The organism is Streptomyces sp. NPDC015131 (assembly GCF_043079975.1).
Lineage (GTDB): Bacteria > Actinomycetota > Actinomycetes > Streptomycetales > Streptomycetaceae > Streptomyces.
The window spans coordinates 339286-395336 of record NZ_JBIBVB010000005.1 but is presented as its reverse complement, the minus strand read 5'-3'; the positions used below and the strand labels follow the sequence as shown (position 1 = coordinate 395336).

Genomic DNA, 56051 nt, shown 5'->3' with positions numbered 1-56051 from the left:
TTCGGCGAGGTGACGGAGGCGGTCGCGGACGGCCGGCGCGCCTATGTGATGTGCCGGGTCGGCGGACGGTCCGCCCAGGTGACGCAGTACCTGGTGCAGCAGGGCATCGACGCCGTGAACATCGAGGGCGGCATGCTCGCCTGGGAGGGCGCCGGCCGCCCCATGGTCACCGACACCGGCACCCCCGCCTTCGTCCTCTGAGCCGTTCACTGAGCCGGCGGGCACGGCGCCCGGTGGGCCCGTGCGGCGGGCGGGCTCCCGCCCTGGGCCCGCCGCCCCTCAGGCGCGCGCCCGCGCTCAGCGGTCGAAGTCCAGCTCCACGTCCGCCGTGACCGGGTGCGACTGGCAGGCCAGGACGTAACCGGCCTCGGTCTCCTCGTTCTCCAGCGCGTAGTTGCGGTCCATCCGGACCTCCCCGGCGACCAGGAACGCCCGGCAGGTGCCGCACACCCCGCCCTTGCAGGCGTAGGGCGCGTCCGACCGGCTGCGCAGCACCGTGTCCAGCAGGGATTCGCCTTCCGCGACCGGCCAGGTCCCGGACCGGCCGTCGAGGGTCGCGGTGAGCGTGGCGTGCGCGGGGGCCGTCGCGGGACCCACGGTGGCGGGCGCCGAACCGTCGTCCACGTGGAAGATCTCCTGGTGGATGCGGGCGCGGTCCACGCCCAGGCCCCGCAGCGCCCGGTCGGCGCCGGCGACCAGCCCGAAGGGGCCGCACAGGAACCACCCGTCGACCTCGCCGACTGGGAGCAGCGCCGGCAGCAGCCCGGCCAGCCGCTCCTGGTCCAGCCGGCCCGAGGGCAGTCCCGACTGCTGCTCCTCCCGCGACAGGACGGTCACCAGCTGGAAGCGGTCGGGGTAGCGGTCCTTCAGGTCGGCGACCTCCTCCAGGAACATCGTCGACGCCGCCGTGCGGTCGCTGCGGATCAGGCAGAAGCGGGCGGCCGGCTCGCGGACCAGCAGCGTGGAGGCCATGGACAGCACCGGGGTGATCCCGCTGCCGCCCACGATCGCCGCGAAGTGCCCGGGGCGCGGCTCCAGCAGGAACCGGCCCATCGGCGCCATCACCTCGACGGTGTGCCCGACCGCCAGCTCCTTGAGGGCGTAGGTGGAGAACTCGCCGCCCTCCACCAGCCGGATCCCCACCCGGAGGACCGGGTCCTCGCCGGCACCGGCGGCGGGGGAGCAGATCGAGTACGTACGGCGGATCTCCTCGCCGCCCGCGCCCGTGCGGCGCACGGCCAGGTGCTGGCCGGGCGTGTGGCGGAAGGTCTCGCGCAGCTCGGGAGGGACCGCGAAGGTGACGGCGACCGCGTCGTCCGTGAGCCGCTCGACCTCGCTCACCCGGAGCGGATGGAACATCTACAACTCCTTGAAGTGGTCGAACGGTTCGCGGCAGGCGGTGCAGCGGCGCAGCGCCTTGCAGGCGGTGGAGGAGAAGCGGCTCAGCAGCTCCGTCTCCGTGGAGCCGCAGTGGGGGCAGCGGATGGCCAGCGTGAGAGGCACGGGACCGCCGCCGGGGCCCTGGGGGCGGGGCGGAGCTATCCCGAACTCGCCGAGCTTGCGGCGCCCTTCCTCGCTGATGTCGTCCGTCGACCAGGCGGGGGACAGGACGGTGACCACCGACACCTCCGCCACGCCGTGCTCGTGCAGCACGCGCTCGATGTCCGAGGACATCGCCTCGACGGCCGGGCAGCCGGTGTACGTCGGGGTCAGCTCGACCCGCACCCGGCCGGGGGCGAGGACCTGCACCCCGCGCAGGACGCCCAGCTCCTCCAGGGTCAGGACCGGCAGTTCGGGGTCCGGCACCGACCCGGCCAGCCGGCTCAGCTCCTCCTCCAGCGCGGTCCTGGCCGGTGCGCCAGTGGCACCGGTGGCACCGGTGGCACCGGTGGCGCTCGTGGTGCCGGTCACCACGACGCCCCCGGGTGGCTGCGGTGCAGGTGCTGCATCTCGGCGAGCATCCGGCCGAAGTCCTCGGTGTGCAGGCCCTGGCGTCCCGCGCCGGCGCTCCACGCTCCCGCGCGGGGCCCCTCGGGCACGGTCAGCGTGGCCCGCTCCAGCACCGCCGTCACCGACGCCAGCCAGTCGGACTCCAGCTCCTGCCAGTCCACGTCCAGCCCGTCGACCGACTGGAACAGCTCGCCCGTGAAGCGCCACAGCGCCGTGCAGGCCCGCTGCATCCGCTCGTGGCTCTCGGCCGTGCCGTCGCCCAGCCGCAACGTCCACTGCTCGGCGTGGTCCTGGTGGTAGGCGACCTCCTTCACGGCCTTGGCGGCCAGCCCGGACAGCGCGCCGTCACCGGCCGCCGCGAGCCGTCCGTACAGCATCCGCTGGTAGGTGGAGAAGTAGAGCTGCCGGGCGATGGTGTGGGCGAAGTCGCCATTGGGCTGTTCGACCAGCTGGGCGTTGCGGAAGGCCCGCTCCTCGCGCAGGAACGCCAGCTCGTCCTCGTTCCCGACGAGGGAGAGCAGCACCCGTGCCTGCCCGAGCAGGTCCAGCGCGATGTTGGCCAGCGCGACCTCCTCCTCCAGGACGGGGGCGTGGCCGGCCCACTCGCCGAGCCGGTGCGACAGCACCAGCGCGTCGTCGCCGAGGGCGAGGGCCGCTGCGGTGCTCACGGTGGCGGTCACAGGTTCTTCACCCCCTCCGGGACCTCGTAGAAGGTCGGGTGGCGGTAGGGCTTGTCGGCGGACGGCTCGAAGAACGGGTCCTTCTCGTCGGGCGACGACGCGGTGACGGCCGCGGAGGGGACGACCCAGATGGAGACGCCCTCGCTGCGCCGGGTGTACAGGTCCCGGGCGTTGCGCAGAGCCATCTGCGCGTCCGGCGCGTGGAGGCTTCCCGCATGGGTGTGGGACAGGCCCCGGCGGGAGCGCACGAACACCTCCCACAGCGGCCATTCGCTGGACGTCATGCCGTCGCCTCCCCGTGCTTGGCCGCGAACGCCGCCGCGGCCTCCCTGACCCAGGCGCCCTCCTCGTGGGCACGGCGGCGCTGGGTGATGCGCTGTTCGTTGCAGGGTCCGTTGCCCTTGAGGACTTCCTTGAACTCGGTCCAGTCGATGGTGCCGAAGTCGTGGTGCCCCCGCTCCTCGTTCCACCGGAGGTCCGGGTCGGGGAGGGTGAGGCCCAGCGCCTCGGCCTGCGGGACGCAGATGTCCACGAACCGCTGCCTCAGCTCGTCGTTCGAGTGGCGCTTGATCTTCCAGGCCATGGACTGCGCCGAGTGCGCCGACTCGTCGTCCGGCGGGCCGAACATCATCAGCGACGGCCACCACCAGCGGTCCACCGCGTCCTGCGCCATCGCGTGCTGCTCCGGCGTCCCCCGGGAGAGGGCGAGGAGCGATTCGTACCCCTGGCGCTGATGGAACGACTCCTCCTTGCAGATCCGGACCATCGCGCGGGCGTAGGGACCGTAGGAGCAGCGGCACAGCGGCACCTGGTTGGTGATCGCAGCGCCGTCCACCAGCCAGCCGATGGCGCCGACGTCGGCCCAGGTCAGCGTGGGGTAGTTGAAGATCGAGGAGTACTTCTGCCGGCCGGTGTGGAGCTTGTCGAGCAGCTCGTCGCGGCTGGTGCCGAGGGTCTCGGCGGCGCTGTACAGATACAGGCCGTGGCCGGCCTCGTCCTGCACCTTGGCCATCAGGATCGCCTTGCGCCGCAGGGAGGGCGCGCGCGTGATCCAGTTGGCCTCCGGCTGCATGCCGATGATCTCGGAATGGGCGTGCTGGGCGATCTGCCGGACGAGCGTGGCCCGGTAGGCGTCCGGCATCCAGTCGCGCGGCTCGATCCGCTCGTCGGCGGCCACCGCCGCGTCGAACTCCGCCTCGTGCGTCTGCCGCGTGTCCGCGGTCACTGACGTCATCGGACCCCCTACCGACCGATCGTTCGGTTGAATGACTTCAATGGTGGGTCGGCGGCCCGTATGGTGTCAACCCTGTGGATAACTCCGTGGCAGCGATGGGGAACGGAAACGGGGCGGGATGGACTCGTACGACAAGGAGGCCGGCGGCCGCGCCCAGCGCGCCACCGACGCGGAGGGCCCCGGCCCCGTGACGCCTCCGTCCGTCCCCGGCCCCGCGCCCGTCGCCGGGCCCGAGCGGCCCGCCGAGCCCGTACCGGAGCCCTGCGCCGACCGGGTGACACCCCCACCGAGCCCGCCGCATGCCACCACTGCCGCAACGCCGGGCCCGCCCCACGCCACCACCACCGGAACACCGGGCGGCCCACCCCACGCGCCGCCCGTCGGGACACGGCCCGCCCCCACCGCCGGGGCCGCCGCGTTGTCGCTCCCGTACCAGGTGGTGGCGGCCGTCGCGCTGGCCGTCATCGCGGTCTTCGCCTGCGTCCACCTGGCCATGGCGTTCCTGCACGTCGCGCCCTCGAACACGCTCACCAAGCAGCACGGCGAGGCCGTGGACGACTGGGTGCTCCCCGAGTTCGAACAGAACTGGAAGCTCTTCGCCCCCAACCCGCTCCAGCAGAACATCGCCGTCCACGTCCGCGCCGAGGTCGTCGGCGAGGACGGCGCGCGCAGGACGACCGGCTGGATCGACATGTCGGCCGAGGACGGCGAGGCGATCCGCGGCAATCTCCTGCCCAGCCATGTGAACCAGAACGAGCTCCGCCGCGGCTGGGACTTCTACGTGAACTCGCACTCCGACGACAACCGCCCCTACGGCATGCGCGGCCAGCTCTCCGAGCGCTACGTCCGGCGCATCGCCATGCTGCGGCTGGAGGGGCACCGGCTGGACGGCCGGATCGAGCGCATCCAGCTCCGCTCCGCCACCCGCGGCGTCGAGGCGCCCGTCTGGAGCGACGAGAAGACCGACACCCGCACCTACTACCGGGTCCTCCCGTGGTGGTCCGTGACCGCCGCCGACCTGCCCGGCGGCGTCAGCGGCGGCCGTACGGAGGCGGACCAGTGAGCGCGCACACCTCCCCCGGCCGCGTACGCCCGCGCACCGAGCCGCTCGACCGCCGGCTGGCCCGCGCCGTCCGCTGGGTCACCGGTACGGCCCTCGGCCCGTACCAGAGCGCCGTCGTCCGCATCGGCTTCGCCTCCGCGTGGCTGCTGTTCCTGCTGCGCGAGTTCCCCCACCGCCACGAGATGTACGGCCCCGAAGGGCCCTGGTCGTGGGAGATGGGGCAACAGCTCATCGCCGGCAACCACGCCTTCACGGTCCTGATGTGGTCCGACAGCGCCGTGTGGTTCGAGGCGGTGTACGCCCTGGCCGTGCTCGCCAGCGCCGCCCTGCTGCTCGGCTGGCGCACCCGCACCATGTCGGTCCTGTTCCTGGTGGGCGTGCTCTCCCTTCAGAACCGCTCGATCTTCATGGGCGACGGCGGTGACAACGTCGTCCACCTGATGGCCATCTACCTGGTGCTGACCCGCTGCGCCCGGGTGTGGTCGCTGGACGCCCGCCGCGCGGCGCGGCAGGGGCCCGGGCCCGCGCGGGACCGGCTGGGCCCGGTGATGTGGGGGGCCGGGGCCTTCGGGCTGGTCGCGGCGACGCTCTTCCTGGACCGCACCGGGGAGCCCTGGCTGCTGGTGATGCTGTGGCTGGTATGGGCCGCGCAGGGCGTCTGGTGGCTGGTGAACCGGTACGCCCCGGGGGAGCCGCGCCTCCTCGCCGACGTCATCGCCAACCTCGTCCACAACGCCACCCTCGCCGTGATCATGGCCGAGGTCTGTCTGATCTACGCCACCGCCGGCTGGTACAAGATCCAGGGCTCGCGCTGGCAGGACGGCACCGCGCTGTACTACCCGCTCAAACTGGACTACTTCACCCCCTGGCCGTTCCTGTCCGATGTGCTGGCCGCCAGCGGGGTGATGGTCATGGTCCTCACCTACGGCACGGTCGTCGTGCAGGTGGCGTTCCCCTTCACCCTGTTCAACCGGCGCGTCAAGAACGTCCTGCTGGTGGTGATGATGCTGGAGCACGCCGGTATCGCGCTGCTGCTCGGGCTGCCGTTCTTCTCCCTCGCCATGATCGCCGCCGACGCGGTCTTCCTGCCCACGGCGTTCCTGATCGCGCTGGGCGTACGCGTACGCCGGGGCCGGGACCGGCTGGCGGCCCGCACCCGGCGCGTACCGGAGGACCGGCGGCCGCCCGTCGAGGACCCGGCCCCCCGTACCCTCGTGGGGTGAGCAGCGAGACCACCCCCCTCCAGTACGACGACGGCTACGGGACCGAGATCGGCGTCGGCCCGCACCCCCGGCCGTGGCCGGAGGACGAGCGCTACGACCCGGAGCTGCTCGCGGAGGGCGACCGGCGCAATGTCGTCGACCGCTACCGGTACTGGCGGCGGGAGGCGATCGTCGCCGACCTGGACACCCGGCGCCATGACTTCCATGTGGCCGTGGAGAACTGGAGCCACGACTTCAACATCGGCTCGGTGGTCCGCACCGCGAACGCCTTCCTGGCGCAGCAGATCCACATCGTGGGCCGGCGGCGCTGGAACCGGCGCGGCGCCATGGTCACCGACCGGTACCAGCATGTGCGCCACCACCCGGACACCCGGTCGCTGACGGCCTGGGCCGCCGCCGAGGGGCTGCCCGTCATCGGGATCGACAACCTCCCCGGGGCGGTGCCGCTGGAGCGTACGGAGCTGCCGCGCCGCTGCGTCCTGCTGTTCGGGCAGGAGGGCCCCGGCCTCACGGAGGAGGCCCGCGCGCACGCGGCGATGACCTGCTCCATCGCCCAGTTCGGCTCGACCCGGTCGATCAACGCGGGCGCCGCCGCCGCGATCGCGATGCACGCGTGGGTGCAGCGGTACGCGGAGATCGACCCGGCCCCGCCGGCCTGACCGCCCGGCCGGGCCCGCGCCCGCCCTGCCCGTCCCGTCCCGGCCCTGCCCTCCCCGCCCTGCCCGTCCCCGCTGTGCCCGTCCCGGCGGCGGACGGCGCCCGCCCGGGGGTCGGTCGTGTCACCCGGGCGGGCGCCCGCTCAGGGGCCGGCGTCCTGTCGCGTCACGCCGGGCGGCGCACCTCGACGACCCGGAACCGGTTGGCCACGAAGGCGCTGTCGCACAGTGCGGCGTTGGCCGCCGGGTTGCCGCCCGAACCGTGGAAGTCGGAGAACGCCGCCGTCTGGTTCACGTACACCCCGCCCGTCAGGTTCAGCGACAGCTGGGCCGACTCCTCCAGGCATACCTCCTCCACGGCCCGCTCGACGTCCGGCGAGGTGGTGTACGCGCCGACCGTCATCGCGCCCTTCTCGCGCACCGTGCGCCGCAGCAGCTCCAGCGCGCCACCCGTCGACTCGACGGACACGGCGAAGGCGACGGGGCCGAAGCACTCCGACATGTACACCGCCTCCGCGTCGGGCTTGGAGCCGTCCAGCTTGACCAGGACGGGCGTCCGCACGACGGCGTCGGGGAAGTCGGGGTTGGCCACCTCGCGCGAGGCCAGGGCCACCTCGCCGAGCCCGGGGGCCGACTCCAGCCGGGCCCGGACGTCGGGGTTGACGATCGCGCCCAGCAGGGCGTTCGCCCGGGCGTCGTCGCCGAGCAGCCCGCCCACCGAGGCGGCGAGGTCGGCGACCACCTCGTCGTACGACTTGGGTCCGTCCTCGGTGGTGATCCCGTCCCGGGGGATCAGCAGGTTCTGCGGGGTGGTGCACATCTGGCCGCTGTAGAGGGAGAGCGAGAAGGCCAGGTTGGACAGCATCCCCCGGTAGTCGTCGGTCGAGTCGACGACGACCGTGTTGACGCCGGCCTTCTCCGTGTAGACCTGCGCCTGCCGGGCGTTGGCCTCCAGCCAGTCTCCGAAGGAGGTGGAGCCGGTGTAGTCGATGATCCGGATCTCCGGCCGGACGGCCAGGTCCTTGGCGATGCCCTCGCCCGGCCGCTCGACGGCGAGCGCCACCAGGTTCGGGTCGAAGCCCGCCTCGGCGAGCACCTCGCGCGCCACCCGGACCGTCAGCGCCAGCGGGAGCACGGCGCGCGGGTGCGGCTTGACCAGCACCGGGTTGCCGGTGGCGAGGGAGGCGAACAGGCCCGGATAGCCGTTCCACGTGGGGAAGGTGTTGCAGCCGATCAGCAGGGAGATGCCGCGCGGCACGGGGGTGAACGCCTTGCGGAGCTCCAGCGGGTCGCGCTTGCCCTGCGGCTTCGACCAGTCGGCGACCAGCGGGGTGCGGACCTGCTCCGCGTACGCGTACGCCACCGCCTCCAGGCCGCGGTCCTGCGCGTGCGGCCCGCCCGCCTGGAACGCCATCATGAACGCCTGCCCGCTGGTGTGCATCACCGCGTGCGCGAACTCGTGGGTGCGGGCGCTGATCCGGGACAGGATCTCCAGGCAGACCAGGGCGCGGGTCTCGGGCCCGGCGTCGCGCCAGGCGCCCATGCCGGCGCGCATCGCGGGCAGCAGGACGTCCACGTCGGCGTGCGGATACTCCACGCCCAGCTCCGGGCCGTACGGGGAGACCTCGCCGCCCGTCCAGTCGTCCGTGCCCGGCTGGTCCAGCTCGAAGCGGGTGCCGAGGGTCGCCCGGTGCGCCTGGAGCCCCTCGGCGGCGCTCAGCGAGCCGTCCTCCCCGTACGCCTTGGGGTGCTCGGGGTGCGGGGACCAGTAGGCCCGGGTGCGGATGGCTTCGAGGGCCTGTTCCAGCGTGGAGCGGTGCCTCTCGGTCAGGTGGTCGGTGGTGAGCTGAGCGGCGGCCATGGCGGACCAACTCCTCGTCGAGCTGGGCAGGGACAGGCGGACAGGGCTAGAGTAACCGAACGATCGGTCGGGACAAGGGGGCCTCCCGAACCTGTGGACAACTCATCGGGGAGGATCACTGTCATGACCGACAACATGGCCATCGCGCGGGACCGCGCCGTCGCCGTCGTGGGCACCGGGACCATGGGGCAGGGCATCGCCCAGGTCGCGCTGGTCGCCGGCCATCCGGTGCGCCTCCACGACGCCGGGCCCGGCCGCGCCCGGCAGGCCGCCGACGCCCTCGCGGGGCGGCTCGGCCGGCTGGTCGAGAAGGGCCGGATGACGCCGGAGGAGCGCGACGCGGCCGTCGCCCGCCTGCAGGTCGCGGACGACCTCTCCGGCCTCGCCGACGCCGCCCTCGTGATCGAGGCCGTGGTGGAGGCGCTGCCGGTCAAGCGCGAGCTGTTCGCCGAGCTGGAGAAGACCGTCGCCGACGACTGCCTGCTCGCCACCAACACCTCCTCGCTCTCCGTCACCGCCGTCGCGGGCGGGCTGCGGCTGCCCGGCCGGTTCGTCGGCCTCCACTTCTTCAACCCGGCGCCGCTCCTGCCGCTGGTCGAGGTCGTCAGCGGCTTCGCCACCGACGAGACGGCCGCCACGCGCGCGTACGACACGGTGGCCGCGTGGGGCAAGACCCCGGTGCGCTGCGCCGACACCCCGGGGTTCATCGTCAACCGCATCGCCCGCCCCTTCTACGCGGAGGCGCTGCGCCTGTACGAGGAGCGGGCCGCCGACCCGGCGACGATCGACGCCGTGCTGCGCGAGAGCGGCGGCTTCCGGATGGGCCCCTTCGAGCTGACCGACCTGATCGGGCAGGACGTCAACGAGGCCGTCACCCGCTCCGTGTGGGAGTCCTTCCACCACGACCCGAAGTTCACCCCGTCCCTCGCCCAGCGGCGCCTGGTCGAGTCGGGACGGCTGGGACGCAAGACCGGCCGGGGCTGGTACGCGTACGACGAGGGCGCCCAGCGGCCGGTCGTGCCCACCGAGGCCCCGGCGCCCGCTCCCGACAAGGTCACCGTCCACGGCGGCCTCGGCCACGCCGAGCCCCTCGTCCCCATGATCGAAGCGGCGGGCATCAAGGTCCGGCGCCACCGGCGCGGCCACCACATCGCCCTGCCGGGCGGCGGGCACCTCACCCTCGCGGACGGCGAGGCGGTCTTCGAGTACGACGGCGAGGAGATCGTCTACTTCGACCTCGCCCACGACTACACGACCGCGACCAGGATCGCCCTCGCCACCGCCCCGACCACCTCGCCCGAGACCCTCCAGGAGGCCGTCGGCCTCTTCCAGGCCCTCGGCAAGGAGGTCACGGTCATCGGCGACGTCCCGGGGATGATCGTCGCCCGCACGGTCGCGATGCTGGTGGACCTCGCCGTGGACGCCGTCGACCGCGGCGTCGCGTCGGCGGACGACATCGACACCGCCATGCGCCTCGGCGTGAACTACCCGGCCGGCCCCTTCGAATGGGCCGCCAGGCTCGGCTACGAGACGGTGTCCGACCTGCTCGGCTCCCTGCACACGCGTTACCCGACCGGCCGCTACGCCCCCTGTCTCGGCGTCGTACGCCGTGAGTACGAGGAGAGGGCCGCGATGAAGGACCAGGAAAGCCGATGACCACCGCCAAGCGCGACACCTACACCCCCGAGACGCTGCTGTCCGTCGCCGTCCGGGTCTTCAACGAACGCGGCTACGACGGCACGTCCATGGAGCACCTCTCCAAGGCGGCCGGAATCTCCAAGTCCTCGATCTACCACCATGTCGCCGGCAAGGAGGAGCTGCTGCGGCGCGCCGTCAGCCGCGCCCTGGACGGCCTCTTCGCCGTCCTCGACGAGCCCGGCGCCACTCGCGGCCGCGCCATCGAGCGGGTCGAGTACGTCACCCGGCGCACCGTCGAGGTCCTGATGGACGAGCTGCCCTATGTGACGCTCCTGCTGCGCGTACGGGGCAACACCACGACCGAGCGGTGGGCGCTCGACCGCCGCCGCGAGTTTGACCACCGGGTCGCCGACCTGCTCAAGGCCGCCGCCGCGGACGGTGACCTGCGGACCGACGTGGACATACGGCTGGCCACCCGGCTGCTCTTCGGCATGGTCAACTCGCTGGTGGAGTGGTACCGGCCCCAGCCCGGCGGGGACGGCGAGCGGCGCCAGGTGGTAGAGACGGTCGTCCACCTGGCCTTCGACGGCCTGCGGCGCACCGGACCCTGACGGCCCTCCCCGTCATTTCGCCGGCGCTGCTCCCGGCTTCCGCCGGCCCTCCTCGGTTCTCGGCGGTCAGCTCTCGTCGGTCAGCGCGCGCCGGTTGAGATCGGTCTCCTCGAAGACGAGCAGGGTGCGCGTCGAGAGCACCTCGGGGATCGACTGCAGCCGGGTGAGGACCAGCTCCCGCAGGGTGCGGTTGTCCGGCGTGTGCACCAGCAGCAGCACGTCGAAGTCACCGCTGACCAGGGCGATGTGCGCCGCGCCCGGCAGCGCCCTGAGCTGCTCGCGGACCGTGCGCCACGAGTTCTGCACGATCTTCAGCGTGATGTACGCGGAGGCGCCCTGGCCCGCCCGCTCGTGGTTGACGCGGGCGCTGAAGCCCCGGATCACCCCGTCCTCGATGAGCCGGTTGATCCGCGCGTACGCGTTGGCACGTGACACATGGACACGGTCCGCGACGGCCCGTATCGAGGCGCGGCCATCCGTCTGGAGGATCCGCAGGATGTCGCGGTCGATCGCGTCCAGCGGGCGCGGCGGCGCCTGCTGGTCGTCGCCCGGCCGCTCCGGTTCCCTGCCGTCGGCCATTTGTTCAGCTGCCATGTCCCCCCGCCTCTCATCCATGGACGACCTGTCTCCATCCCATGCTGTGGAGAACCGTTTGTCCACAGACGGAAGGCGCCTGTAGCCAAAATGCCGCCACGACCGAACAATCGGTAGGTGAGGCGCGTCACACCAGCGCCCCCCTTCGGGTCTTATGCCCGCTCCCATGAGGAGGTGCTGTCATGACGGTCCAAGAGCTGCCCGGTGCCGCTTCCCACCGGCCCACCCCGCCCCCGGAGTGGAAGCCGCTCACCGACCCGGCGCCGCTGCTCCCGGACCCCGAGCCCCACCGGGTGCTGGGCACGGACGCCGCGGCCGGCTTCGCCCCCGGGCTGCTGCGCAGGCTCTACACCGAGCTGGTCCGCGGCCGCCGGTACAACACCCAGGCCACGGCCCTCACCAAGCAGGGCCGGCTCGCGGTCTACCCGTCGAGCACCGGACAGGAGGCGTGCGAGGTCGCCGCCGCCCTGGTGCTGGAGGACCGCGACTGGCTCTTCCCGTCCTACCGCGACACCCTCGCCGCCGTCGCGCGCGGCCTCGACCCGGTCGAGGCGCTCACCCTGCTGCGCGGCGACTGGCACACCGGCTACGACCCCCGCGAGCACCGGATCGCCCCGCTGTCGACCCCGCTCGCCACCCAGCTGCCGCACGCCGTCGGGCTGGCCCACGCCGCCCGCCTCAAGGGCGACGACGTGGTGGCCCTCGCCATGGTCGGCGACGGCGGCACCAGCGAGGGCGACTTCCACGAGGCGCTGAACTTCGCGGCGGTCTGGCGCGCCCCGGTCGTCTTCCTCGTGCAGAACAACGGCTTCGCGATCTCCGTGCCGCTCGCCAAGCAGACGGCGGCCCCCTCGCTGGCCCACAAGGCCGTCGGCTACGGCATGCCCGGCCGGCTCGTGGACGGCAATGACGCTCCGGCCGTGCACCAGGTGCTCTCCGAGGCGGTCGCCCGCGCCCGGCGCGGCGGCGGCCCCACGCTCGTGGAGGCCGTGACGTACCGCATCGACGCCCACACCAACGCCGACGACGCCACCCGGTACCGCGGGCAGAGCGAGGTCGAGGCGTGGCGCGCCCACGACCCGGTCCTGCTGCTGGAGCGCGAGCTGACCGGCCGCGGCCTCCTCGACGAGGACGGGAAGCGGCAGGTGGCCGACGAGGCGGAGTCGATGGCCGCACGACTGCGGGAGCGGATGAACGCCGACGCGGAGCTCGACCCGATGGACCTGTTCGCCCACGTGTACGCGGAACAGACGGCACAACTGCGGGAGCAGGCCGCCCAGCTGCGCGCCGAGCTCGACGCCGAGAGCGAGGCGTGAGATGACCACCGTGGCGAAGCCGGCGACCAAGCCCGCCACCATGGCGCAGGCGCTCCAGCGCGCCATGCGCGACGCGATGGCCGAGGACCCGTCCGTCCATGTCATGGGCGAGGACGTCGGCACGCTCGGCGGGGTCTTCCGGGTCACCGACGGGCTCGCCAAGGAGTTCGGCGAGGACCGCTGCACGGACACCCCGCTCGCCGAGGCGGGCATCCTCGGCACGGCCGTCGGCATGGCGATGTACGGCCTGCGACCGGTGGTCGAGATGCAGTTCGACGCCTTCGCCTACCCGGCCTTCGAGCAGCTGATCAGCCATGTCTCCCGGATGCGGAACCGGACGCGCGGCGCGATGCCGCTGCCGATCGTCGTCCGGGTGCCGTACGGCGGCGGCATCGGCGGCGTCGAGCACCACAGCGACTCGTCCGAGGCGTACTACATGGCGACTCCGGGGCTCCATGTCGTCACGCCCGCGACGGTCGCCGACGCGTACGGGCTGCTGAGGGCGGCGATCGCCTCCGACGACCCGGTCGTATTCCTGGAGCCCAAGCGGCTCTACTGGTCGAAGTCCGACTGGACGCCCGAGGCGCCCGAGCCGGTCGAGCCGATAGGGCGCGCCGTGGTGCGGCGCACCGGCCGCGACGCCACGCTCATCACCTACGGGCCGTCCCTGCCCGTCTGCCTGGAGGCGGCCGAGGCCGCGCACGCGGAGGGCCGGGAACTGGAGGTCGTCGACCTGCGGTCGCTGGTGCCCTTCGACGACGAGACGGTCTGCGCGTCCGTGCGGCGCACGGGGCGGGCCGTCGTCGTGCACGAGTCGTCCGGCTTCGGCGGCCCCGGCGGGGAGATCGCGGCACGGGTCACCGAGCGGTGCTTCCACCACCTGGAGGCGCCGGTGCTGCGGGTCGCCGGGTTCGACATCCCGTACCCGCCGCCGATGCTGGAGCGCCACCACCTGCCGGGAGTGGACCGGATCCTGGACGCGGTGGAGCGGCTCCAGTGGGAGGCGGAGAACTGATGGCGCAGGTACTGGAGTTCAAGCTGCCGGACCTCGGTGAGGGGCTCACCGAGGCGGAGATCGTGCGCTGGCTGGTGGACGTCGGGGACGTCGTCGCGATCGACCAGCCGGTCGTCGAGGTGGAGACGGCCAAGGCGATGGTCGAGGTGCCCTGCCCCTACGGGGGCGTGGTGACCGCGCGGTTCGGCGAGGAGGGTACGGAACTGCCGGTCGGCGCCCCACTGCTGACGGTCGCCGTGGGCGCCACCGCGGCGGACGCCCCCGGCGCGCCCGGCGCCGACGCCGCCACCGAGACGGGTACCTCCGCTGCCGGTACGGGGGGCGGCGCGGCGGCGTCCGGCGAGGGCTCCGGGAACGTGCTCGTCGGGTACGGCACGGCCGCCCCGGCCGCCCGCCGCCGGCGGGTCAAGCGGGACGGGGCCGTCCCGGCGACAGCCCCCGCGGCCGTCGCGACGGCCACGGCACCGGCCGCGCCGGTGGCGCCCCCGGTGATCCCGGCGCCGTCCGAGGGGCCGGTCCCGGTGGTCTCGCCGCTGGTGCGGAAGCTCGCCCGGGAGAAGGGCCTCGACCTGCGGCAGCTGCGGGGCTCCGGGCCCGACGGGCTCATCCTGCGGGCCGACGTGGAGCGGGCCGTGGCCGCGCTCGCCACACCCGCCGCACCCGTCGCACCCGTCAAGGCCGGTGCCTCCGCCGCCCCGGCCACCGGTGCCGGTGAGCGGGTGCCGCTGCGCGGGGTACGCGGAGCCGTCGCCGACAAGCTGTCCCGCAGCCGGACCGAGATCCCCGACGCCACCTGCTGGGTGGACGCGGACGCCACCGAGCTGATGGCCGCGCGGGCCGCGATGAACGCCGCGGGCGGTCCGAAGATCTCGCTGCTGGCCCTGCTCGCCCGGATCTGTGTGGCCGCCCTGGCCCGGCACCCGGAGCTCAACTCCCGGGTGGACATGGCCGCGCGGGAGATCGTGCGGCTGCCCGAGGTGCATCTCGGGTTCGCCGCGCAGACCGACCGGGGCCTGGTCGTGCCGGTCGTCCGGGACGCCCACGGCCGCACGGCGGAGTCCCTGACGGCCGAGTTCGCCCGCCTGACGGAGGCCGCCCGCACCGGGACGCTGACACCGGCCGAGCTGACGGGCGGGACGTTCACCCTGAACAACTACGGGGTGTTCGGCGTCGACGGCTCGACCCCGATCATCAACCACCCGGAGGCGGCGATGCTGGGCGTCGGCCGCATCGTCCCCAAGCCCTGGGTCCACCAGGGCGAACTGGCCGTGCGGCAGGTCGTCCAGCTCTCCCTGACCTTCGACCACCGGGTGTGCGACGGCGGCACGGCGGGCGGCTTCCTGCGGTACGTCGCGAACTGCGTCGAGCACCCGGCGGTGCTGCTGCGCACCCTGTGACGCACCCTCACCCGTAGGGCCGGGCCCCGGGCGACGGCACAGCCGGGGCCTTCCCGCCCCGTGGAGTCCGGCGCCCGGCCGCCACGGGGCCCGGCCGCCACCGGGGCCCGGTCGCCACCGGGCCGCCCTCTGGTGCCCGCCGCCACGGGTCCCGGCCGCCACCGGGCCGCCCTCCGGGGCGCGGCCGCCCCGGGCGTGGGCGGGGCGAGGGGCCTGGGGATACTGGTGCCGTGACCCCATTTGACGTCGTCGTGCTCGCCGGGGGTGCCGCCAGGCGGCTCGGCGGCGTGGACAAGCCGGGCGTGAGCATCGGCGGGCGGTCGCTGCTCGACCGTGTGCTGAGCGCCGGCCGGGAGGCCGGCCGCACCGTCGTCGTGGGCGGGCGCAGGGCCACCGCGCGGCCCGTCGTCTGGACCCGCGAGCAGCCCGCCGGCAGCGGCCCGCCGGCCGCCCTTGCGGCCGGGCTCCGGCACGTGGAGGCCGACACCGTGGTCGTGCTCAGCGGCGACCTGCCGTTCCTCCGCGCGGACGGTGTACGGGCGCTGGTGGACGCCCTGGCGGACGGCGGCGCCGAGGGCGTGCTCTCCGTCGACCCCGACGGGCGCGACCAGCCGCTGGTCGCCGCGTACCGCACCGAGCCCCTCCGCCGTGAACTCGCCCTGCTCGCCGCCGAACACGGCTCCCTGACCGGCCTGCCGCTGCGCCTCCTGATCCAGGAGCTGGACGTGCGCCGGGTCCCCAGCGCGCCGCTGGCCTCCTTCGACTGCGACACCTGGGAGGACATCGCCACGGCCCGGGCCAGGATCAGGGAGCATGGGACCGTGCTGGACGAATGGATCACCGCAGTCAAGGACGAGCTGGGCATCGAGCTGGACGTCGACACCGGCGTCCTGCTCGACCTGGCTCGTGACGCCGCCCACGGTGTCGCCCGCCCCGCCGCGCCCCTGACCACCTTCCTGATCGGGTACGCCGCCGCCCGGGCCGCCGGGGGCGGGCCCGCCGCCGTCTCCGACGCCGTGGCGGAGGCCGCCCGTACGGTCTCGGCGCTCGCCGGCCGCTGGGCGGACGAGGCGGACGGCGCCACGGGATCCACGGGATCCACGGGATCCACGGGCTCCACCGGCACCGGCCCCAGCACCGGCACCGGCACCGAACCCGACGCCCCGGGCGCCGGCTCCGGGAGCGGCGCCGGATGACCGATCCGGACGACGACGGCGTCGACGAAGCCCTCGCCCTGGTCGGACCCCGGGACCGGGACCGGGACCGGGAAGGCCAAAAGGACCGGGACCAGGACGGAAGCCAGGGGCGGAACCGGGAGCGGCACGAGGCCGCGCCCTGGGCGCGGGCCCGTTCCCTCGCCGCCCGCCTGGGCGGCGGCCATCCGCCCCGCGCCCGGCAGACCCCCCTCGCCGACGCGCTGGGCGGAGTGCTGGCCCGGCCGCTGACCGCGCTCACCGACCTGCCGTCCTTCGACACCTCGGCCATGGACGGGTGGGCCGTCGCAGGACCCGGCCCCTGGCGCGTCCGCGAGGACGGTTCCGTCCTGGCCGGGCACGCGGCGGCGGCACCGCTGGACGACGGCGAAGCGGTACGGATCGCCACCGGCGCCCGTGTCCCGTCCGGCGCCACCGCGGTGATCCGCAGCGAACACTCCCGCACCGACACGGCCGGGCAGCTGCACGCGCTGCGGGACGTCACCCACGGCCAGGACATCCGCCCGCGCGGCCAGGAGTGCCGCTCCGGCGACGCACTGCTGCCCGCCGGAACGCCCGTCACCCCCGCCGTCCTCGGCCTGGCCGCCGCGGCTGGGTACGACGACCTCCCCACGGCCACCCGCCCGCGCGTCGAGGTCCTGGTCCTCGGCGACGAGCTGCTCACGACCGGCCTCCCGCACGACGGGCTCATCCGGGACGCCCTCGGCCCCATGCTCGCCCCCTGGCTCCGCGCCCTGGGCGCCGAGGTGCGGAGCACACGGCGCATCGGGGACGACGCCGACGCGCTGCACGCCGCGCTGAGCGGCTCGGAGGCGGACGTGGTGATCACCACCGGCGGCACCGCGGCCGGGCCGGTCGACCATGTCCACCCCGTCCTGCTCAAGGCGGGCGCCGAGCTGCTGGTGGACGGCGTGGCGGTCCGGCCCGGCCATCCGATGCTGCTCGCCCGCCTGGCCCCGGCCCGGTACCTGGTCGGCCTGCCGGGCAACCCGCTCGCCGCCGTGTCCGGGCTGCTCACCCTCGCCGAGCCCCTGCTGCGGGGCCTCGGGGGGCGCCGGGGCCGCGCTCCGCACCGGGCGGCCGTCCGCGACGCGGTGCCGGGTCATCCCCATGACACCCGGCTCGTCCCGGTGGCCCTGCCCCCGGCGCCGGCCACCTCCCGGTCCACCCCGCGCGGCGAAAGCCGTTTTCCGTACGTCGTACCGCTGCGCTACAACGGGCCCGCCATGCTGCGGGGGATCGCCGCGGCGGACGGGCTCGCCGTCGTCCCGCCGGGCGGCGCCCGGGCCGGCGACGTACTGGAAATTCTCGACCTGCCCTGGGCGGCGAGCGACGAGGAGTGTTTCACGTGAAACTTCCCGGCCAAGACGCGATGGCCCGGCGGGCCGAGGAACAGCTCGTCGGCGGGCAGATCCGGCTGCCGAACCCCATCCTCCAGCGGCCCCTGCGCCAGGTGGGCGCGCGGCTGCTGATGGCGTTGTTCGTCCTCGCGCTGACCGTGATGATCGTCTACATCGACCGCGGCGGCTACCACGACAACGCCGACGAGTCGGTCGACTTCCTCGACGCCGTCTACTACGCGACCGTGACCCTGTCGACGACGGGCTACGGTGACATCGTTCCGCACAGCGACAGCGCGCGGCTGGTGAACGTCCTGCTGGTGACACCGCTGCGCGTGCTCTTCCTGATCATCCTGGTCGGTACCACTCTCGAAGTCCTCACTCAACGGACCCGCGAGGAGTGGCGGCTCAACCGCTGGAGGTCCACCTTGCGTGACCACACCGTCATCATCGGCTTCGGCACCAAGGGCCGGTCGGCGATCCAGACGCTGTGCGCCACCGGTCTGAAGAAGGAACAGATCGTCATCGTCGACCCGAGCGGCAAGGTCGTCGAGACGGCGAACGCGGACGGCTTCACCGGCGTCATCGGTGACGCGACCCGCAGCGACGTCCTGCTGCGCGCGGAGGTGCAGCGGGCCCGGCAGATCGTCATCGCCACCCAGCGCGACGACACCGCCGTCCTGGTCACCCTGACGGCCCGCCAGCTCAACCGGACCGCGAAGATCGTCGCCGCGGTGCGGGAGGAGGAGAACGCCCCCCTGCTGCGCCAGTCCGGGGCCGACGCGGTGATCACCAGCGCGAGCGCGGCCGGCCGGTTGCTCGGCCTGTCGGTGCTGAGCCCCAGCGCGGGCACGGTGATGGAGGACCTGATCCAGCAGGGCAGCGGCCTGGACCTGGTCGAACGGCCGGTGATAAAGGCCGAGGTGGGCAAGAGCGTCCGCGAGACGGACGACCTGGTCATCAGCGTCCTGCGCGGTCACCGGCTGCTCGGGTACGACGATCCGGCCGCCAGCCCGCTCCAGTTGACGGACCGTCTGATCACCATCGTCCGGGCGCGGAGCGTCCCGCCGCTGAGCCCGCCCCCGGAGTAGCCTCGCGGCCATGCATGCGATCACGATTCCCGAACCCGGTGGCCCCGAGGCGCTCGTCTGGGCCGAGGTGCCGGATCCCGAACCCGGCGAGGGCGAGGTCCTCGTCGAGGTGGCGGCGAGCGCCGTCAACCGTGCCGATGTGCTCCAGCGCCAGGGCTTCTACAACCCGCCGCCCGGTGCGTCGCCCTACCCCGGCCTCGAATGCGCGGGCCGGATCGTGGCTCTCGGACCCGGCGTGGCCGGCTGGGCGGTCGGCGACGAGGTGTGCGCGCTGCTGTCGGGCGGCGGGTACGCCGAGAAGGTCGCCGTGCCGGTGGGGCAGCTGCTGCCCGTGCCGGACGGGGTGGACCTGGTCACGGCGGCGGCGCTGCCCGAGGTGACCGCCACGGTGTGGTCGAACGTCTTCATGGTGGCGCACCTGCGCCCGGGCGAGACGTTCCTGGTCCACGGCGGCGCCAGCGGCATCGGCACCATGGCCGTCCAGCTCGCCAAGGCGGTGGGCGCCCGGGTCGCGGTCACGGCGGGCAGCCCGGAGAAGCTGGCGCGCTGCGCGGAGCTGGGCGCGGACATCCTGATCGACTACCGGCAGCAGGACTTCGTCGAGGAACTGCACAAGGCCACCGACGGCGCGGGCGCGGACGTCATCCTCGACATCATGGGCGCCAAGTACCTGGAGCGGAACGTGAAGGCGCTGGCCGTGAACGGCCGCCTCGCCGTGATCGGCCTCCAGGGCGGCCGCAAGGGCGAACTGGACCTCGGCGCCCTGCTGAGCAAGCGCGCCGCCGTGACGGCGACGTCCCTGCGGATGCGGCCCCTGGACGAGAAGGCGGCGATCATCGCCGCCGTACGGGAGCATGTCTGGCCGCTGATCGGCGCGGGCACGGTCCGGCCCGTGGTGGACCGGACGCTCCCCATGGCGGAGGCGGCGGAGGCCCACCGGGCCCTGGAGGCCGGCCCGCACGTCGGCAAGATCCTGCTCACCACTCCCGCCGCCTGAACCCACGGCGAAGGGCCGGACACGGCGAAGGCCCCGGACACGGCGGCCAAGACCCCGGACACGGCGGCCAAAGCCCCGGACACGGCGGCCAAGACCCCGGCCACACGGCCCAGGCCCGGGACACGATGGCCCCGGACACGGCGAAGGGCCCGGCGTCGCAGGGTGCGCGCCGGGCCCGGTCGGGCCGGAGAGGCCATGCGGGCCGGGACCCGTCCCCAGAATCCCGGCCCGATGGACCTACAGGTACGGCCCGGAGCGGATGGCGCCGTGTCCCCGCTCGTCGTCGTCATCGGTCGGCGCGCCGGGCGGCAGCGCGCGCCGCATCTGCTCCAGCTGGGCGCGCGCCGCCATCTGCTGGGCGAACAGCGCCGTCTGGATGCCGTGGAACAGCCCCTCCAGCCAGCCCACCAGCTGGGCCTGGGCGATGCGCAGCTCCGCCTCGGACGGGATCGCCTCATCGGTGAAGGGCAGGGAGAGCCGCTCCAGCTCCTCGACCAGCTCCGGAGCCAGACCGTCCTCCAGCTCCTTCACCGAGCCGGCGTGGATCTCCTTCAGGCGGACCCGGCTGGCCTCGTCGAGAGGAGCCGCGCGGACTTCTTCCAGAAGCTGCTTGATCATGCTGCCGATGCGCATGACCTTGGCGGGCTGTTCGACCATCTCCGTCACCGGGACCTCGCGCGACTCGTCGTCACCGTCACTGCCGCCGAGCGCCATCCCGTCCTGGCCCACGACCAGGATCTGAGGGTTCTCGTGCGACCGTTCATTCCTCGGCATCTCCATGCCAGCCATTCTCTCGCACAGGTGCGTCATCACACGGTCTGCCCCCGTACGGGGGTGATCCACCCTCGTACGGGGGCACGAACCGGCCCGGACGCCGTTACGCCGCCTCGCGGCGGGCCACGGCGCCGCGCGAGCGGGTCACCAGGGCGGCCAGGAGGGCGGCGCCGACGGGGACGGCGACCAGCAGGGCGGCGAGCGTGGCCCACGGGATGACGATCGGGACCTGCGGGACGTCCATCAGCCCGCCGTGGTCGAGTGCCTGCTCGTACCAGTGCATCTGCTGGCGCTGCTCGGTCAGCCGCAGCCCGACCGCGGGCAGCACGCCCGCCGCCGAGCCGAGCACCACGCCCATCACGGCGACCACCCCGCACTGGAAGCCGCTCAGGGTCCGGCGGACGCGCGGCGGGGCACCGACCGCCGCCAGGGTCTTCAGGTCCGCCTCGGCGTCGGCCTGGGCGAGGCCGGTGGCGATACCGGCGGCACCGATGGTGATGAGGCCGGCGAAGACGGTCAGCGACAGCAGCACGATGCTGTTCTCGCTGACGAAGCCCTCCTCCAGGTGGAGTTCGGCACCGGCACCCGTCTCGGCGAGCTCGTTGTCCAGCTTCTGCCGCTGTTCCGTGGTCGGCATCCGGTCGGTCGAGTAGAAGGCGCCGAACGGCACCGTCGTGAGGCCCGCCGCCTTGGCGACGGCCGGCGGCACGATGCCCGACAGGCCGTACGCCTGGGTGCCCGGGGGCGTCTGGTAGGCGGGCAGGGACGCGACCCTGCCGGGGGCTTCCTTGCCCGCGGCCATGGCCTCGTCGGCCTTCGCGGTGTCGGTGATCAGCTTGATGCCCACCGTGGAGCCGGGACCGACCATGGTCCGGGAGAAGACCACGACCTTGCCGTCGGCCAGCGCCTTCGCCGCGCCCGGGTCCTCGATCTCCAGCACCTTCAGCAGCTTCTCGTCGGCGACGACGAGACCCGTCTCGGTGTACGCCATGCCCGGGGTGTCCGCGCAGCGCCAGTCCTTGGCGAGCCGGCGGCGCTCCTCCTTGGTGTACTTCTCGGCGGGGTCGGAGCCGTCGGGGGTGCTCACCCACAGCGGGCACTGGTTGGCCGGCGGGGTGACGATCTCGTGGCGGCCGCAGTCCTTGCCGTCGCCGTACATCTCGCAGGTGGACCTGCCCACCACGATCCGGTCCACATCGGCGCGCACCTCGACCGGCAGGTTCTTCTGCACGGTGTCGCGCACCACCGGGACGTCCCGGCCGCCGTTCTCCCCGACCGTGACGTACACCGCGCCGTGCGGCAGCCGGGCCTCGTACGCCGCCCGCTCCTGGGCGTCGCTGCTCGCCTGGTACGTGGCGACGGCGACCGTACCGGCGACGGCGGCCAGCACCGCCGCGACCGCCGGGGCCGTACGCCCCCGGTTGCGCACCGCGTCCCGCAGCGCGAGGCGCGGCGACAGCGGCAGCCACCGCCCGGCCCTGCCGAAGAGGCCCACCAGGGCGGGGGCCATGGCGACCACACCCAGCTCGGCGAGGGCGCTGCCGCCCGCGACGATGGCGAACTGGTCGGAGACCACCGACCCGTACAGCGCGATCGCGGCGCCCGCGAGGACGGCGACCAGGCCGACGACGGGCAGGACGCGGCTGCTGCGGCGCACCCCGCGGCGGCCGGTGAGCGAGGCGAGCACGGTCTGGCGGGATGCCGTGACGGCGGGCACGACGGCGGCGAGCAGACCGGTCAGCACGGCGAGCAGGCCGATGCCGAGCAGTTCGAGCGGCCGGACGTCGAAGGCGCCGAAGCGCCGGCCGAAGGAGTCCTCCAGCACCGGCTGGAGCGTGAAGGCGAGGATCAGGCCGAGCACCGTGCCGACCACGGCCGCGGCGAAGCCGATGACCAGGCCGCCGGCCAGCACGATGGACCGGATGTGCCGGCGGTCACCGCCATTGGCCCCCACCAGCCCGAGCTGGCGCCGCGAGCGCCGCGCGCCGACGGCGAAGGCGGGACCGGCCAGCAGGCAGATCTCCAGCATGGCCAGGCCCACGACGGTACCGGCGGCGGCGAGGGCGGCGGCCTTGGCGGCGGTGCTGTCGCCGTAGTCGCCCCAGCCCTCCTGCTGGAACAGCGGCACCTCGGAGTCGGCCGGCGGGTCGAGCGCGACCGCCCGGGAGATCACCACGACGCCCTTGGCGTTGGCCTCCTTGACCATGTTCCACGTGAAACCGCCGGAGGAGCCGCCGGCACCGTCGGCGCCCGCCGCGCGCGGCAGCGTGAGCAGGTACGTGGTGCTCTTGCCCACGCCGGACTCCCCGGCCGCCTCCAGCGCCTTGCCCAGCGGGTCGAGGAAGGCCCCGGGCAGCGCGTTGACCTGGTCGGTCTTCAGCTGGTCGGGCAGCTCGTACGAGCCGACGATCCGGTACTCCCGGTCCAGGCCGCGTGCGGCGACGGTGGAGCCGATGCCCAGACCGCTGGACTCCAGGAAGTGCGTGGTCGCGGCGACCTCGTCCGCCTTCTGCGGGAAGCGGCCGTCGCGCAGGGTCATGATCCCCCGGGCCATCGGGTCGGCGGCCCTCAGCTCCCGGATGTCGCTCGGGAGCAGCCCGTGGGCGGTCCGGAGCTTGCCGGCGCCGGTGGAGTCCTCCAGCACGGTGGAGCCCGCCGGGACGGCCTTCCTGACGTCCGTGGGGCCGTCGGGCCACGGCTTGTTCTCGAAGTCGCCCACCGGCATGGAGTCTTCCTGCAGCGGGTGCTGGTGGATCGGGGTCCCGCCGTACCGGGGGTCGGTCAGCCGGGCGTCGGCGGCGCCGATGGAGCGGGCCACCTTCTCCTGGGCGGACAGCTCGGAGCTGCGGAGCGTCAGATCGGCCGCGCTGACCCCGAGGATCGGCAGGGCGATCATGGCCAGGACGAGGACGCTGCGGCCCTTGTTGCGCCAGGCGTCGCGGCGGGCGATGCGCACCGCGGCGCGCCATGAGTGGAACCAGTTGTTCACCGCTCGGCCGCCGGGCCCGTGAGGAGGGAGTCCGCGTCGGTACGGATGGTCTGGTCGACCACCGCGCCGTCCCGGAGGAACACCACCCGGTCCGCCCAGGCGGCGAACCGCGGCTCGTGCGTGACCAGCACGCCCGCCGCTCCCGCGTCGCACCGGGCGCGCAGCAGCGCGAGCACGGACTCGCCGGTCTCGGAGTCGAGGGCACCGGTCGGTTCGTCGGCGAGCACCAGCCGCCGGTCGCCGACCAGCGCCCGGGCTATCGCCACGCGCTGCTGCTGGCCGCCGGACATCTCGTCGGGGAACCGGTCGGCCAGGTGCCCGAGGCCCATCTCCTCCAGCGCGGCGACGGCCTCGGTGCGCGCCTTGCGGGCGGAGGTGCCGTCCAGTTCGCGGGGGAGGGCGACGTTCTCGGCGGCGGTGAGCGCCGGGATGAGGTTGTAGTCCTGGAAGACGTACCCGATGCTGCGGCGGCGCAGCGCGGCGAGGGTCTTCCGGTCGGCGGCGGTGATGTCGGTGCCCTCCACGATCACCCGCCCGGAGCTGGGGGTGTCGAGGCCGCCCGCGATGGTGAGCAGCGTGGACTTGCCGGAGCCGGAGGGGCCCATGACGGCGACGAGTTCACCGGGGTGGACGTCGAGGTCGATCCCGCGCAGGGCGTGCACCTCGGTGGCCCCGGAGCCGTGCACCCGGGCCACCTGCTGGAGCTGGAGGACGGGGCGGTCGGGCGTTGGCGAAGGCGATGGCGATGACATGGAGAGGGGTCCCCCTTAGGGCGTACGCGTGCGGCGCGACGGACGGGCGGCGCGGGCGTGCGGAGCGGATGGGTCGGATGGTCGGTGCCGGCTTGCGGCGGCGGGTGCCCGTGGGACGGGCGCCGGGGAGGCGGGTGGTGGGGGCCGGTCACGCCCCCGGCCGGGATGCGGCCCGGCGCCGGGCGGTCGGGCGCGGCGGGGGTACGGGACCGTCGCCACCGCCCCCGGAACCCGGCGAGGCACCGGAACCCGGCGCCGCACCGGCACCTGCACCGGAGCCCGACGCGGCACCAGCACCGGAGCCCGTACCGGCGGCAGAGCCCGCACCGGCATCCCTACCGCCGACCCCCTCGGCCGTTGCCGCCTCGGTGGAGAGCCGGATCAGCCGGGCCTCGCAGTGGTCGAGCCACCGGGCCTCGGCCTCCGTCTGGAAGATGAGCTGTTCCAGGACGAGCAGCCAGGCCACGTCGTCGCGCTCCCGTGCCGCCCCGCTCTCCAGGGCGGTGATGGCCTGCGCCTTGAGCCGGGTGTAGTCCTGCATGGCCTTGACGGTGTGGCGCCGCTGCGACTGGATCACCTCGCGGATGTCCACGCCCGGCGCGCCGACCGCCATGGCCAGCTTGATGGCCAGCTCGTCCCGCGCCGGACTGGTGCGGTCGACGGGCTTCTCGTACCAGTCCCGCAGCTCACGCCGTCCCGCGTCGGTGATGGCGTACAGCGCGTGGCCCGCCTCGTCCTCACCGTCCTGGGCAACCAGCCCGTCGCGTTCGAGCCGGCTGAGCGTGGTGTAGACCTGACCGACGTTGAGGGGCCAGGTCGCGCCGGTGCGCGACTCGAACTCCGTACGGAGCTGGGAGCCGTAGCGCGGGCCGCGTTCGAGGAGGGCCAGAAGGCCGTGCCGGATGGACATACTCAGTATGTATACCGAGTATGTCGGCCGGGACAAGCGTCTCCAGGGGGACCCGGAAGGTCCGTCTCAAGGAGGACGCGGAGGATCGGGCGGCGCTCAGCGGCGCCTGATCCGCAGCCCCAGGAAGCCCAGTCCGAGCCCCATCATGGCGAGCCCCACGCCCAGCGTCAGGACGGGAATCTGCCGGTCAGCGAGGGTGTCGGCGGCCCGCGCCGCCGGTTCGTACGCGGCGGCGGGCGGCGAGTGCGGCGAGCCGGTCGCCGAGGGCGACTCCGACTCGGGTACCGCGGCGGACTCCCGCTCCTCCTCCGGCGGCGGCTCCGGCGCTGTTGCCGTTTTGGTACGGGAGGGGGCGGCGGAGCCGGGCGTCGTCCCGCCGGACGGGGTCACGGACGGCGAGGCGGGCCGCCCGGGCCGCTGCCGCCCCTCGCCCGCGGTGCGCCCGGCCAGCGACGGCGACGCGGGGGCGTGCCGCGTCGGCCCGAGCACCGACCCGATGAGCCCCGCGTCCGACTCGGCACCGCCCGAGGAACCCGAGGAGCCGCCCGTACCACCCGGCCCGCCCGGCACGGATGAGGACGCCGAGGGCGACGCCCCGGCGGGGTCACCGGACGCGCCGTCACGTTCCGGCCGGACCAGCCCGGCACCCGGCTCGGCGGCGGGCTCCGTCTCCCGCGCGGACGCGGCGGGAACACCGCCCACCGAGGACGCGGCCAGCAGCAGCGCCGCGAGCACCGTCGCGCAGCGTGAGTCGAGCCATGGAGCCACCGGGTGACCCCCTCCCGTGCCGAGCCGCCAGGAGCCCCCGCCGTCAGGGCTCCACAACGCACTCAGCGTCACACGGGGCGGGCGCCCCGGCATCCCGGGCGCCCGTACAGCCACCCACAGGGGTTACCCCGGCCGGTCATGAGAGACCGTCACCCGAGCGGGTCACCCGGCCCGGGCCAGGAGCCCACCCCCAGGGCGGAGAGCCGGCCGTCCGGCGGCGGCTCAGCCGGCGTCGCCCGTCGCGACCGTCAGCTCGAACGTCTGGTTGCCGGGCACCACGGCCGTCCCCTCGGTCGGGAACTGGGAGATCACCTGGTCCTCCGCGTACTGCGGGTTGTCGACCCGGGTCTCCCTGAACTTCCAGCCCGCCGCCTGGAGGCAGCTCTTCACGGAGATCACGTCGTGGTACGTCAGGCTCGGCGCCTGGACCTTCGCCGGGTCGTTGCTGTCCTCCGGGGCATCCGTGCACTCGGTCGCCTTGATCGTCCTGTGGCGCTCCGGCGGCATGTGGCCCGCCTCGGTGCTCTCGGCGGCCGGGCGGCTCGCGCCGCCGCTGCCCGGCGGGGTGGCGCCCGGGTCCTCCTCGCCGCCGCTCAGCGAGATGGCCGTGACCAGGCCGCCGATCGCCAGGACGGCGACCGCGATCGCGCCGACGATCACCGGGGTGTTGCTCTTGCCGCCACCGCCGGCCGGCCCGGGGCCCTGCTGCTGCGGGGAGATCGTGTACGGGGGCGGCGCCGGCGTCTGGTACGCGGGGGCCGGCTGCTGCTGCGGGTAGCCGTACGAGGGCGCCGGGGCTGGCGTGCCGTACGGCGGCTGGTACGGCGTCTGCACGCTGTGCGGTCCGGGCGCCGGGGTCGAGTGGTCGACCGGCGGGAACACCGCCGAGCCCACGCCCGAGCCGCTGTTCGCGTGCGGCGCGCCCTGCACGATGACCGGCGCGCCGGTCTGGCCCTGGCCCGCCGACAGCAGCCGCAGGCACTCGTCGCGCATGGCGGCGGCGCTCGGGAAGCGCTCGTTCGGGTTCTTCTTCAGGGCGCGGGCGACCAGGGCGTCCATCGCCGGGGTGATCGACCGGTTGATGGAGGAGGGCGCCACCGGCTCCTCCTGCACATGCGCGTACGCGATGGCCAGCGGCGAGTCCGCGTCGAACGGGATGCGGCCGGTCAGCAGCTGGAACAGCATGATGCCGACCGAGTACAGGTCGGAGCGGGCGTCCACGCCCCGGCCGAGCGCCTGCTCGGGGGAGAGGTACTGGGGGGTGCCGACGACCATGCCGGTCTGCGTCATCGACGTGACGCCCGACTGCATGGCCCGCGCGATCCCGAAGTCCATGACCTTCACGACGCCGCGCTTGGTCATCATCACGTTGCCCGGCTTGATGTCCCGGTGGACCAGGCCCATCTCGTGGCTGGTCTCCAGCGCGGCCAGCACGTCGGCGGTGACCTTGAGGGCCTTCTCGGCCGGCATCGCGCCGTACTGCCGGATGTCCTCCTGGAGCACCGACCCCAGCGGGCGGCCCTCCACGTACTCCATGACGATGTACGGCATCAGCGAGCCGCCGAGGTCGTCCTCGCCGGTGTCGAAGACCGACACGATGTTGGTGTGCTGGAGCTTGGCGACGGCCTGGGCCTCGCGGCGGAACCGCTCGCGGAACGACTGCTCGCGCCCCAGCTCGGTGTGGAGCGTCTTGATGGCGACCTGCCGGTCCAGCGCACTGTCGTACGCCAGGTACACGGACGCCATGCCGCCCTCGCCGAGCAGGTCGCGCAGCTGGTACCGGCCGCCCGCGACCGAGCCGCCCGCATAGCGGCCCTGTGCGCCGTCCTGGCTCATGTCCTTGCTCCCCCGTGCGCGCGGTCCGTGACGGCCGCGTGGCCGCGGTTCATCGCGGTGATCCGGCTTTTACGGGCCAAGTCTGCCCGAGGGCACCGACACGTCAAGCCGGGTGCCCGTTCCGTGACCGTACGCACAAGAAGCGTCTCGGAAGCGTTACCCGACCCGTACCGGACCGCCATGGAACCGGCGGGAGATTTGCACAGGTGTACGTGGAAGGGGTTGGATGGCCGGTCAATCCCGGACCGTCGTGGCGCGTGAAGGCTGTAGCGTGACATGACGTAGTACCCCTTAAGACACGGCGGCACACCGCGGCGCGCGAAGCAAGCGGACAGAAACGACGGCGAGGACTGATGGCATCCGAATCCGGGGCGGGCGGCGGCGGAGCGCCGGAGTCCGCCGAGTGGGGCGTCGGCGGACTCGTCGGGGACGGCCGTTACCGGCTGACCCACCGTCTCGGCCGCGGTGGCATGGCCGAGGTGTTCGCGGCCGAGGACGTCCGGCTGGGCCGCACCGTGGCCGTCAAGCTGCTGCGCGCCGACCTCGCCGAGGACCCGGTGTCCAAGGCCCGCTTCACCCGTGAGGCGCAGTCGGTGGCCGGGCTGAACCACCACGCCATCGTCGCGGTGTACGACTCCGGCGAGGACGTGGTGAACGGCCAGTCCGTGCCGTACATCGTCATGGAGCTGGTCGAGGGCCGGACCATCCGCGACCTGCTGATCAACGCGGAGGCCCCGCCGCCCGAGCAGGCGCTGATCATCGTCTCCGGTGTGCTGGAGGCGCTGGCCTACTCGCACCAGCACGGCATCGTGCACCGGGACATCAAGCCCGCCAACGTGATCATCACCAACAGCGGCGCCGTCAAGGTGATGGACTTCGGCATCGCCCGCGCCCTGCACGGCGCCCAGTCGACCATGACCCAGACCGGCATGGTCATGGGCACGCCCCAGTACCTCTCGCCCGAGCAGGCCCTCGGCAAGGCGGTCGACCACCGGTCCGACCTCTACGCCACCGGCTGTCTGCTGTACGAGCTGCTCGCGCTGCGGCCCCCCTTCACGGGCGAGACGCCGCTGTCGGTGGTCTACCAGCACGTCCAGGACATCCCGGTGCCGCCGTCCGAGGTCTCGGACGTGGCCCCGCCGGAGCTGGACGGGCTGGCCATGCGCGCCCTCGCCAAGGACCCGGACGACCGGTTCCAGAGCGCGGAGGAGATGCGGGGCCTGGTGCAGTACGGGCTCCAGATGCTCCAGCAGCAGGGCAGCCACTCCGGCACGTGGAACACCGGCCCCGTCGAGATGCACGAGGGCGGTCGCACCCCGGCCGGGGGCGTCGCGGCGACCGCCGCCATGGGCATGGGCCACCCGGTGCACGGCGACACCTCGCAGGGCCCGATCCTGCCGCCGTCGAACCCGGACGACGGGGCGTACGCGTACGACGGCGGGCAGGGCCGCCGGGGCGGCCGGGGCAAGATGTGGCTGTTCGCGGCGTTCGCCCTGATCGCGATCGTGGCGGGTGTGGCGTACGCGCTCGACCAGACCAAGGCGCCGACGGACAAGAACAAGGAGAAGCCGCCGGCCAGCACCGCGCCCTCCAAGCCCGGTGACACCACCAGCCCCTCGCCCTCGGACGAGAAGACCGACGAGCAGTCGCAGGACCCGGGCGGCTCCACGGGCGGCGGCAACGGGGGCAACGGCGGCGGCTGGGGCGGCTGGACCCCCGATCCGTCGGACGAGCAGACCAACAACCCGCCTCCGCCCACCGGCGGCCAGCCGTCCACCCCCGGCACCACCGAGGGCACGGACCAGGGTGGTACGACGGACGGCGGCACCGACCAGGGCGGCACCACGGACGGCGGCACCGACCAGGGCGGCACGACCGACGGCGGCGCCGACCAAGGCGGTACGACGGACGGCGGCACCACCGACGGCGGCACCAGCACCGGCACCACCGACCAGGGCGGCACCAGCACGGGCACGGGCGACCAGGGCGGTACCAGTACCGGTACCACCGACCAGGGCGCCACGACGACCGGCGGCGGGGCCTGAGCCCCGGGCCCTGAGGCCCCGGCTCGGAGCCCCCGGGCCCTGAGTCCCCGGGCTCTGAGGCCCCGGGCCCTGAGGCCCCGGCTCTGCGCCCCCGGGCCGGACGTGAACCCCCGGTCGGGGGCTCAGCCGGCGAAGGCGTCGCACACCGCCTCGTACTCCCTCGTCCACCACACCGCCAGGGCCGACACCGCGGAAAACTGCGGGTCGGCCCTGCTGTCGTGCAGCTGGTAGCGCCAGCGCAGTATCCAGAAGTCGTTCAGCCGCTCCCACCACACCCGGTGCACCGCCGCCGCCAGCTCGGCGGGGTCCGCGCCCGCCGCCCGCCGGTACGCGCGCGCGTACGCGCGTACCTTTGCCAGCTCCAGCCCCCCGGCCGGCTGGACGAAGAAGATCGCGGCCGCCCGGACCGCCTCCTCCGCCCGCGGCTGCACGCCCAGCCGGTCCCAGTCGACGATCGCGGCGGGCTCGGCGCCCCGGTAGAGCAGGTTCAGCGGGTGGAAGTCCCCGTGCACCCAGCCGCCCGCCGAGGCCGGCGGGGGCCGCCGGTGGGCGTGCTCGGCCAGCAGCCGCCGCCGCTCCACCAGCCGGTGCTCGGCCAGCTCGTCGAAGGCGTCGCGCGGGCGGCGGCCCCGCGCCAGCACCAGGAGCCGGTCGATCAGCCGGAAGGTCTCCTCCGGATCGGCGCCGAGGTCCTGGTGGCCCTGGTGCGGCTCCATGACCTGCTCCAGACAGGTGTGGACCAGCCCCAGCAGGGCGCCCAGCCGCCGGGAGCCGGCCGCCGAGAGCTGCGCGCCGGCCCGGTGGCGCCCCTCGACCCAGGGGTGCAGGGCGTAGCACCGGCCGCCGATCTCCGCGACGGTCTCGCCCTCCGCGTCGGGCAGCGGCGGCGCGACGGGCACGCCGAGCGTGTGCAGCCGCTGGGTGGCGCGGTGCTGGCGGACGATGGTGGCGCGGTCGGCGGTCGGGGCGTCGACGTGCTGTTTGAGGAAGTAGGCGCCGCGGGTGGTGGCGAGGCGGTAGCCGCGGTTGAGGAGGCCCTGGCTGACCGGTTCGCAGGAGAGGGGCTCGCCCGTGTCGTCGTAGCGGCGCAGCAGCGCACTCACGGGTGGGGCGGTGGTTGCATATGAGCGCGGCACTCACCAAATGGTAGATCACACAGCGTGGTGGCCAGGACGCGCTCCGGAACCATGACCTCCGGTACCTTCCGTGGCGTCCAGCGCGTGCACCGCCGCGAACCGCGGGCGCAGCCGCAGGTACGCCGGGGTGTACGGCGACCCGTCCGGGCGGCGGGGCACCGGGCCGAGCAGGGCCGATTCGGGCGCCCCGGGCTCCATGGCGTGCGCGGTGCCGGTCAGCTGCACCGACCACCGCAGTGCGGCGCCGGAGCCGAGGTTGTCCGCGCCGTACGCGACGACGCCGCCGTCGCACGCCTGGAGGCAGTCCGGCCCGCCGTGCAGCCGCAGGACGACCCCGTCGCCCGTCAGCACGTGCCGGGCGGGCGCGAGGAACGGCATGGCCCGCACGCTGGTCGCCACCACCCCGTACGGCACCCGTCCGAGCAGCTCCAGCGCCCGCGCGACGTCCCCCGCCACGTCCGCCACGTCCGTCACGTCCGACGTGTCGATCACGGGCGGACGGAGGTGCGCCGGACGAGGCGGCGGAGGACCGGAGGAGGGCATGCCTCCAGGGTCGGCCAGGCGCCCGACCCCCGACAGGGACTTAGGTCCCTCCTCGGCAGACCACGCTCAGCGGGCCGCGCTCAGCAGACCGCGCTCAGGAGGCCCGCGCTCAGGACTGGCGCTCGGCCTGCAGCCGGGCCACGTACGCCGCCGCCTGGGCGCGGCGCTCCATGCCGAGCTTGGCCAGCAGGCTGGAGACGTAGTTCTTGATCGTCTTCTCGGCCAGGTGCAGCCGCTCGCCGATCGCGCGGTTGGTCAGGCCCTCCCCGATGAGGTCCAGGATCCGGCGCTCCTGCTCGGTCAGCAGGTCCAGCCGCCCGTCGCCCTTGGGGGCGTTGCCGTCCCGGAGCCGTTCCAGCACCCGGGCGGTGGCCACCGGGTCCAGCAGCGACCGGCCGGCCGCCACGTCCCGTACCGCCGTCAGCAGCTCATTGCCGCGGATCGCCTTCAGGACGTAGCCCGACGCGCCGGCCATGATCGCGTCGAAGAGGGCCTCGTCGTCCGCGAAAGAGGTGAGCATCAGGCATTTGATCTTCTCGTCGCGGGCGCGGACCTCGCGGCAGACCTCGACACCGCTGCCGTCGGGCAGCCGGACGTCGAGCACGGCGACGTCCGGACGCGTCGCCGGGATCCTGACCAGGGCATCCGCCACCGTTCCCGCTTCCCCGACGACCTCGATGTCGTCCTCCACGGAGAGCATTTCGTGGACTCCGCGCCGGACGACCTCGTGGTCGTCCAGCAGAAAAACGGTGATTTTTCCCTGTTCGCGCACGGAATCAGTCTCACATACTCACTCTTCCCGTGCCCGGGGTGCGCGGGATAACGTGCCCCCTGTTCCGGCGGCTCACGAGGCTGTGACCAGTCATTTGTCCACCCCTTTGCGATTTACTTGGAAATCCAAGCAAAAAGCCAGGTCAAAGGGGGTTTCGCAGTAATGCGGTGCACTGGGTAACGTGCCTATGACAGGGGGCTCGCCGGGGCACCTGTCACGCCTGTTCCCGGTCGAGGGCACCCACCCCCGTGCACGCGTACGGAGACAGGCGAGCCGCTCCCCCAGGCTCCGAGAGCACGGGGGATCCCCAGCCACCCGGCGACCCCGGGGGCCGGACAGACGGAGGAGCACGCACGTGACCGTGGAAGGCACTGCCGCGCGCAAGCCGCGACGCAGCAGTAAGCGCACCAGCGCGAGCGCAACCAAGGCATCCGGCGCCCAGAGCGCCGAGCCCCAGCTCGTACAGCTGCTCAACGCCGAGGGTGAGCGAGTCCCGCACCCGGAGTACGACATCGACCTCAGCCCCGAAGAGCTGCGCGGCCTGTACCGCGACATGGTGCTGACCCGCCGGTTCGATGCCGAGGCGACCTCCCTCCAGCGCCAGGGCGAACTGGGCCTGTGGGCCTCGCTCCTCGGCCAGGAGGCCGCGCAGATCGGCTCCGGCCGGGCCCTGCGCGACGACGACTACGTCTTTCCCACCTACCGCGAGCACGGCGTCGCCTGGTGCCGGGGCGTCGACCCGACGAACCTGCTCGGGATGTTCCGCGGGGTGAACCACGGCGGCTGGGACCCGACGGGCAACAACTTCCACCTGTACACGATCGTCATCGGCTCGCAGACCCTGCACGCCACCGGCTACGCCATGGGCGTGGCCAAGGACGGGTCCGACAGCGCGGTCATCGCGTACTTCGGTGACGGCGCCTCCAGCCAGGGCGACGTCGCCGAATCGTTCACCTTCTCCGCCGTCTACAACGCCCCGGTCGTCTTCTTCTGCCAGAACAACCAGTGGGCGATCAGCGAGCCCACCGAGAAGCAGACCCGCGTCCCGCTCTACCAGCGCGCGCAGGGCTTCGGCTTCCCCGGCGTCCGCGTCGACGGCAACGACGTCCTCGCCTGCCTGGCCGTCACCCGGTCGGCGCTGGAGCGCGCCCGCCGCGGCGAGGGCCCCACGCTCGTCGAGGCGTTCACCTACCGCATGGGCGCCCACACCACCTCCGACGACCCCACCCGCTACCGCCTGGACGACGAGCGGGCGGCCTGGGAGGCCAAGGACCCGATCCTGCGGCTCCGCACGTACCTGGAGAAGCAGGGGCTCGCGGACGCCGCCTTCTTCGAGGAGCTGGAGACGGAGTCGGAGACCCTCGGCAAGCGCGTCCGGGAGGCCGTCCGGGCCATGCCCGACCCCGACGACATGGCGATGTTCGACCATGTGTACGCCGACGGGCACGCGCTCGTCGACGAGGAGCGCGCGCAGTTCGCCGCGTACCAGGCATCGTTCGCCGACGCGGACGGGGAGGGCAGGTAACCATGGGCGTCCAGAAACTCCCGCTCGCCAAGGCGCTGAACGAGTCGCTGCGCAAGGCCCTGGAGACCGACCCCAAGGTCCTCGTCATGGGCGAGGACGTCGGCAAGCTCGGCGGCGTGTTCCGGGTGACCGACGGGCTCCAGAAGGACTTCGGCGAGGAGCGGGTCATCGACACCCCGCTCGCCGAGTCCGGCATCGTCGGCACGGCGATCGGCCTCGCGCTGCGCGGCTACCGGCCCGTGGTGGAGATCCAGTTCGACGGGTTCGTCTTCCCCGCGTACGACCAGATCGTCACCCAGCTCGCCAAGATGCACGCGCGCGCCCTCGGCAAGATCAAGATGCCGGTCGTCGTCCGCATCCCGTACGGCGGCGGCATCGGCGCCGTCGAGCACCACAGCGAGTCGCCCGAGGCGCTGTTCGCCCATGTGGCCGGCCTCAAGGTGGTCTCCCCGTCGAACTCCTCGGACGCCTACTGGATGCTCCAGCAGGCCATCCAGAGCGACGACCCGGTGATCTTCTTCGAGCCGAAGCGGCGCTACTGGGACAAGGGCGAGGTCGACACCGAGGCCATCCCCGGCGAGCTGCACAAGGCCCGCACGGTGCGCGAGGGCGCCGACCTGACGCTCGCCGCGTACGGGCCGATGGTGAAGCTCTGCCTGGAGGCCGCCGCCGTGGCCGCCGAGGAGGGCCGGTCGGTGGAGGTCGTCGACCTGCGGTCGATGTCCCCGATCGACTTCGACACCCTCCAGGCGTCGGTGGAGAAGACCCGCCGCCTGGTCGTGGTCCACGAGGCGCCGGTCTTCTACGGCTCCGGGGCCGAGATCGCCGCGCGCATCACCGAGCGGTGCTTCTACCACCTGGAGGCGCCGGTCCTGCGGGTGGGCGGCTACCACGCGCCGTATCCGCCGGCACGGCTGGAAGAGGAGTACCTGCCGGGCCTGGACCGGGTGCTCGACGCCGTCGACCGCTCGCTCGCGTACTGAGGAGACCCGCTGTGATCCGCGATTTCAAGATGCCGGACGTGGGCGAGGGGCTCACCGAGGCCGAGATCCTCAAGTGGTTCGTCCAGCCCGGGGACACCGTCAGCGACGGGCAGGTCGTCTGCGAGGTCGAGACGGCGAAGGCGGCCGTCGAGCTGCCGAGCCCGTACGACGGGATCGTGCACGAGCTGCGCTTCCCCGAGGGCACCACGGTCGACGTCGGCGAGGTGATCATCTCGGTGAACGTCGGCGGTGACGCCCCCGGTGAGCCGGGCGCCGCCCAGCCGCAGACCGCCCAGCCCGCCGCCGAAGAGCCGGCCGCGAAGGACTCCGCCGGAACGGCCGCCTCCGAGGACGACGCCGCGCCGGCCGGCCGCCAGCCGGTCCTGGTCGGGTACGGCGTCGCCGAGACGTCCACCAAGCGCCGCCCGCGCAAGGGGGCCGCGGCTCCCGCGGGCGCCGCCGCCCGCGCGGCCGTCCAGGGCGAGCTGAACGGCCACGGAGCCGCACCTGCACCCGCTGCTCCCGCCCCGGCACCCGCCGCGCCCGCGCCCGCCCCGGCCGTACCGGCACCTGCCGCACCCGCCGCCCCCGGCGCCCGGCCCCTCGCCAAGCCGCCCGTGCGGAAGCTGGCGAAGGACCTGGGCGTCGACCTGGCGACGGTCACCCCGACCGGCCCGGACGGCATCGTCACCCGCGAGGACGTGCACGCCGCGGTCGCCCTGGCCGCCGCCTCGGTCGCCGCGCCCGGCGCCGTACCCGTGGAGCCGGCGGCCGCCGAGGTCCCGGGGGCCCAGCCGCAGGCGCAGCCGGCGGGGGCCCGCGAGACCCGCGTCCCGGTCAAGGGCGTCCGCAAGGCCACCGCCCAGGCGATGGTCGGGTCCGCCTTCACCGCTCCGCACGTCACCGAGTTCGTCACGGTGGACGTCACCCGCACCATGAAGCTGGTGGGGGAGCTGAAGTCCGGCACGGACATGGCCGGGCTCCGGGTGAACCCGCTGCTGCTGGTGGCGAAGGCCCTGCTCGTCGCCATCCGGCGCAACCCGGAGATCAACGCCTCCTGGGACGAGGCCGCCCAGGAGATCGTGCTCAAGCACTATGTGAACCTGGGCATCGCCGCGGCCACCCCGCGCGGGCTGATCGTGCCGAACATCAAGGACGCGCACGACAAGACCCTGCCCGAACTGGCCGCCGCCCTGGGCGAACTGGTGTCCACCGCCCGCGAGGGCAAGACCACCCCGGCGGCCATGCAGGGCGGCACGGTCACCATCACCAACGTCGGTGTCTTCGGCGTCGACACCGGCACGCCCATCCTCAACCCGGGCGAGTCCGCGATCCTCGCGGTCGGGGCGATCAAGCTCCAGCCCTGGGTCCACAAGGACAAGGTGAAGCCCCGTCAGGTCACCACGCTGGCGCTGTCGTTCGACCACCGCCTGGTCGACGGCGAGCTGGGCTCGAAGGTGCTCGCGGACGTCGCCGCGATCCTGGAGCAGCCCAAGCGGCTGATCACCTGGGCCTGACGACCGGACGAGAGTGACATGGGAAAGGGCCCGGACGCGACGGCGTCCGGGCCCTGATCCGTGTGCGGGTGGCGCGGGTCAGTCGCGCTGGGTCCCGGCCGGGAGCGAGCGCAGCTTCATGGTCTTGGCCGTCGACGAGCCGAAGCCGAAGTCCAGCAGCTTGGCGGCGTCGTTGAAGCGGTCGGGGGCGTTCAGCACGACGCCCACGTAGGTCTTGGTGCCCCGGGTGGCGGCGAAGACCAGGCACGGGCCGGCGGCCGTGCCCGTACCCGTCTTGATGCCGACGGCACCGTTGTAGGAGCCGAGCAGCTTGTTGGTGTTGTACCAGGTGTAGGTGCGGGTACCGCCGGTGCTGGTGGTGGCGGTGGTCTTGTACGAGGTCGCCTTGACGACGTCCCGGAAGACCGGGCTGCTGAAGGCGTGGCGCGCCATCTTCGCCAGCTCCGGCGGGGTCGTGTAGTTGTTCCCGGCGGCCGAGATGCCGTCGAAGGAGTCGAACTTCGTGTTCGCCAGGCCGAGCTGCTTGGCCTTGGCGTTCATCTTGCCGATGAACGACTGGGTGCGGGCGGCGGTGGTCGAGCCGGTGCCGAAGGTGTCGGCCAGCGCGTAGGCGGCGTCACAGCCGGAGGGCAGCATCAGCGCCGAGAGCAGCTGCCGGACGGTCACCTTGTCGCCGGTCTTGAGGTCGGCGGTGCTCGCGCCGGTCCGGACGACGTAGTCGCGGTACTCCTGCTTGATGGTGACCTTGCGGTTGAGGTCCACGCCCGGGGTGGTGAGGACCACGATGGCGGTGGTGACCTTGGTGGTGCTGGCCATCTGGCGGCGGGTGGTGTTGGCCTTGCCGTAGATGGCCTTGCCGTCCGCCTGGTCCACCATGAAGCCGCCCTTGGCGCTGATGGAGGGGATCGGCGGGGCCGCGGCGGCGGCCGGCGCGGCGAGCGGGGAGGCGGTCAGCAGCAGACCGCCCGCGAGGGCGACCGTGGCGGCGCGGCGCACGGCCGTGTGCGTGGATATCAAGGAAAACGCTCCGAGTCCGAGTCCCGAGTACGTCGAAGACGCCTCAATCTGGCAGGGCGCCGCATTCCGGCAGGTGGCCGCAATTTCGGCGGGGCGCCTCGATCCGGCGGCCGGAAATGCGAGGCCCACAGGAAGACACCCGAACCGCCGCGAAGGATGTACGGGACACCGGGCAGGGCCCTGTGAGGTAAGTCACATACAGGCGGGGCTGGTTGTGGGCCACGCTCCATCGGCTTGTGGGCCACGCTCCGTCGGCTTGTGGGCCACGCTCCGTCGGCTTGTGAGCCGCGCCCCAGCGGCGGCTCCGGGCTCCCTGATGCACCCCTCTTGTATCTATGCTGTGTGCATGCCTTCCGCCCCACCCGCCGCCGACCGCGTCTACACCCACGTCAAACAGGCCGTGCTCGACCGCCGCTACCAGGGCGGCACCCTCCTCACCGAGGGCGAGCTGGCCGAGGCCGTCGGGGTCTCCCGCACCCCCGTGCGCGAGGCGCTGCTCAAGCTGGAGATGGAAGGGCTGCTCAAGCTCTACCCCAAAAAGGGCGCCCTGGTCCTCGCCGTCTCCGCCCAGGAGATCGCCGACGTCGTCGAGACCCGCCTGCTGGTCGAGGAGTTCGCCGTACGCAAGGCCGTCCCCGCCCCCGAACGGCTGCTGGACCGGCTGGCCGCCCTGCTGGACGAGCAGCGCCGGCACGCCGAGGCGGGCGACCTGGCCGCCGTCGCCGTCACCGACCGCTGCTTCCACGCCGAGATCGTCCGCCACGCCGGCAACGAGATCCTCTCCCGCCTCTACGACCAGATGCGCGACCGGCAACTGCGCATGGGCGTCGCCGTGATGGAGGCCCACCCCGACCGCGTCGCCAAGAACATCGCCGAGCACGCCGAGATCCTCGACGCCCTGCGCGCCGGTGACGCCGAGGGCGCCGCCCGGTGCGTCCACCGCCACGTCAGCCGCGTCAAGGTCCTGGTCAGGGGGGAGGACCGGTGACCGGCCCGACCGCGTCCGCCGCCCCCGCCACGCCCGCCGACCCGCCCGGCGGACGCCGCGCCGCCCTCGTCTGGGGCGTCGGCGTCAGCGTCTACCTGGTCGCCGTCATCTTCCGTACCTCCCTGGGCGTCGCCGGACTCGACGCCGTGGAGCGCTTCGACGTCAACGCCTCCGCCCTCTCCACCTTCTCCATACTCCAGCTGCTCGTCTACGCGGGCATGCAGATACCCGTCGGCCTGATGGTCGACCGGCTCGGCACCAAGAAGGTCCTCACCCTGGGCGTGGTGCTGTTCACCCTCGGCCAGATCGGCTTCGCGCTCTCCCCGTCGTACGGGATGGCGCTGGCCGCCCGCGCGCTGCTCGGCTGCGGCGACGCGATGACGTTCATCTCCGTCCTGCGGCTGGGCACCCGCTGGTTCCCCGCCCGGCGCGGGCCGGTGATCGCCCAGATCGCCGGCCTCGTCGGCATGGCGGGCAACCTGGTCTCCACCCTCGTCCTCGCCCGGCTGCTGCACCAGGTCGGCTGGACGGCCGCCTTCGCCGGCAGCTCCCTCGCGGGCGTCGCCGTCCTCGTGCTGCTGCTCCTGCTGCTGAAGGACCACCCCGAGGGGTACGCGCCCGAGCCGGTGCCGCACCAGGGCGCCGCGTACGTCCGCCGCCAGATCGCCACCTCGTGGCGCGAGCCGGGCACCCGCCTCGGCCTGTGGGTGCACTTCACCACGCAGTTCCCCGCGATGGTCTTCCTGCTGCTGTGGGGGCTGCCCTTCCTGGTCGAGGCGCAGGGACTGTCCCGCGCCGCCGCCGGGGAGCTGCTCACCCTGGTGGTGCTGTCCAACATGGCCGTCGGCCTCGTCTACGGCCAGGTCGTCGCCCGCCACCACGGCGCCCGGCTGCCCCTGGCGCTCGGCACCGTCGGCGCGACCGCCGCCCTGTGGGCCGCCACCCTGGCCCAGCCGGGCGGAGACGCCCCGATGTGGCTCCTGGTCACCCTGTGCGCCGTCCTCGGCGCCTGCGGGCCCGCCTCGATGATCGGCTTCGACTTCGCCCGCCCGGCGAACCCGCCCGAGCGCCAGGGCACCGCGTCCGGCATCGTCAACATGGGCGGCTTCACCGCGTCCATCACCACCCTGCTGGCGATCGGGCTGCTGCTGGACGCCACCGGCGACGACTACCGGATCGCCTTCGCCTCCGTGTTCGCCGTCCAGGCGCTCGGCGTCACCCAGATGCTGCGGCTGCGGGCCCGTACCGCCCGGCGCGAGCGCGAGCGGCTGGTGGCGAGCCGGGTGGAGACCGTCCACGTCCCGGCGTGAGCGACGGTCTGGCTACAGGGTGACGCGTCTACGGGGTGACGCGTCCATGGGGTGACGCCTCTACGGGGTGACGGCGAAGCTCCCGAGGATGGCGTCCGCGAGCCCCTGGTCGCCCTCCACCTTCACCCGGTCGGCGACCGCCGCCGGCCGCACCCGGCCGCAGGCCAGGCGCACATACGTCTCCCAGTCCGTCGAGATCGTCGCCGCCGGACCCAGCGACGGCGCCCCGTCCACCGACCCGCGCCCCTCGGCGTCCACCCGTACCGTACGGAGGAACTCCACCGGCCCGTGCACGTCGACGACGACCGCCGTGTTCGGCGGGGCCCCCGCGTCCTTGGCGACCACCTTCGGCAGGACGGACAGGAGGATGTCCCGCGCGACGAACGCGCCCGGCGAGTCCAGATTCCCCGGGACGCCCAGCGCGACGCGCAGGTCCTGCTCGTGGCACCACACGTCGAACGCCCGCATCCGGTAGGCCAGTTCGAGGGACTGCTCGGCGCCCAGCGGGGCCCGGACCATGGTGTCGGGGGACCGGTTCTCGTTGCGCAGCTGCCGGGCGCGGCGGATCAGCGTGTACTCCAGCTCGGCCGTCATCTCCGGGCCGGTGTGGTGCCGCCGGACGTCGACCTGCACCTCCATGTAGCGGGCGAAGTCCCCGCGTACGTGGTAGAGATCGCGCGGCAGCGAGTGGATCGGGCGCGGGTCGCCGAGCATCTCGCACTCCATGCCGATGATGTGCGACACGATGTCGCGCACCGACCAGCCGGGGCAGGGCGTGGCGCGATTCCACTCCCCCTCGACCAGTGGCTGCACCAGCTCGGATATCGCTTCCACGGAGTGGGTCCAGGCGTCGGCGTAGGGCTGGAGGCTGGGATGGACGGTCACGGGACCCCTCGGGCGGTTCGTACGCGGGCTGGGTGCTGTGGCAGTTAAGTTACGCTGCCCGGAGGCACCCCGGCAGTGCTTTCGTGTGACGATCGTAGGCCCGTGTTGACGGCTCGAATGCCAGGACGGTGGTAGTGTGCGCGCCTCGTTGCTCCAGATCGCGGTCGATCCGGACGAGTCCCCGGACGCCCGGCGGGCCCGTGTCGCCTCCCTGGTGGCCGGTCAGGACGGCCTCGCCGACCTGGTGATCCTGCCCGAACTGTGGACGGTGGGAGCCTTCTCGTACGACGTCTTCGAGGCCGAGGCCGAGCCGCTGGACGGCCCCACCCACCGGGCCATGGCCAAGGCCGCCGCCGATGCCTCCGTCTGGCTGCACGCCGGCTCGATCGTGGAACGCGCCCCGGACGGCGCCCTGTTCAACACCGCGCTCGTCTACTCCCCGGACGGCGACCTGGTCCGCTCGTACCGCAAGATCCACCGCTTCGGCTTCGACCAGGGCGAGGCCGTGCTGATGGCGGCGGGCGACGAGCCGGTCACCGTGCCCGTGCCCGGTCTGCCGCTGGGCCTCGCCACCTGCTACGACCTCCGCTTCCCCGAGCTGTTCCGGAGCTTGACCGACGCCGGGGCGCTCGCCCTGGTCGTCTCGGCGGGCTGGCCCGAGCGCCGCCGCGAGCACTGGACCCTGCTGTCCCGCGCCCGCGCCGTCGAGAACCAGGCGTACGTCCTGGCCTGCGCCACCGCCGGCACCCACGCCGGCGTCCCGCAGGCGGGCCACAGCCTGGTCGTCGACCCCTGGGGCGAGGTCCTCGCGGAGGCGGGCGCGGCGGAGGAGGTCCTCACGGTGGACCTCGACCCGGAGCTGGTGGCCACCACCCGGGACCGCTTCCCCGCGCTCAAGGACCGCGTCCTGGGCCTCGCCCCGCCCACCCGCTGAGGGTCTGGCCCACCCGCTGAGGACCTGGGCGGCTTCAGTCCTTCTCCGCCATCCGCACCACGCATACCGCCACCGCGATCAGCAGCGCCGCGTCGGCGGGGTCCTCCCGGACGACGTCCACGGCGTAGGTGTCCCGCACCCGCAGCCACTTCCGCGAGATCCGGGCCAGCACCTCCCCGCCCCGCGCCACCTCGAACTCCCGGTCCAGCACCCGCCCGGACACGTCCAGCTCGGCGTCCCCGGCCAGGGAGACCACGTAGTGGTTGCGCAGCAGCGACAGCCGCTTGCGCCGCACGGTGGCGAGCGTCGCCCCGTCCCGCTCGACCGTCATGGCCCCGCGCAGGCTCAGCACCTTCGCCCGCAGCGTCACCACCACCCGCCCCGCCGGATCCTTCATCTCCAGCGTGTCGCGCAGCCGCAGCGCCTTCCCGTCCACCAGGAAGGCCTGCCGCCCGTGCTCGTCCTCGATCCAGTAGTCGTCGCCGATGGCGAAGATCTTGTCGCGTACCAGGTATCTCATGCCGGACGAGTACCCCGCCGCCCCCACCGCGTCCCGGGCGTCCCGCGTACGGATGGCACCCTTGACGCATGAACGCTGCTTCTCCAGCCCCGCGCCGTGTCCGTGTCCGTGCCCCCGAGCTGATCGGCAAGGGCGGCTGGCTGAACACCGGGGGTGAGGAGCTGACCCTGGCCGGCCTGCGCGGGCGTGTGGTGATCCTCGACTTCTGGACCTTCTGCTGCATCAACTGCCTGCACGTCCTCGACGAGCTGCGCGAGCTGGAGGAGAAGCACCGGGACACCGTCGTGATCATCGGCGTCCACTCGCCGAAGTTCGTCCACGAGGCCGACCACCAGGCCGTCGTCGACGCCGTCGAGCGGTACGGGGTGCACCACCCCGTCCTCGACGACCCCGAGCTGGCCACCTGGAAGCAGTACGCCGTCCGGGCCTGGCCCACCCTCGTGGTGATCGACCCCGAGGGCTACGTCGTGGCGCAGCACGCCGGGGAGGGGCATGCCGGGGCGATCGCGGCGCTGGTGGCGGAGCTGGAGGCCGAGCACGAGGCCAAGGGCACCCTGCGGCGCGGCGACGGGCCCTATGTGCCGCCCGAGCCGGAGGCCACGCACCTGCGCTTCCCGGGCAAGGCGCTGGCGCTGGAGAGCGGCAACCTGCTGGTCACGGACACCACCCGGCACCAGGTGGTGGAGCTGGCGGCCGACGGGGAGAGCGTGGTGCGGCGGTACGGCACCGGTGAGCGCGGGTTCGCCGACGGGAAGGCGGACGAGGCGCGGTTCAGCGAGCCGCAGGGGCTGTGCCTGCTGTCGGACGGGCGGGTGGTGGTCGCCGACACGGTGAACCACGCCCTGCGGGTGCTGGACCCCGGCACCGGGGAGGTGGGGACGCTCGCCGGGACGGGCGCGCAGTGGTGGCAGGGTTCCGCCACGGCCGGGCCGGCCCGTGAGGTGGCGCTGTCGTCGCCGTGGGACGTGGCCTGGTGGCGGGGCGAGGTGTGGATCGCCATGGCGGGCGTCCACCAGCTGTGGGCGTACGCCCCGGAGAAGGGCACCGTGCGGGTGGCGGCCGGGACGACGAACGAGGGGCTCGTGGACGGCCCCGCCGGTGAGGCGTGGTTCGCCCAGCCGTCCGGGCTCGCCGCCGCCGGTGAGCGGCTGTGGGTGGCCGACTCCGAGACCAGCGCCCTGCGGTGGGTGGATCCGGAGGGCGCCGTGCACACCGCGGTGGGCACCGGCCTGTTCGACTTCGGGCACCGGGACGGGGAGGCCGGCCAAGCGCTGCTGCAGCATCCGCTGGGCGTCACCGCGCTGCCCGACGGGTCGGTCGCCGTCTGCGACACGTACAACCACGCCCTGCGCCGCTTCGACCCGGCGTCGGGCCAGGTCACCACCCTCGCCACCGATCTGCGCGAGCCGAGCGACGCGGTGCTCGCCGGTGACGACATCGTGGTGGTCGAGTCGGCCCGGCACCGGCTGACCCGGCTGCGGCTTCCCGAGGAGGCGGTACGGGTGGACGCGGTGGCGCACCGCACGCGGCGCGAGGCGACCGAGGTCGCGCCCGGCGCGCTGCGACTGGACGTCGTCTTCCAGGCGCCGGCCGGGCAGAAGCTGGACGAGCGGTACGGGCCGTCCACGCGGCTGCTGGTGTCGTCGACGCCGCCGGAGCTGCTCGCCGCGGGCGGCGGCACCGGCACGGAGCTGTCCCGGGAGCTGACGCTGGACCCGGCGGTGACCGAGGGCGTGCTGCATGTGTCGGCGATGGCCGCGTCCTGCGACGACGACCCGGCGAACGAGTACCCGGCCTGCCATGTGCACCAGCAGGACTGGGGCGTTCCGGTGCGGGTGACGGCGTCCGGGGCGGCCCGTCTGCCGCTGATCCTCGCGGGGATGGACCCCGCCGCTCAGTAGGCCGGGCTCAGTGGTCCGGGCTCGGTAGGCCGGACTCGGTGGGCCGGGCTCAGTAGGCCAGGCCCTGGTGGCGGGGCGGCTTCCCGGCCGCCCCGTCCAGGCATCCGGCCACCCACAGGGCGGGGTCGAGGCGCGCCTTGCGGCCGCCCCGGCCCTCGGCCCGTGCGCGGTCGCAGCCGCCGTCGAGCAGCGACCGGACCTGTTCGCCCGTCAGGTCGTGGTGGCGGACGCGGTTGCCGTGCAGGAAGCCCGCCTCGTACGCGATGTCGGCGGCCCACGGGGGCCGTTCGGCGTACGAGGCGACGGCGTAGCCGCCCCCGCCGCCCATCAGGACCACGGCGGTGGCGACCACGCTCCAGAACACCCGCCGATCCGGACCTCGGTGGCGTACGAGTGCCGTCTGTCGTCCCAGCAGAACCATGCCGTCACGGTGTCAGGCACGGCCTTTCGCAAATGTTTCGCCGTGACCGGCCGCCGCCCGCTGCCGTGTCCGCCCGCCGCCGGCCGGCCGTCGTGGGCCGGCCGCGCGGGGCTCAGTAGCGGCGCTCGTCCGCCGGGTCGACGACCGTCGGGGCCACCGGCGGCACGACCGCGCGGCGGCGCCTGGCGATGCTGGTGAACGTGGCGACGCCGATGATGCCGACCGCCATGAGGATCAGCCCCACCAGGTCGAGGTTGACGCCCTGTGCTTCCCAGTCGGTCGCGAAGGTGAGGATCGCCCCGACCGCTATGAGAATGATGCAGCCACCCAGGCCCATGATTCCCGCCTCCTCGTCTGCGTTGGTGTTGCGGGTACCCCGACCCGCAACACCTACGCGGGGAGGGCTACTTCAGGAACGCGACGAGGGTGTTGGCCAGCAGGTACGGGTCGTCGGCGGCGCACAGTTCGCGGGCGCTGTGCATCGAGAGGATCGCCACGCCGATGTCGACGGTGCGGATGCCGTGCCGGGCGGCGGTGATGGGGCCGATGGTGGTGCCGCAGGGCATGTCGTTGCTGGACACGAACGTCTGCCACGGCACGCCGGCCTCCTCGCAGGCGGCGGCGAACACGGCGCGGCCGCTGCCGTCGGTGGCGTACCGCTGGTTGACGTTCACCTTGAGGATGGGGCCGCCGCCCGCGCGGGGGTGGTGCGTGGGGTCGTGCCGCTCCGCGTAGTTGGGGTGCACGGCGTGGCCGGTGTCGGAGGAGAGGCAGACGGTGCCGGCGAAGGCGCGCGCCCGGTCCTCGTAGGTGCCGCCGCGGGCGAAGACGGAGCGCTCCAGGACGCCGCCGAGGAGGGGGCCCTGGGCGCCGGTGTCGGACTCGGAGCCGTTCTCCTCGTGGTCGAAGGCGGCGAGGACGGGGATGAACTCCGGTTCTCCGGCGCCCGCGACGGCGGTGAGGGCGGCGGTGGCCGCGTGCACCGAGAGCAGGTTGTCCATGCGGGGGCCGGCCAGCAGCTCGCGGTCCCGGCCGAGGTAGGCGGGCGCCTCCAGGGCGTGCACCATCAGGTCCCAGCCGGCGACGTCGGCGGCGTCGACGTCGGCCTCCGCGGCGACGAAGCGGATCAGGTCGCCCTCGCGGACGTCGTCGCCCAGCCCCCAGATCGGCTGCATGTGGCGCTGGCGGTCCAGCTTGAGGCCCTCGTTGGCCTGCCGGTCGAGGTGGATCGCCAGCTGCGGTACGCGCAGCAGCGGCCGGTCGACGCTCACCAGCCGGTGGCCGCCGTCGCGCAGGGTCAGCCGGCCGGACAGCCCGAGGTCGCGGTCGAGCCAGGTGTTGAGCAGGGTCCCGCCGTACGTCTCGACGGCGACCTGCCGCCAGCCGTGGGCGCCCATGTCGGGCTGCGGCTTGACCCGGAGGTTGGGCGAGTCGGTGTGGGCGCCGACGATCCGGAACGGGGTGTGCGGGGCGGCGCCCTCCGGGACGTACCAGGCGATGATCGCGCCGCCGCGCACGACGTACTTGCCGCCGCTGGTGCCGTCCCAGGCCGCGGTCTCGTCGAGGCGGCGGAAACCGGCCTTCTCCAGCCGGTCACCGGCGTTGGCCACGGCGTGGTACGGCGTCGGCGACGCCGCCAGGAAGGTCATGAGGTCGTCGGTGTGGCCGCGGTCGAAGCGGGGGGGTGAGCTGCTCATGGCCTTCACTTTACGGGCGCGTCGTCCGGCCGTAACTCCCGTGCGGGGGCCGTTGTCAGTGGTGGCTGCGACGATCGGGAGACGTGGTGGGACGGCAGTCCGCCGACCCGCCGGTCGTGACCGGAGGTGCACTGGTGACCATGACGACCACGCCCGCTCCGCCCGTCTGCGCCGCTTGCGGGACACCGGGGGCCGAGTGGAGCGCGCGGCTGGGGATGCCGCTCTGCGCGGCGTGCGCGACGGCGGCGACGGGGGCCCCGGACCGGGACCCGGTGCGCCTCGGGGACGTCCTGCGGGTGATGACGGCCTCGTTGCGGACGTCCGGGGAGCCGGGCCCGCCGATACCGCCGCCGCGCCCGGCGGGTGCCGGGGCGGTGCCGGCCCCGCGCCCGCCGCGTGTCGGGGCGCTGACGACCTGCCGCCGCTGCGGCTCGCCGGCCCGCTGGCACCGCACGGTGCACGGCCGCTGGGTGGCGATCGAGCCGGGGGAGCGCCCCGTGGCGGCGGTCCCGCGCGCCGAGCGGTGGTATGTCGCGGGGGACGGTACGGCGGTGCGGCTGCATGGTCCGTCGTCGTCGCGCACGTGCCGGGTGGCGCACTTCTCGGTCTGCCGCGCCGGGTGAGCCCGGCGCGGTGACCGTCCGGGCCGGCCTGGGGCGCGGGGCGTGCGTGCGCGTGCCCGGGGCCGGCCGCCCGGGGCCGCGGCGGGGGTGTGACGGCGCCCGCCGCACGACAGCGGCCCGCCTCCCGGGGGGTCGGGAGGCGGGCCGCCAGGGTCCTTCGGCACCGCCTGTGCGTACGGCGCCGTCGGCGCGGACCGGCGCGCGGCCCGGAGCGGGACCGGCGCGCGGGCGGGAGCGCGGACGGGACGGAGGCCCCGTCCGGCTCGCGGACGGGACCGCGGCCCCGCCGGGGCCGGCTAGAACGCGGCCTCGTCCAGCTCCATCAGCGAGTTGTCGACGCCCTCGGCGATGGCGCGCTGGGTGGCGACGCCCGGCAGGACGTTCGCCGCGAAGAACTTCGCGGCCGCGATCTTGCCCTGGTAGAAGGCCACGTCCTTGGCGGACGCGGTCTCCAGCTTCTCGGCCGCCACGGCGGCACCGCGCAGCAGCAGGTAGCCGACGACCACGTCGCCCGACGCCATCAGGAGGTGGGTGCTGTTGAGACCGACCTTGTAGATGTTCTTGACGTCCTCACCGGTGGCGGTGAGGTCGGTCAGCATCTTGCCGACGATGGCCTCGAGGTCCACGGCCGCCTTGGCGAGCGCGTCGCGGGCCGGGGCCAGCTCCTCGCCGCCGGTGCCGACCGCCAGGAACTTCTTGATCTCCTCGGACAGGGCGTTCAGCGAGGCGCCCTGGTCGCGGACGATCTTCCGGAAGAAGTAGTCCTGGCCCTGGATCGCGGTGGTGCCCTCGTAGAGGGTGTCGATCTTGGCGTCCCGGATGTACTGCTCGATCGGGTACTCCTGGAGGTACCCGGAGCCGCCGAAGGTCTGGAGCGACTGGGCGAGCTGCTCGTAGGAGCGCTCGGAGCCGTAGCCCTTGACGATCGGCAGGAGGAGGTCGTTGAGGCCGATCAGGGCCTTGGCGTCCTCGCCGGCCGCCTCCTTGACCTGGATCTCGTCCTGGATCGCGGCGGTGTACATGACGAGGGCGCGCATGCCCTCGGCGTACGCCTTCTGCGTCATCAGCGAGCGGCGGACGTCGGGGTGGTGCGTGATGGTGACCTTCGGCGCGGTCTTGTCCATGAAGTTCGCCAGGTCGGTGCCCTGGACGCGCTCCTTGGCGTACTCCAGCGCGTTGAGGTAGCCGGTGGAGAGGGTGGCGATCGCCTTCGTGCCGACCATCATCCGGGCGAACTCGATGATGCGGAACATCTGGCGGATGCCGTCGTGCTTGTCGCCGATCAGCCAGCCCTTGGCGGGGTGCTTGTCGCCGAAGGTCATCTCGCAGGTGTTGGACGCCTTGAGGCCCATCTTGTGCTCGACGTTGGTGGCGTAGACGCCGTTGCGCGCGCCCAGCTCACCGGTCTCCCAGTCGAACTCGTACTTGGGGACGAGGAAGAGCGACAGGCCCTTGGTGCCGGGGCCGGCGCCCTCGGGGCGGGCCAGCACGTAGTGGAGGATGTTCTCCGCCATGTCGTGCTCACCGGAGGTGATGAAGCGCTTCACGCCCTCGATGTGCCAGGTGCCGTCCTCCTGCTGCACGGCCCGGGTGCGGCCGGCGCCCACGTCCGAGCCGGCGTCGGGCTCGGTGAGGACCATGGTGGAGCCCCACTGCTTCTCGACGGCGACCGCGGCGGCCTTCTTCTGCGCCTCGGTGCCCTCCTCGAAGAGGATGCCGGCGAAGGCCGGACCCGAGGAGTACATCCATATCGCGGGGTTCGACCCGAGGATCAGCTCGGCGTACGCCCAGATCAGGGAGCGGGGCGAGGTGGTGCCGCCGATCTCCTCGGGCAGGCCGAGCCGCCAGTACTCGGAGTCCATGAAGGCCTGGAAGGACTTCTTGAAGGTCTCCGGGATCGGGGCGGTGTTGGTCTCGGGGTCGAAGACCGGGGGGTTCCGGTCGATGTCGGCGAAGGACGCGGCGAAGTCGTTCTCGGCGAGACGGCGCATCTCGTCCAGGACGCTCTTGGCGGTGTCGACGTCCATCTCCTCGAACGGACCGGTGCCGTACACCTTGTCGCGCCCGAGGACCTCGAAGAGGTTGAACTCGATGTCGCGGAGATTCGACTTGTAGTGCCCCATGGCGACGGCTCCGTAAGGCTCGGGGAGGCGGAATCCTCGTACACGTACCAGCTAGTAGCTACGATGATGCTACCCGTCGGTAATAAGAGCAACCCTTTCGGCCGATCTGTGACGTGTCACGCCCTGCGCGGTCGATGGCGGAAGGCGGTCGGCGGGCGCCCGGCGCGGGGTGGCGCTCGGTAGGCTGGGCGCCATGTACGGCTACGACCAGAACCAGGGTGCCCAGCAGCAGTACGCCCCGCCCCAGCAGGGGTACGCGCAGCAGCCGCCGCTGTACCCCGAGCCGTCGCCGCCCTCGCTCGCGGACGCGGTGCGGGCGTTCACCACGGGGTCCCTGTCGGCCGAGGACTTCCAGCAGATCTTCGCCACCTCGAAGGTCTACTGCCCGCGCGGCGACAACCCCGGATTCCTGGCGCTGCACAACACTCAGCAGCCGGTCATCCCGATGTTCACCTCGCTCAAGGAGCTGCGGCGGTACGCGGGCAAGGAGTCCAAGTACTTCGTGATCACCGGCGCCGAGGTGATCGACCTGCTCCCCACCGGGTACGGCTTCGTGCTCGACATGGAGGGCGACCACCGGATGGTCTTCGACGCCAAGGCCGTGGAGCAGATGGTCGACTTCGCCATGCGGCGGATGTACGGCTGACGCCGCCGCACCGGCCGGCCGCCGCATCCCGGGACGCACCGGGGGTGGCGGCCTTTCTTGTGCCCGCGTGCCCCGGGCCGCGGGCGGCTCCGTACGCGGTCGCGGGGTGCCGGCAGCGGTGTGCGGTCGCGGGGTGCCGGCCGCGGTGTGCGGTCGCGGCGGGAATGGGAAGCCGGGAGGAGGTGTTCTGCTGGCAAGAAGTTCATCCTTCAACTAAAGTGGGAGCACGCCGCCCCCGAGGAGGACCCGCCATGCCTGCCGTGACCGTAGAGAACCCGCTCACCCTGCCGCGCGTCGCCGCGCCCGCCGGTGCCGTGCCGCGCCCGGTGCTGGGCGTCACCACCGCGCCCGCCGGCTTCGAGGGGGAGGGCTTCCCGGTGCGCCGCGCGTTCGCCGGCATCCACTACCGCCACCTCGACCCGTTCATCATGATGGACCAGATGGGCGAGGTGGAGTACGGCGTCGGCGAGGCCAAGGGCACGCCCTGGCACCCGCACCGCGGCTTCGAGACCGTCACCTACCTGATCGACGGCACCTTCGTCCACCAGGACAGCAACGGCGGCGGGGGCACCATCCGCAACGGCGACACCCAGTGGATGACCGCCGGCTCCGGCCTCCTGCACATCGAGGCCCCGCCGGAGAACCTCGTCGCGTCCGGCGGCCTCTTCCACGGCCTCCAGCTGTGGGTGAACCTGCCCGCCAAGGACAAGATGATGGACCCCCGCTACCAGGACATCCGCGGCGGCCAGGTCCAGCTCCTCACCTCCCCCGACGGCGGCGCCCTGCTCCGCGTCATCGCCGGCGAGCTGGACGGCCACGAGGGCCCCGGCATCACCCACACCCCCATCACCATGATCCACGCCACGCTGCGCCCCGGCGCCGAGGTCACGCTCCCCTGGCGCCCCGACTTCAACGGCCTGGCGTACGTCCTGGCCGGGCGCGGCACCGTCGGCACCGAGCGCCGCCCCGTCCACCTGGGCCAGACGGCCGTCTTCGGCGACGGCGGCTCGCTGACCGTCCGGGCCGACGACAAGCAGGACGGGCACACCCCCGACCTGGAGATCGTCCTGCTCGGCGGCCGGCCCATCCGGGAGCCCATGGCGCACTACGGGCCGTTCGTCATGAACACCCGCGCCGAGCTCCAGCAGGCCTTCGACGACTTCCAGGCCGGCCGGCTCGGCCGCATCCCCGCCGTGCACGGCATGGGCGAGACCGGCGTCGAGACCGGCTGACGGCACGTCACCCGGCCGGGGCCCGCCCACGGGCGGGCCCCGGCCACGCGTGATGCCGTGGAGGGGTGCACTCGCTCCCCGAGCCCGTCCGGCGGCTCGCCGCCTGGTGCGTCGTCGCCCTGCTCGTCACCGGGGTGGCGGCGGTCGGCATCTGGCTGTGCGTCACCTTCCGGACCGTCGTCACCCCCGTCCTGCTCGCCCTGCTCGGGACCGCCCTGCTCGGGCCGCTCCACCGGCGGCTGGTCGCCATGAAGGTGCAGCGCTCCCTGGCCGCCGGCCTGACCTGCACGGCCGTCGTCGCCGTCGTCGGCGGCGCCACCTACATCGTGGTCGCCGCGCTCATCGACAACGGCGAGCAGATCGTCACCTCGCTGCGCCGCGCCGCCGACGACCTCACCCGGCACTTCGGCGCCGCCGGCACCTCCCTCGACGACCTGGCCGGCAACGCCAGGGAACTGCTCGGGAAGTTCGGCGGGACCGCCGCGTCCGGGGTCATCAGCGGGCTCAGCGTCGTCGGCGAGGTGATCGCCATGGCCGTCCTCGCCCTGTTCCTGGTCTTCTTCTTCCTCCGGGACTCCGGCCGCGCCCTCGCCGGGCTGCGCTCCCTCGTGCCGCGCGGCGGCGCCGACCACGCCGAGGCCATGGCCCGCCGCGCCTTCGGGGCCGTGGAGGGCTTCATGCGCGGCACCACGTTCATCGCGCTGATCGACGCCCTCCTCATCACGGCCGGGCTGCTCGTCCTGCGCGTGCCCGGCGCCGTGGGGCTCGGCGCGCTGGTCTTCGTCGGCGCGTACATCCCGTACCTCGGCGCGTTCCTCTCCGGGGCGGTCGCCGTGCTCGTCGCGCTCGCCGACCGGGGCGTCGCCATCGCGCTCTGGGCGGTCGGCGTCGTCCTCGCCGTACAGCTCATCGAGGGCCACCTGCTCCAGCCCATGATCCAGAGCCGTACGGTCCAGATGCACCCGGCCGTCGTGATGCTCGCCATCACCGCCGGGGCGTCCCTCGCGGGCATCCTCGGCATGCTGCTCGCGGTCCCGCTCACCGCCGCCGCCTTCGGCGTCGCGGGCGAACTCCGCAAGCTGTACGCGGCCGGGGGCGCGGCATAGGCCGTGTCCCCCCGCCCGGACGCCCCCGTCCCGGCTAGCATCCGCGCCGGGGGGCCCGGTGAGTACGGAGGCCGTCATGCAGCACCAGACCCCGCCCGACGCACGCCTGCTGAGGAACCGCTCCCGCCTCGGCCACCAGATCCGCTACGCCCTCACCCACCCCCAGCGGGTGGTGCCCCACCTGCGCCGCGCCGCCCGCAACGCCCGGCTCCGCCTCCGCCACGGCGACGACCACGTCGCGTACTACCGCGCCGTCATGGCCTCCGACACCGCGCGCAGCCCGGAGGCGGCCGTCGGCGGCGTACCGTCGCACGCGCGCTGGCTGGCGGTCGGGCAGATGCAGTACGACTACCTCGTCGGGCACGGCCTGCGGCCCGGCGATCGGATGCTGGAGATCGGCTGCGGCAACCTCCGCGCCGGGTGGCGCTTCATCGAGCACCTGGAGCCGGGCCACTACTACGGCATCGACATCTCGCCCGACATCCTCGTGGAGGCCAAGAAGACCGTCGTACGGTACGGGCTCCAGCGCAAGCTGCCGTACCTCACCCCCGTCGACGACCTGCGGCTGGACTTCCTGCCCGACGCCGCGTTCACCGTGGTGCACGCGCACAGCGTGTTCTCCCACTCGCCCCTGCGCGTCCTCGACGAGTGCCTGGCGCACGTCGGCCGCGTACTGGCGCCCGGCGGGTTCTTCGACTTCACCTTCGACCGTACGGAGGGCCAGGAGCACCAGGTGCTGGGCGAGGACTTCTACTACCGCACCGACACGCTGGTCCGGCTGGCCGGCGAGCACGGCCTGACCGCCCGGTTCATGGACGACTGGGAGCACCTCCCGCACGGCCAGTCGAAGCTGCGGATCACCCACGGACCGCAGGCCGCCGGGACGGAGGCGCATGCGGCCCGGAAGGCGGCGCCGTAGGAGACCCGGCTCACCCGGGAGCCCCGAGCACCGCCAAGAGGCCCCGTGCCCACCCGGGAGCCCCGAGCACCAAGGCCCCGGGCCGGGAGCCCCCCGAACCCGCGCTAGAAGGCGACGCCCTGGAAGGCGTCGCCGTCCCGCTCCTCGTGCAGCTCGAACCAGATCGACTTGCCCTCGCCGCGCGGGTCCACGCCCCACTCGTGCGCCAGCATCTCCATCAGGATCAGCCCCCGCCCGGACGAGGCCATCTCGCCGGGGCGGCGGCGGTGCGGCAGCTCGTCGCTGGCGTCCGCCACCTCGACCCGCAGCCGCCGCTTGCCGTGGTCCCCGGTGGCCTCCGCGACCAGCAGCGCGTCCCCGTCGGTGTGCACCAGCACGTTGGTGACCATCTCCGACACCATCAGCACCGCCGAGTCGACCTGCTCCGGGTCCGCCCAGTCGTGCAGCAGCTCCCGCAGGTGCTGCCGGGCCGCCGCGATCCGCTCCGGCTCCGCCTGGGCGATCGTCAGCGCGGTGCGCCGCGCCGCCGCCGTACGCAGCGGGGCACCCGTCCGGGACAGCAGCAGCACCGCGATGTCGTCCTCGCGGCGGTCGGCGAGCGGACCGGTCGTGTGGTGCGAACCGGGGCCGTGCACCGCCTGCACCAGGCTGTCGGCCAGCACCTCCAGCGACTCGCCCTCGGCGTCGTGCCGCTCCAGCAGGGACCGGATCCGGGCCCAGCCGGTCTCCAGGTCGTGCCCACCGGTCTCCAGCAGCCCGTCGGTGCAGATCATCAGCGTCTCGCCGGGCTCCAGGGTGAGCCGGGTCGTCGGGTAGTCGGTGTCCGGGACGATGCCCAGCGGCAGGCCGCCCTCGGTGGGCCGCTGCATCACCGTGCCGTCCGCCATCCGGATCGCCGGGTCGGGGTGGCCCGCCCGCGCGATGTCGAGGGTCCCGGTGGCCGGGTCCACCTCCAGGTACAGGCACGTCGCGAAGCGGGCCGCACCGTGGTCGCCCTCCGCCCCGTCGGTGATCCCGTAGAGGAAGCGCGAGGCGCGGGAGAGGACCGCGTCGGGGCGGTGGCCCTCCGAGGCGTACGCGCGCAGGGCGATCCGCAGCTGGCCCATCAGCCCGGCCGCCCGCACGTCGTGCCCCTGCACATCGCCGATCACCAGCGCGATCCGCCCGCCGGGCAGCTGGATCATGTCGTACCAGTCGCCGCCGACCTGGAGCCCGCCGCCGGTCGGGACGTACCGCGCGGCCACCTCCATGCCGGGAATCGCCGGCCCCAGCACCGGCATCATCGTGCGCTGGAGGCCCAGCGACAGCTCCCGCTCCGACTCGGCGACCCCCGCGCGGGCCAGCGCCTGCGCCAGCATCCGCGCCACGGTCGTCAGCACGGACCGCTCGTCCGGCGTGAACGACACCGGATAGGTGAACGCCGCCATCCAGGCGCCCATCGTCCGCCCCGCCACGATCAGCGGCAGGAACGCCCACGACTCCCGGCCGAAGCGCTGCGCCAGCGGCCATGTCGCCGGGTAGCGGTCCCGGTACTCCTCCGGGGTCGGCAGGTAGATCGCCCGCCCGGTCCGCACCACCTCCGCCGCCGGGTAGTCGGTGTCCAGGAGCATGTCGGAGAAGGGCCCGTCGTCGCCGGGGTGGTGCCCGTGGTGCCCGATGATCGTCATACGGTCGCCCGAGACACCGAAGACCGCGAGCCCGTCCGGCGAGAAGCCGGGCATCGACAGCGACGCCGCCACCCGCAGCACCTCGGCCGTGGACCGCGCCTCCGCCAGCGCCCGCCCCGCGTCCAGCAGGAACGCCTCCCGCGACCGGCGCCAGTCGCCCGTGACCGGCGTACGGGCGGCGGTGCCCGGCTGCGGCTCGGCGACCTCCTGGATGGTGCCGACCAGCTGGTAGCTGTTGCCCTCCACGAAGGGCTTGGACCGGCTGCGTACGGTACGGATCACCCGGCCGCTCTCGTCCATGATCCGCAGCCGGGCCTCGGCGAGGGTGCCCTCCGCGACGGCGAGGTTCACCGTCCCGTCGATCTCGTTCCAGTCGACGGGGTGGAACCGGGAGCGCACGGCGGCCTCGGTCAGCTCCACCGGCTCAGCGGGCAGCCCGAGCAGCCGGGCGGCCTCCGCGTCGAGCGTGACGATCCCGGATGCGTTGTCCCAGCGCCACAGGCCGGTCGCGATGGCGGCCAGGACGTCCTCGGTGCGCATTGCCCCACTCTAAGAAGACGGACGGATCACCCGCCACCGAGCCCCTGGGCGGCTCGGAGTCCGACCGTGAGCGGCCCGGTACTCTGGGGGCTGCGTTTCACGTGAAACAAGCCCCCCGATCCGCGAAGACTGGATGAACGACGATGCATCGGTACAGGTCCCACACCTGCGGCGAGCTCCGCGCCTCTGACGTCGGCACCGACGTCCGGCTGAGTGGCTGGCTGCACAATCGGCGCGACCTGGGCGGCATCCTCTTCATCGATCTGCGCGACCACTACGGGATCACCCAGCTCGTCGCCCGTCCCGGCACCGCCGCGTACGAGACGCTCGACCGGCAGACCAAGGAGTCCGTCGTCCGCATCGACGGCAAGGTCGTCTCGCGCGGCGCGGAGAACATCAACGCCGACCTCCCCACCGGCGAGGTCGAGGTCGAGGTCGCCGACGTCGAGGTGCTGGGTGCCTCCGCCCCGCTGCCGTTCACGATCAACGCGGACGACGGCGTCAACGAGGAGCGGCGCCTGGAGTACCGCTTCCTCGACCTGCGCCGCGAGCGCATGCACCGCAACATCATGCTGCGCAGCGCCGTGATCGCGGCCATCCGCTCCAAGATGGTCGCCCTCGGCTTCAACGAGATGGCCACGCCGATCCTCACCGCGACCTCTCCCGAGGGCGCCCGCGACTTCGTCGTCCCGTCCCGCCTGAACCCGGGCAAGTTCTACGCGCTGCCGCAGGCCCCGCAGCAGTTCAAGCAGCTGCTGATGATCTCCGGCTTCGACCGGTACTTCCAGATCGCGCCCTGCTTCCGCGACGAGGACGCCCGCGCCGACCGCTCGCCGGGCGAGTTCTACCAGCTCGACGTCGAGATGAGCTTCGTCGAGCAGGAGGACGTCTTCCAGCCGATCGAGAAGCTGATGACCGAGCTCTTCGAGGAGTTCGGCGGCGGCCGCCATGTCACCTCCCCCTTCCCGCGGATCCCGTTCCGCGAGTCGATGCTCAAGTACGGCAACGACAAGCCGGACCTCCGCACCGACCTGGAGCTCGTCGACATCACGGACGTCTTCGCGAACTCCGAGTTCAAGGCGTTCGCCGGCA

The 56051-nt window shown here is 73.4% G+C and carries 51 protein-coding genes (2 of these 51 only partly in view); 27 read left to right on the top strand and 24 right to left on the bottom strand.

The genetic code is table 11. From position 1 onward, the window contains the following. On the top strand, positions 1-201 hold the 3' portion of the coding sequence (locus ACF08D_RS21995) for a rhodanese-like domain-containing protein (protein WP_392224432.1). 144 nt of this gene lie to the left of the window's left edge; only the last 201 of its 345 coding nucleotides appear in the window; its start codon lies off the left edge, out of view; the stop codon is at positions 199-201. Positions 202-297: 96 nt separating this feature from the next. On the opposite strand, the gene ACF08D_RS21990 is transcribed toward ACF08D_RS21995, so the two are convergent. From ACF08D_RS21990 to paaA, 5 genes are all read right to left on the bottom strand, one after another. Further along, on the bottom strand, positions 298-1359 hold the full coding sequence (locus ACF08D_RS21990) for a 2Fe-2S iron-sulfur cluster-binding protein (protein ID WP_392224431.1): 1062 nt from the start codon (positions 1357-1359) through the stop codon (positions 298-300). Next, the gene (gene paaD / locus ACF08D_RS21985) at positions 1360-1839 is read right to left on the bottom strand and encodes a 1,2-phenylacetyl-CoA epoxidase subunit PaaD (RefSeq protein WP_392224734.1); all 480 of its coding nucleotides are present in this window, start codon (positions 1837-1839) and stop codon (positions 1360-1362) included. A 68-nt stretch (positions 1840-1907) separates the two neighbouring features. Further along, entirely contained in the window at positions 1908-2618 is a 711-nt protein-coding gene (gene paaC / locus ACF08D_RS21980; protein ID WP_392224430.1) for a 1,2-phenylacetyl-CoA epoxidase subunit PaaC, read from the bottom strand. Between the two features lie 8 nt (positions 2619-2626). Next, positions 2627-2914 carry a 1,2-phenylacetyl-CoA epoxidase subunit PaaB gene (gene paaB, locus ACF08D_RS21975; RefSeq protein WP_392224429.1) on the bottom strand — a complete coding sequence of 96 codons (288 nt, stop codon included), beginning with the start codon at positions 2912-2914 and terminating at the stop codon, positions 2627-2629. Then, entirely contained in the window at positions 2911-3864 is a 954-nt protein-coding gene (paaA, locus tag ACF08D_RS21970; RefSeq protein ID WP_392224428.1) for a 1,2-phenylacetyl-CoA epoxidase subunit PaaA, read from the bottom strand. The genes paaB and paaA overlap by 4 nt, the downstream gene beginning before the upstream one ends. 118 nt (positions 3865-3982) lie before the next feature. Here paaA and ACF08D_RS21965 point away from each other — a divergent pair, with 118 nt between their 5' ends. From ACF08D_RS21965 to ACF08D_RS21955, 3 genes are read left to right on the top strand one after another with little or no spacing between them, the layout of a single operon-like run. Beyond that, entirely contained in the window at positions 3983-4927 is a 945-nt protein-coding gene (locus ACF08D_RS21965; protein WP_392224427.1) for a DUF5819 family protein, read from the top strand. Further along, positions 4924-6150, top strand: coding sequence for an HTTM domain-containing protein (locus tag ACF08D_RS21960; RefSeq protein WP_392224426.1), 1227 nt, complete (start codon positions 4924-4926; stop codon positions 6148-6150). The genes ACF08D_RS21965 and ACF08D_RS21960 overlap by 4 nt, the downstream gene beginning before the upstream one ends. Next, positions 6147-6809 (top strand): TrmH family RNA methyltransferase, encoded by a 663-nt coding sequence (locus ACF08D_RS21955; protein WP_392224425.1) that lies wholly within the window; start codon positions 6147-6149, stop codon positions 6807-6809. The genes ACF08D_RS21960 and ACF08D_RS21955 overlap by 4 nt, the downstream gene beginning before the upstream one ends. Before the next feature lie 163 nt (positions 6810-6972). Here the strand turns inward: ACF08D_RS21955 and paaN are convergent, their stop codons facing one another. After that, on the bottom strand, positions 6973-8667 hold the full coding sequence (gene paaN, locus ACF08D_RS21950; protein ID WP_392224424.1) for a phenylacetic acid degradation protein PaaN: 1695 nt from the start codon (positions 8665-8667) through the stop codon (positions 6973-6975). Between the two features lie 123 nt (positions 8668-8790). On the opposite strand from paaN, the gene ACF08D_RS21945 reads away from it, so the two are divergent. Both ACF08D_RS21945 and ACF08D_RS21940 read left to right on the top strand, forming a co-directional pair. Further along, positions 8791-10323 (top strand): 3-hydroxyacyl-CoA dehydrogenase, encoded by a 1533-nt coding sequence (locus tag ACF08D_RS21945; protein WP_392224423.1) that lies wholly within the window; start codon positions 8791-8793, stop codon positions 10321-10323. Then, the gene (locus tag ACF08D_RS21940) at positions 10320-10916 is read left to right on the top strand and encodes a TetR/AcrR family transcriptional regulator (RefSeq protein WP_392224422.1); all 597 of its coding nucleotides are present in this window, start codon (positions 10320-10322) and stop codon (positions 10914-10916) included. Before ACF08D_RS21945 ends, ACF08D_RS21940 begins: the two co-directional genes overlap by 4 nt. A 66-nt stretch (positions 10917-10982) precedes the next feature. Here the strand turns inward: ACF08D_RS21940 and ACF08D_RS21935 are convergent, their stop codons facing one another. Beyond that, positions 10983-11495 (bottom strand): Lrp/AsnC family transcriptional regulator, encoded by a 513-nt coding sequence (locus tag ACF08D_RS21935; protein ID WP_392224732.1) that lies wholly within the window; start codon positions 11493-11495, stop codon positions 10983-10985. A 197-nt stretch (positions 11496-11692) separates the two neighbouring features. On the opposite strand from ACF08D_RS21935, the gene pdhA (ACF08D_RS21930) reads away from it, so the two are divergent. The 7 genes from pdhA (ACF08D_RS21930) (at position 11693) to ACF08D_RS21900 (ending at position 19880) form a co-directional block, all read left to right on the top strand. Beyond that, complete coding sequence (gene pdhA / locus ACF08D_RS21930; RefSeq protein ID WP_392224421.1) at positions 11693-12826, top strand: pyruvate dehydrogenase (acetyl-transferring) E1 component subunit alpha; 1134 nt, start codon at positions 11693-11695, stop codon at positions 12824-12826. A 1-nt stretch (position 12827) separates the two neighbouring features. After that, positions 12828-13841, top strand: a complete 1014-nt coding sequence (locus ACF08D_RS21925; protein ID WP_392224420.1) for an alpha-ketoacid dehydrogenase subunit beta — start codon at positions 12828-12830, stop codon at positions 13839-13841. After that, positions 13841-15238 (top strand): dihydrolipoamide acetyltransferase family protein, encoded by a 1398-nt coding sequence (locus tag ACF08D_RS21920; RefSeq protein ID WP_392224419.1) that lies wholly within the window; start codon positions 13841-13843, stop codon positions 15236-15238. Before ACF08D_RS21925 ends, ACF08D_RS21920 begins: the two co-directional genes overlap by 1 nt. Positions 15239-15468: 230 nt before the next feature. Further along, a complete protein-coding gene (locus tag ACF08D_RS21915) occupies positions 15469-16434 on the top strand; it encodes an NTP transferase domain-containing protein (RefSeq protein ID WP_392224418.1) in 966 nt (321 codons plus the stop codon). Next, positions 16431-17804 carry a molybdopterin molybdotransferase MoeA gene (locus ACF08D_RS21910; RefSeq protein ID WP_392224417.1) on the top strand — a complete coding sequence of 458 codons (1374 nt, stop codon included), beginning with the start codon at positions 16431-16433 and terminating at the stop codon, positions 17802-17804. Before ACF08D_RS21915 ends, ACF08D_RS21910 begins: the two co-directional genes overlap by 4 nt. 20 nt (positions 17805-17824) lie before the next feature. Continuing rightward, on the top strand, positions 17825-18883 hold the full coding sequence (locus tag ACF08D_RS21905) for a potassium channel family protein (protein WP_392224730.1): 1059 nt from the start codon (positions 17825-17827) through the stop codon (positions 18881-18883). A gap of 10 nt (positions 18884-18893) precedes the next feature. Next, on the top strand, positions 18894-19880 hold the full coding sequence (locus tag ACF08D_RS21900; protein WP_392224416.1) for an NAD(P)H-quinone oxidoreductase: 987 nt from the start codon (positions 18894-18896) through the stop codon (positions 19878-19880). Positions 19881-20117: 237 nt separating this feature from the next. On the opposite strand, the gene ACF08D_RS21895 is transcribed toward ACF08D_RS21900, so the two are convergent. From ACF08D_RS21895 to ACF08D_RS21870, 6 genes are all read right to left on the bottom strand, one after another. Next, on the bottom strand, positions 20118-20660 hold the full coding sequence (locus tag ACF08D_RS21895) for a bacterial proteasome activator family protein (protein WP_392224415.1): 543 nt from the start codon (positions 20658-20660) through the stop codon (positions 20118-20120). A gap of 97 nt (positions 20661-20757) precedes the next feature. Then, positions 20758-23643: an FtsX-like permease family protein gene (locus ACF08D_RS21890; protein WP_392224414.1), complete on the bottom strand. Its 2886-nt coding sequence runs from the start codon at positions 23641-23643 to the stop codon at positions 20758-20760. Further along, on the bottom strand, positions 23640-24395 hold the full coding sequence (locus ACF08D_RS21885; protein ID WP_392224413.1) for an ABC transporter ATP-binding protein: 756 nt from the start codon (positions 24393-24395) through the stop codon (positions 23640-23642). Before ACF08D_RS21885 ends, ACF08D_RS21890 begins: the two co-directional genes overlap by 4 nt. Positions 24396-24543: 148 nt before the next feature. Further along, positions 24544-25305, bottom strand: a complete 762-nt coding sequence (locus ACF08D_RS21880; protein ID WP_392224412.1) for a PadR family transcriptional regulator — start codon at positions 25303-25305, stop codon at positions 24544-24546. Positions 25306-25401: 96 nt separating this feature from the next. After that, positions 25402-26073, bottom strand: coding sequence for a hypothetical protein (locus ACF08D_RS21875; protein ID WP_392224411.1), 672 nt, complete (start codon positions 26071-26073; stop codon positions 25402-25404). A 222-nt stretch (positions 26074-26295) separates the two neighbouring features. Next, complete coding sequence (locus tag ACF08D_RS21870; protein ID WP_392224410.1) at positions 26296-27909, bottom strand: protein kinase; 1614 nt, start codon at positions 27907-27909, stop codon at positions 26296-26298. Between the two features lie 353 nt (positions 27910-28262). Between ACF08D_RS21870 and ACF08D_RS21865 the strand changes: the two genes are divergently transcribed. Then, positions 28263-29954 carry a protein kinase gene (locus ACF08D_RS21865; protein WP_392224409.1) on the top strand — a complete coding sequence of 564 codons (1692 nt, stop codon included), beginning with the start codon at positions 28263-28265 and terminating at the stop codon, positions 29952-29954. 122 nt (positions 29955-30076) lie between these two features. Here ACF08D_RS21865 and ACF08D_RS21860 read toward each other — a convergent pair whose 3' ends face one another. The 3 genes from ACF08D_RS21860 to ACF08D_RS21850 all read right to left on the bottom strand — a co-directional run bounded on the left by ACF08D_RS21860 (position 30077) and on the right by ACF08D_RS21850 (position 32405). After that, the gene (locus ACF08D_RS21860) at positions 30077-31090 is read right to left on the bottom strand and encodes a phosphotransferase (RefSeq protein ID WP_392224408.1); all 1014 of its coding nucleotides are present in this window, start codon (positions 31088-31090) and stop codon (positions 30077-30079) included. Positions 31091-31105: 15 nt separating this feature from the next. Then, positions 31106-31582, bottom strand: coding sequence for a pyridoxamine 5'-phosphate oxidase family protein (locus tag ACF08D_RS21855; protein WP_392224407.1), 477 nt, complete (start codon positions 31580-31582; stop codon positions 31106-31108). 160 nt (positions 31583-31742) lie between these two features. Then, positions 31743-32405 (bottom strand): response regulator, encoded by a 663-nt coding sequence (locus tag ACF08D_RS21850; RefSeq protein WP_392224406.1) that lies wholly within the window; start codon positions 32403-32405, stop codon positions 31743-31745. A 355-nt stretch (positions 32406-32760) separates the two neighbouring features. Between ACF08D_RS21850 and pdhA (ACF08D_RS21845) the strand changes: the two genes are divergently transcribed. Genes pdhA (ACF08D_RS21845) through ACF08D_RS21835 form a run of 3 tightly spaced genes read left to right on the top strand, consistent with a single transcriptional unit; the run spans position 32761 to position 36430 of the window. Next, positions 32761-33930 carry a pyruvate dehydrogenase (acetyl-transferring) E1 component subunit alpha gene (gene pdhA / locus ACF08D_RS21845; protein WP_392224405.1) on the top strand — a complete coding sequence of 390 codons (1170 nt, stop codon included), beginning with the start codon at positions 32761-32763 and terminating at the stop codon, positions 33928-33930. 2 nt (positions 33931-33932) lie between these two features. Beyond that, positions 33933-34913, top strand: coding sequence for an alpha-ketoacid dehydrogenase subunit beta (locus ACF08D_RS21840; protein WP_392224404.1), 981 nt, complete (start codon positions 33933-33935; stop codon positions 34911-34913). Between the two features lie 29 nt (positions 34914-34942). Beyond that, entirely contained in the window at positions 34943-36430 is a 1488-nt protein-coding gene (locus ACF08D_RS21835) for a dihydrolipoamide acetyltransferase family protein (RefSeq protein ID WP_392224728.1), read from the top strand. Between the two features lie 78 nt (positions 36431-36508). On the opposite strand, the gene ACF08D_RS21830 is transcribed toward ACF08D_RS21835, so the two are convergent. After that, positions 36509-37426 carry a D-alanyl-D-alanine carboxypeptidase family protein gene (locus ACF08D_RS21830; RefSeq protein ID WP_392224726.1) on the bottom strand — a complete coding sequence of 306 codons (918 nt, stop codon included), beginning with the start codon at positions 37424-37426 and terminating at the stop codon, positions 36509-36511. Between the two features lie 367 nt (positions 37427-37793). Here ACF08D_RS21830 and ACF08D_RS21825 point away from each other — a divergent pair, with 367 nt between their 5' ends. Both ACF08D_RS21825 and ACF08D_RS21820 read left to right on the top strand, forming a co-directional pair. Next, a complete protein-coding gene (locus ACF08D_RS21825; protein WP_392224403.1) occupies positions 37794-38435 on the top strand; it encodes a GntR family transcriptional regulator in 642 nt (213 codons plus the stop codon). Next, positions 38432-39745, top strand: coding sequence for a nitrate/nitrite transporter (locus tag ACF08D_RS21820; RefSeq protein WP_392224402.1), 1314 nt, complete (start codon positions 38432-38434; stop codon positions 39743-39745). Before ACF08D_RS21825 ends, ACF08D_RS21820 begins: the two co-directional genes overlap by 4 nt. Positions 39746-39805: 60 nt before the next feature. Here the strand turns inward: ACF08D_RS21820 and ACF08D_RS21815 are convergent, their stop codons facing one another. After that, positions 39806-40630, bottom strand: a complete 825-nt coding sequence (locus tag ACF08D_RS21815; RefSeq protein WP_392224401.1) for a maleylpyruvate isomerase family mycothiol-dependent enzyme — start codon at positions 40628-40630, stop codon at positions 39806-39808. 136 nt (positions 40631-40766) lie between these two features. Between ACF08D_RS21815 and ACF08D_RS21810 the strand changes: the two genes are divergently transcribed. Continuing rightward, positions 40767-41564: a carbon-nitrogen family hydrolase gene (locus tag ACF08D_RS21810; protein WP_392224400.1), complete on the top strand. Its 798-nt coding sequence runs from the start codon at positions 40767-40769 to the stop codon at positions 41562-41564. Between the two features lie 34 nt (positions 41565-41598). Here the strand turns inward: ACF08D_RS21810 and ACF08D_RS21805 are convergent, their stop codons facing one another. Beyond that, complete coding sequence (locus ACF08D_RS21805; RefSeq protein WP_392224399.1) at positions 41599-42084, bottom strand: LURP-one-related/scramblase family protein; 486 nt, start codon at positions 42082-42084, stop codon at positions 41599-41601. A gap of 68 nt (positions 42085-42152) precedes the next feature. Here ACF08D_RS21805 and ACF08D_RS21800 point away from each other — a divergent pair, with 68 nt between their 5' ends. Beyond that, positions 42153-43985 (top strand): thioredoxin-like domain-containing protein, encoded by a 1833-nt coding sequence (locus ACF08D_RS21800; protein ID WP_392224398.1) that lies wholly within the window; start codon positions 42153-42155, stop codon positions 43983-43985. Between the two features lie 49 nt (positions 43986-44034). On the opposite strand, the gene ACF08D_RS21795 is transcribed toward ACF08D_RS21800, so the two are convergent. From ACF08D_RS21795 to ACF08D_RS21785, 3 genes are all read right to left on the bottom strand, one after another. Further along, positions 44035-44349 carry a hypothetical protein gene (locus tag ACF08D_RS21795; protein ID WP_392224397.1) on the bottom strand — a complete coding sequence of 105 codons (315 nt, stop codon included), beginning with the start codon at positions 44347-44349 and terminating at the stop codon, positions 44035-44037. A gap of 169 nt (positions 44350-44518) precedes the next feature. Next, a complete protein-coding gene (locus ACF08D_RS21790; protein WP_126884107.1) occupies positions 44519-44743 on the bottom strand; it encodes a DUF6458 family protein in 225 nt (74 codons plus the stop codon). Positions 44744-44810: 67 nt separating this feature from the next. Next, positions 44811-46103, bottom strand: a complete 1293-nt coding sequence (locus tag ACF08D_RS21785) for a M18 family aminopeptidase (RefSeq protein ID WP_392224396.1) — start codon at positions 46101-46103, stop codon at positions 44811-44813. A 140-nt stretch (positions 46104-46243) separates the two neighbouring features. Here ACF08D_RS21785 and ACF08D_RS21780 point away from each other — a divergent pair, with 140 nt between their 5' ends. Further along, on the top strand, positions 46244-46726 hold the full coding sequence (locus ACF08D_RS21780) for a DUF6083 domain-containing protein (protein WP_392224395.1): 483 nt from the start codon (positions 46244-46246) through the stop codon (positions 46724-46726). A gap of 296 nt (positions 46727-47022) precedes the next feature. Here ACF08D_RS21780 and ACF08D_RS21775 read toward each other — a convergent pair whose 3' ends face one another. Beyond that, positions 47023-48849, bottom strand: a complete 1827-nt coding sequence (locus ACF08D_RS21775) for an acyl-CoA dehydrogenase (protein WP_392224394.1) — start codon at positions 48847-48849, stop codon at positions 47023-47025. A gap of 193 nt (positions 48850-49042) precedes the next feature. Here ACF08D_RS21775 and ACF08D_RS21770 point away from each other — a divergent pair, with 193 nt between their 5' ends. The 4 genes from ACF08D_RS21770 (at position 49043) to ACF08D_RS21755 (ending at position 52752) form a co-directional block, all read left to right on the top strand. Further along, on the top strand, positions 49043-49495 hold the full coding sequence (locus tag ACF08D_RS21770; RefSeq protein ID WP_329868652.1) for an SseB family protein: 453 nt from the start codon (positions 49043-49045) through the stop codon (positions 49493-49495). A gap of 251 nt (positions 49496-49746) precedes the next feature. Beyond that, entirely contained in the window at positions 49747-50727 is a 981-nt protein-coding gene (locus tag ACF08D_RS21765; protein WP_392224393.1) for a pirin family protein, read from the top strand. Between the two features lie 65 nt (positions 50728-50792). Continuing rightward, the gene (locus ACF08D_RS21760; RefSeq protein WP_392224392.1) at positions 50793-51833 is read left to right on the top strand and encodes an AI-2E family transporter; all 1041 of its coding nucleotides are present in this window, start codon (positions 50793-50795) and stop codon (positions 51831-51833) included. Positions 51834-51909: 76 nt separating this feature from the next. After that, the gene (locus tag ACF08D_RS21755; protein ID WP_392224391.1) at positions 51910-52752 is read left to right on the top strand and encodes a class I SAM-dependent methyltransferase; all 843 of its coding nucleotides are present in this window, start codon (positions 51910-51912) and stop codon (positions 52750-52752) included. A 104-nt stretch (positions 52753-52856) separates the two neighbouring features. On the opposite strand, the gene ACF08D_RS21750 is transcribed toward ACF08D_RS21755, so the two are convergent. Then, positions 52857-54959 carry a SpoIIE family protein phosphatase gene (locus ACF08D_RS21750; protein WP_392224390.1) on the bottom strand — a complete coding sequence of 701 codons (2103 nt, stop codon included), beginning with the start codon at positions 54957-54959 and terminating at the stop codon, positions 52857-52859. Between the two features lie 143 nt (positions 54960-55102). Between ACF08D_RS21750 and aspS the strand changes: the two genes are divergently transcribed. Further along, positions 55103-56051 carry the 5' portion of an aspartate--tRNA ligase gene (gene aspS / locus ACF08D_RS21745; RefSeq protein ID WP_392224389.1) on the top strand. It continues 818 nt past the right edge of the window, so 949 of the gene's 1767 nt are visible here — the first part of the coding sequence; its start codon is at positions 55103-55105; its stop codon lies off the right edge, out of view.

Excerpts from the sequence above, each read along its gene's own strand:
- ACF08D_RS21990 (WP_392224431.1), bottom strand. The coding sequence starts at position 1,359 with ATGTTCCATCCGCTCCGGGTGAGCGAGGTCGAGCGGCTCACGGACGAC.
- paaB (WP_392224429.1), bottom strand. The coding sequence starts at position 2,914 with ATGACGTCCAGCGAATGGCCGCTGTGGGAGGTGTTCGTGCGCTCCCGC.
- paaA (WP_392224428.1), bottom strand. The coding sequence starts at position 3,864 with ATGACGTCAGTGACCGCGGACACGCGGCAGACGCACGAGGCGGAGTTC.
- ACF08D_RS21965 (WP_392224427.1), top strand. The coding sequence starts at position 3,983 with ATGGACTCGTACGACAAGGAGGCCGGCGGCCGCGCCCAGCGCGCCACC.
- paaN (WP_392224424.1), bottom strand. The coding sequence starts at position 8,667 with ATGGCCGCCGCTCAGCTCACCACCGACCACCTGACCGAGAGGCACCGC.
- ACF08D_RS21945 (WP_392224423.1), top strand. The coding sequence starts at position 8,791 with ATGACCGACAACATGGCCATCGCGCGGGACCGCGCCGTCGCCGTCGTG.
- ACF08D_RS21940 (WP_392224422.1), top strand. The coding sequence starts at position 10,320 with ATGACCACCGCCAAGCGCGACACCTACACCCCCGAGACGCTGCTGTCC.
- ACF08D_RS21935 (WP_392224732.1), bottom strand. The coding sequence starts at position 11,495 with ATGGCCGACGGCAGGGAACCGGAGCGGCCGGGCGACGACCAGCAGGCG.
- pdhA (WP_392224421.1), top strand. The coding sequence starts at position 11,693 with ATGACGGTCCAAGAGCTGCCCGGTGCCGCTTCCCACCGGCCCACCCCG.
- ACF08D_RS21925 (WP_392224420.1), top strand. The coding sequence starts at position 12,828 with ATGACCACCGTGGCGAAGCCGGCGACCAAGCCCGCCACCATGGCGCAG.
- ACF08D_RS21920 (WP_392224419.1), top strand. The coding sequence starts at position 13,841 with ATGGCGCAGGTACTGGAGTTCAAGCTGCCGGACCTCGGTGAGGGGCTC.
- ACF08D_RS21910 (WP_392224417.1), top strand. The coding sequence starts at position 16,431 with ATGACCGATCCGGACGACGACGGCGTCGACGAAGCCCTCGCCCTGGTC.
- ACF08D_RS21905 (WP_392224730.1), top strand. The coding sequence starts at position 17,825 with ATGGCCCGGCGGGCCGAGGAACAGCTCGTCGGCGGGCAGATCCGGCTG.
- ACF08D_RS21900 (WP_392224416.1), top strand. The coding sequence starts at position 18,894 with ATGCATGCGATCACGATTCCCGAACCCGGTGGCCCCGAGGCGCTCGTC.
- ACF08D_RS21895 (WP_392224415.1), bottom strand. The coding sequence starts at position 20,660 with ATGGAGATGCCGAGGAATGAACGGTCGCACGAGAACCCTCAGATCCTG.
- ACF08D_RS21885 (WP_392224413.1), bottom strand. The coding sequence starts at position 24,395 with ATGTCATCGCCATCGCCTTCGCCAACGCCCGACCGCCCCGTCCTCCAG.
- ACF08D_RS21880 (WP_392224412.1), bottom strand. The coding sequence starts at position 25,305 with ATGTCCATCCGGCACGGCCTTCTGGCCCTCCTCGAACGCGGCCCGCGC.
- ACF08D_RS21870 (WP_392224410.1), bottom strand. The coding sequence starts at position 27,909 with ATGAGCCAGGACGGCGCACAGGGCCGCTATGCGGGCGGCTCGGTCGCG.
- ACF08D_RS21865 (WP_392224409.1), top strand. The coding sequence starts at position 28,263 with ATGGCATCCGAATCCGGGGCGGGCGGCGGCGGAGCGCCGGAGTCCGCC.
- ACF08D_RS21840 (WP_392224404.1), top strand. The coding sequence starts at position 33,933 with ATGGGCGTCCAGAAACTCCCGCTCGCCAAGGCGCTGAACGAGTCGCTG.
- ACF08D_RS21835 (WP_392224728.1), top strand. The coding sequence starts at position 34,943 with ATGCCGGACGTGGGCGAGGGGCTCACCGAGGCCGAGATCCTCAAGTGG.
- ACF08D_RS21825 (WP_392224403.1), top strand. The coding sequence starts at position 37,794 with ATGCCTTCCGCCCCACCCGCCGCCGACCGCGTCTACACCCACGTCAAA.
- ACF08D_RS21805 (WP_392224399.1), bottom strand. The coding sequence starts at position 42,084 with ATGAGATACCTGGTACGCGACAAGATCTTCGCCATCGGCGACGACTAC.
- ACF08D_RS21800 (WP_392224398.1), top strand. The coding sequence starts at position 42,153 with ATGAACGCTGCTTCTCCAGCCCCGCGCCGTGTCCGTGTCCGTGCCCCC.
- ACF08D_RS21790 (WP_126884107.1), bottom strand. The coding sequence starts at position 44,743 with ATGGGCCTGGGTGGCTGCATCATTCTCATAGCGGTCGGGGCGATCCTC.
- ACF08D_RS21785 (WP_392224396.1), bottom strand. The coding sequence starts at position 46,103 with ATGAGCAGCTCACCCCCCCGCTTCGACCGCGGCCACACCGACGACCTC.
- ACF08D_RS21780 (WP_392224395.1), top strand. The coding sequence starts at position 46,244 with ATGACGACCACGCCCGCTCCGCCCGTCTGCGCCGCTTGCGGGACACCG.
- ACF08D_RS21775 (WP_392224394.1), bottom strand. The coding sequence starts at position 48,849 with ATGGGGCACTACAAGTCGAATCTCCGCGACATCGAGTTCAACCTCTTC.
- ACF08D_RS21770 (WP_329868652.1), top strand. The coding sequence starts at position 49,043 with ATGTACGGCTACGACCAGAACCAGGGTGCCCAGCAGCAGTACGCCCCG.
- ACF08D_RS21765 (WP_392224393.1), top strand. The coding sequence starts at position 49,747 with ATGCCTGCCGTGACCGTAGAGAACCCGCTCACCCTGCCGCGCGTCGCC.
- ACF08D_RS21755 (WP_392224391.1), top strand. The coding sequence starts at position 51,910 with ATGCAGCACCAGACCCCGCCCGACGCACGCCTGCTGAGGAACCGCTCC.
- ACF08D_RS21750 (WP_392224390.1), bottom strand. The coding sequence starts at position 54,959 with ATGCGCACCGAGGACGTCCTGGCCGCCATCGCGACCGGCCTGTGGCGC.